Origin of the sequence: Vibrio sp. 1727 (assembly GCF_033344415.1) — a bacterium.
Lineage (GTDB): Bacteria > Pseudomonadota > Gammaproteobacteria > Enterobacterales > Vibrionaceae > Vibrio > Vibrio alginolyticus.
Genome location: NZ_JAWPOT010000018.1, coordinates 1 through 57,671 on the forward strand (window position 1 = coordinate 1; position 57,671 = coordinate 57,671).

Here is a 57,671-nt window from a genome sequence, read left to right on the forward strand (position 1 = left end):
GGCTACGATGCTTGATGGGTGTAGCCGATCAGATCGTATCTTTTTGATTTAGTTCCATCGATTTAAGCAACAAAGCCAGCAACATGCCTAAATTGATCTGTTTTTTCATATAGCCTCCGAATGGTTTCTTCATTCAAAGAGTATATACCCCAATTTAACCTGCGTTTTGGTGCTTTATAAAACAGTGGCTTAGCGGCCTGTCCCTTAAGGAAACGCGATTGTCTAAGCAGTATTAATGATCGTTAAGCGTATGAAATCCTGAATAAATACGTGTAAAAGTAGTAAACCAGCATGCCGCGCCAAAGATATACGCGATGACGGCAAAGTGTTGCGGTAGCAAACAAAATAAAACCAAGCAGCCAATGGTTTCTGTACCTTCGGTTAAGCCGCTCATGTAGTAAAGCGACTTGTTTTTATATACCGGATTATCGATGCCTTGTTTTCCTGCCATGATGGCAAAAGCCAAAAAGCTGCTACCAGTGCCGATGAAGGAAAAAATCAAAAATGCGCCTGCAACGGCATTGTGCTCTGGGTTGGCAAGCACAAAGCCAAAAGGAATCAACGAATAGAACAAAAAATCTAAGCTGATATCAAGAAAGCCACCCGCATCGGTAATGCCTTGAATCCTTGCCAGTGCACCGTCTAACCCATCACAGATTCTGTTCAGCAAAATAAACAGCAACGCCAACAAGTACTGTTCGGTGATCAAAGCCGGCAGGGCAAAACAGCCAAGCACAAAACCAAATACTGTCGTCTGATTTGCGGTGATGCCACATTTATCGATATATGTCGCACTGAGTGCCAGCGGTTTGCGGATGAGCTTTATACTCAGGCTATCAAGCATGATTTGTCTCCCACGGCCAGTTTAGGCAGCGGCTGCCATCAGGAATATCATCTTCATCGTGCGTTACCATCAAAGTAGGGATGTTCGCTTGCTGCAATTGTTCGACCACCCAATTGCGAAATTGTACACGCAGGTCTTTATCCAACTTGCTATAGGGCTCATCAAGTAGCGCAACTTTCGGCTTTGCTAGCAGCATACGAGTCAATGAGATACGGGCGCGTTGCCCTCCCGAAATTTGGTCAGGAAAGGACTCTGCTAGTTTGGTCAATGAAATGTTCTTCAGCGCTTGCATAGCGTGAGCTTTACGCTCTTCACCTTTGATTGAGTTTGGTAGCGCGAAGGCAAGGTTCTCCCACACCGTTAAATGAGGGAAGAGCAAATCGTCTTGGAATAGAATACCGACCTGACGCTTATGGGCAGGGAGGGCATCCAACTTTTCGTTATCAAGCGTAATGGATCCAGAGTAGTTGAACTCGGCGGATAGGTGCCCGGCAATGGCATCCAACAAAGTGGATTTACCACAACCACTTGGTCCCATCAGAGTAACAATTTCACCTTTCTCTACGGTCATGTTGAACGCTGAAAAAAGCGTGTCGCCATTGGTTTTACGGATGGCGAGGTTTTCGAGACAAAGACTCATTCAGTAGTAAACCTTTTATAGACAAGCGGCGATACTTCCTGTGCAAGTGGCTAAGCAGTATCGCAAAAGAGAAGAACATGAATGGCAGCAGAGCTTGCCAAATGGCGTAAATAGCGGTGACACGTCGGTCAAAACCACTGGATAGTGCAACGGCTTCGGTTGTGATGGTGCTAATGCGCCCAGCCCCTAGAACTAATGTAGGTAGGTATTGCGCTAGGCTGACACTAATACCGACAGCCCACGCGAATGCAATCGCAGGCAGGAGGATTGGCAGTTTCACTTTTAACCAAGCTTGCATCGGTGTTTTACCCAAGCTGAGTGCGACGCGAGTTAAGCTGTTATCGAAGCTGCGCCACGGCCCGTCTAGCGAGAGGTAAATAAATGGGAATGCGAAGAACACATGCGCCCAGCATACCCAAAAGAAATACGCGTTACTGTTTAAGTACAGCGTCACTACTTGCATACCGAATAGCACGGATAGCTGAGGAATCAGCATTGGGATGGCGATGATGTAACCGGGCACCTGCCAGCGATAACGAAGGCGATACTCATGTGCGATCAAGGCAAGGGCTAGAGCGACAGTCGCGCTGATAACGGCAATCAGCATGCTCTGTTCCAGCGTGCCAAGAATACTGTGCCATTCGTATTCCCAAAAACGCAGGCTGTAACGGCTTGGGAGCAAATCTGGAAAGCGCCAACGTTGAGCAAAGCTCCACACCACCATGAGTGGAATCATTAGAAGTGCGAGTAGGGTAATCAGTGAAAATAGGGTTTTACCGGGTAAACGAAAACCGTTTCGACCAGAGTACTGCCAGCGTTTGAAGCCTTTGGTAATACACCATTCCATTAAGCGTGAAAATCCAATCAAAAGGCTAGTGATCGCAAACAGTATTACTGCGCCAGCGGCAGCTCTTGGTAGGAGCGATAAATCTGGATCGTTAAACCATTGCCATACCAAAACCGCAAACGTGGGTGGGTTGGTAGGGCCAATAATCAGGGCGACATCGACAACGGACAAACTGTAAGCCAATACCGCCAGCATTGGGAAACGAAGTTTTGCTAACCATTGCGGAAATACGCATTTCCACCACGCTTGCGCGGAACTGTAGCCCATCGAGTGACTGACTTTTTCAACCTTATCGACTTTCAATTGCTGAAGGATCGGAATACTCATCAACAATAAAAACGGCACTTCTTTAATCGCAAGCATGATGACCAAACCGAGTGCATGTGGGTCCTTAATCAGCAATGCTAAGTCATTCACCGTTTGTGCATTCGGGTCGTAACCAAACAGTTGGTTGAGAACACGAACGCCCATACCAGTTGGGGCAAACAAGAACGCAAAGCCAATTGCAAACGCGACGTGCGGCATCGCGAGAAGTGGGGAAAGGCTAACTTCAATTTTTCGCCAAAACTTACTGCCCCAAGAGGCTTGTAGAATTGCAAATGCGATGAAGCAAGCCAAGTAGCTACTGAAAATGGCGGAGTAGAAAGTAAGCCCGATGGATGTCCAAACACCTTCCCAATCAAAGACGGCATTGAAGCCATCAAAAGAAAAGTGGTGTAGACCGATAGGAGGTACATAACCGAGCGCAGAGACCACTACTCCAAGTAGTCCCGGAATGGTAGGCAAAATACAAACTGCGATAATGACTAAATACAGCGCTCTTAACATGGATTCTTACTAATTCCCGTAGCGTTTCAACCATTCTTTTTCCAACGCCGCTTGCCAACTTGGATGTGGCTCAGCGATAGATTTGAATTGTTGAGTGTTTTTGGCCGAACCAGTTAGGTATTGGTTGCTTAGTACCGAAGGGTCGCCCCAGATGTTTAGGTTACCTTTGCGAGACTGTGCTTCAGGGCTCAATAAAAAGTTTATCGCAACTTGTGCACCAGCACTGGCATTTGCGTTCCAAGGAATCGCTAAAAAGTGGATATTTGAGAGTGCTCCTGCGTCCATTGCGTACGCTTTGGTGCTCTCTGCAAGATTACCGCTCGACTGCGCAGAGAAAACCGCGTTCGGGTTAAAGGTAATCGCCAGGTCAGTCTGACCATCATCTAGTAGCTGAAGGGTTTCTGCTGTACCGCCTGGAAACTGCTTACCACCGCGCCAAGCGACTTTATGGAACTCATCTAGATAAGACCACAGCGGTTGAGTGACTTGTTCAAACGTGTCATCGGTAACTGGTTGTTGCAGTTCAGGGGCGTTGTTAGACAGTTCAATGAGTAATGTTTTGATAAAGCTTGTGCCATGAAACTCTGGTGGTCGAGGGTAAGTCAGGCGATTCGGGAACGCTTTTGCATAGCTCAGCATTTCTGAGAATGATTTTGGAGGGTTATGGAGGGTTTGCTCGTCATGGATAAACACTAATTGTCCTACTCCCCAAGGTGCTTCTAGACCTTCTGTTGGCTCGGAGAAGTCCACATCAATTGGTAGAGATTTATCCACATATTGCCAGCTTGGCAAACCTTCGACAAAAGGACCAAATAGCAATTGGTTATCCTTCATTGATTTGAAGTTTTCGCCATTGATCCAAACCATATCAACACTACCACCGCTGTTTTTGCCTGCCGCTTTTTCTGCGATAAGTCGAGTAGTGGTCTCAGAAATATCAGTTACTTTAACGTGGTTTAGCGTCACGTTATAACGTGATTTTAGCTCTCTACTCGCCCACTGTATGTAGCGATTAATTTCTTGGCTCCCACCCCAAGCATGAAAGTAGACGGATTGCCCGTCGGCTTGCTGTTCGATTTTTTGCCATTCGCTATTCACTGATGAATCGGCAAAAGAAGGTGTCGCAAAAGTCGTGGCTAAAATGCCAATGCTGCTGAGTAGCTTTTTCATATCTATTCCGTGTTATGTCTTTTGGTTCTTGCTTTCGTTTCTATTGACGTTTTCGCAAGTCGTTCCGCTCTGTTACAATGATAGTAATTCATCTCTCTCTATTATCAATGCCAATCCCAAACGGAATCACTCATTGATTCAAAGAATTACTCTCAATGTGAAGCAAAACGAATAAAGGACAAATTTGGTGTCATTTTAGGAGCGGACCGTTTGTTTGAGGATATTCTTTCAAGTAATTGAAAATTATTGTCCCCAGAGATATGAATAGGTTGTTTTACAGAGCAAAATTGATGTCTAAAGCATGGAATTGAGGGCGAAAAGAGAAAGAAAGTTGGCCATTTAAATGACTTTAGCATGCATGACTAACGATTCATCGATATAAAAAAAGCAGCCGTTTGGCTGCTTTAAGATACTATCTGGTTTACTTAGTTGGGATTAGTTTACCCAGTCACGTAGTGTAAACGTCAATTCGTGATCGGCACTTTTCAGAACAAGACCATCTTTAGTTAGCGTGATATCGCTCCAGTTAGATAGTGTTTGTGTCATTGCGTTTTCGATCTTCATTTGATCTTCCATACACATCTTCATGGTCATGCCCATTTTTTCGATGCGTAGTTGGTTGTTTTTCAGCTCGGCTTGACCGAAGAAGTTATTACAACCTGCGTTGCCGTTTGCGGTTAGATTTTCACCGATTTCTAGGCGAGCCGCTTTTTGGTGTTCGTCTAGAACGATATTTTTGCCATCAACTTGAACAAGTTCCCAGTTGTGGTGCTGCAAATCTTGAGCCGTTATTTCTTTCACATCATCACCGTTGCTAGCACAAGCAGTCATAAGAACAGGGAGAGAGATTGCTGTAACTAACGTTTTTAGGCTAAGCTTCATTTTATAGACTCCGTTTTTATAAACGCGGTAAGTATAAGTAATAAAACACTGTTTTTGTCAGCATAAGGTTATGGTTTCGTATGTTTTTGACATAACGAAGCATATAGCAAGTTTTGTTGCTGACTAATCTTCTCATTATTTAAACTAGGCCAATACGCCCTAATATGGAAAGAGCGGTTTTAGTATGGAGCAACTGGAGTTTTTTACTGTCCCAAGCCCTTGTGTTGGAGTATGTACCTCCGATGAAAAAGGGTATTGCAAGGGGTGTATGAGAAAGAGAGAGGAAAGGTTTAATTGGCTTAACTTAACCCCCGCTCAGCAGTTGCACGTTATTAAGTTGTGTCGTCAAAGGTACAGACGAAAGATGTTGGCAGGGAAGACGAAGCCAGAACAGCTTCAAGATGAGTCATCGCCTCAGCAAGACTTATTCTAGAATTCTTGTTCAGTCTGTGGGGTTACGCCTTCGCTTTCGGTTCTGATTAGGCTTTTACATATTCCCGGTCCGGCAAGGTGTCCTTTAAGAACCGGGAATCTCCTATCCATTTTCCCTATAGAGCGGTAATTGGCGTTATTTCATCGACCAACGGTCGCTAACCCAGCCTCCCGCTTGTTCGTCGAAGTGATTTCCTGAAAATCGATGATTGAATTCAACATCTAATTTACTTGTTGGGCGTTCATCCATCAGTTGATGAATATATCTCGCCATAGGATCCGTACAAGCTTCACGCTCTCTACGGGTAACTACTTCTTTGATCATTTGGAGTCTGTAGCTATTGCTGGCTCGTTTCATTTTTGACCTCCAGAACTCGATGGCAGCAGTTTGAACACATTGACGTCCAGATCGCTGCTCATTAGTGTGCGCGTGGAGGCACATCACCATCGTTTGAAGTCCAAAGACAAATTGTTTGAGAGCAGTGTTTGTAACGCCATTCACATCTTTCTCAGAATCATTGACTATGCGATTAAAAATGTTTCGCGAAATTTAGCCGATGAACCTGCATATTAAAAAGACCTTATCAAACATAGAAGCCCAACACAGGGGCGTCAATAACACAAATGAACAATTTTTGAACATATTGTGAAGGTGGAGAGTTTTCAGTAATTTATCGAAAATAAAAAACCGAAGCACAAAGCTTCGGTTTTGAGGAAAGCCCTGACGAAATTGCTTGTAAAAGCTCTTAGTGCCAGGGGTAAGGTGTTGAGTATTAGCTACCAGATGCAGGACAGCCTTTTACTGGTTGGCCATTACTGAAGTACTTGATGTTCTCTAAGTTCTTGTTGTAGTTATCCGCAGAGATTTGTGGGTTGTTTACGAAGAACTCGCGCAAAACGTATGCATCGGTTAGCTGTGTAGATTGAACATCGATGATTGGATAGTTATCGCCACCAGCAGCACTGAAGCTGATTACAGAGAATGTGTACGTTTCGTTTAGATCGAAGCCTTTATTGTTAATATCGGTAATGGTTACTGAGCCAGCATCACAATTTACATCTAAAGTGATGTTATCTAGTTGAGCGTAAGCACCAGAACCTGCAGATTTCGTCGCAACCACGTCTAGGTATTCTTTAACTTCTTTACCTGTCATAGTTGCTTTAGTCACGAAGTTACCAAATGGCTGAACCGTTAGTACGTCACGGTAAGTGATATCACCATCTTGGATTGAATCACGCACGCCGCCAGAGTTCATCACACCAAAGTCAGCATTTACCGTTTTGTAAGTACGGTATGCCTCGCCGAGTAGGTGACCTAGGTTAGTTTGTTGAGAGCGAACTACGTTACGATCACCTTCTAACTTACCCGTCGTATTAGAAATCTTCTCATCTAATAACTCTTGACCTTGTTGTTGGTATGGCAGTAGTAACGCTTTTACTGTTGCATCTTGTTGAATTCGTTCACCGATAACTTCATCGTTTTCGTCTAGAAGGTTTACAGGAATCAGTGCGTAGTTCGCTAAGTGAAGCTTGCCGTCGTAGTATTCGAAGTCAGCACGACCCACATATTTACCCCACTCATGCGCTTGCATAATCCAAGTGCCTTTTTGTTGGTCTGGGGCACAATCATCCCCAGGTTTGAAATCAGCATACTCATTGGTACCTGGTTCCATACATACAGGGTTTTGTGAGTGACCACCGATGATAGCGTTTAGCTGTCCTTCTTCAAGAGAGCGAGCGAGTTTAACGTCACCTGGTGCTTCACTACCGTTTTTGCCATCTTCGTAGTGACCCATGTGCGTCGTTGCAAATACTAGGTCTACCTTTTCGTTCTCTTCGATTTCTTTCAGTACCTTTTTGATTTCTACTTGAGGGTCTTCGAAGTGGATGTTTGATACGTTGTCTGGATTGACTAGCTTCGCAGTGTCTTGCGTTGTTAGACCAATAACAGCGATCTTAAGGCCGTTGATAGTAAATACTTTGTAAGGGTCGAAGTAACGCTCGTTTGTATCTTTTTTATAGATATTCGCAGCCAGCATAGGGAAGTCAGCTAGCTCGGCTTGCATATCGAGAATATCTAGTGAGTTATCAAATTCGTGGTTACCGACAGCCATTGCATCGTAACCAAGTAGGTTCATCCCTACGAAGTCTGGAACCGCATCTTGCATGTCTGATTCTGGTACACCGGTATTAATATCACCGCCAGATAGCAGAATGGTTTCACCGCCTTTTGCTTCGACTTCTGCGCGGATAGATTCGATTAAAGTGTGACGCGCAGCCATGCCGTATTCGCCGTCGCTGTTATGCCAAAAGCGACCATGGTTATCGTTAGTGTGGAGAACGGTGAACTTAGTACAAGAATCTGCAGTCTCGCAGGTTACTGGAGAATTGTCGCTGTCTGAGCCGCATCCTGCTAGCGCAGCGCCTACTGCCACTACCAAAAGAGATTTGGAAAACTTCATAAGGGATCCTTTCTTTGTGATTTTGTTATTGTTACGGCGTGAAATATACGGAATTAATGTGAAACTTTAGTGATCTATCTCTTATTTATACTTCTATCGGAGAAATGAATTAATAAGCCTGCAAACTACGTCTATAAATAAACAGAATTGGTATTTAGTATTTATTTTATATCGCTAGCTCTATTTTTTGTGAGGTAGTTAATTGAATGTGTGTTGTTTGTGTGAATCAATGCGCATTTTTGCGAAGTATTACGCTGATTTTGGTGATTATTTTGCCAAGTTTATGTTTTTCCTAATAGGTATGACACAAATCGTTATAAATTTTCGCTCTGATGATGAGGGGTGGCGGTTTGTATGCATAATGAACAGCACAGAGCTTAAACTCATTTGATCATGGCTTTATTCTGCCAAACTCTATCAAAAATTGTATTTATCTCTTTACTATAATTGCGATCGTTTAGAAACCTTATGCTTTAAGCATCGTTTATTTATCCTCATCCGATACCTTATCGTGCTTATTCCGCATTTGACACTCGAATATTTAAACAAATAGATTCAACCTAATGAGTCAAAATGAAAAGTAAATAATGGTTCGTTCTTCTTCGAATATTATGATGTGAACTATCATTTAATTAATGCAAATGAAATGGATTAATGTAAAGCGTTGCGACTATAGCTGTTATCTTTGAGCTTTGGTTTAAAGGGTAGGGTTAAAAGAATTTGTAAGTGGTGAACGCTAATAAAGGATGCTTATGAGATACACAGTAAGGGACGCACTCAAAAAGGAAGCAGCCCAAATCGCCAAGATACACGTTGATTCTTGGCAGGTGGCGTATAAAGGATTAATGCCAAAGAGCTACATAGAGCAGTTTACGATTGAGCGTCGAGAAAGGATGTGGGCGCGAGTGATGACGGAGCAACTGGCCCAATTGATCGTAGTTGAGAGGCAAGGAGAAATTGTTGGCTTTTTAAGTTACGAGTTACCTAACCACACCAGCGAAGATAAAACGGCATTAGTGACATGTTGCTACGTTACGCCGCTACATTATGGGCAAGGAGCAGGAAGTGCACTGTTAGATGAGTTAGAGACACGTTTGCTCTCTACGTCAGTTATGCAGATCAGTTTGAAAGCACTGGATACTAATCAACAGGGGCTTAACTTTTACAAGAAGTGTGGTTTTGTGCGTACTGGAGAGGAAGAGTCGGAAGTGATTGAGAGTATGACGCTGACCGATCTCACTTTAGTGAAGTATATTGCCCGCTCATAAATAAAATGCTATATGCCAAATATAGTAAAACCCCGGAGGTGGTAAGACTCCGGGGTTTTGAAATTTTTTAGATGTCTCGGTTGGTAAGTCCGATTATCTTTTATGCAAAAGGTTTGGATTTAATCCGATTAATTCCTTGGTAGGGAATTAGATACGGATGAAGTCCATGTGTTCAACTTTTGGCTTGAACGCGTGACGTTGAACGTCTTGTGGCTTAACTTTAACTTCTTTGCCATCGATAACTAGAACGATGCCTTCGTAGAATTCAGGCTTGTCCATTTGGTTTACGATGTCGTCGTGGTTAAGAACGATAGCTACTGCTGCTTCTTCACCGCCGTATACAACTGCAGGGAATTTGCCAGCGTGACGTAGGCGGCGGCTCGCACCTTTACCTAGTTCAGTACGTACTACTGCTTCGAATTTCATAGTATTTACTCTCAAATTAGTAAAAATCAAATGTTCACAATCAACAATGCGACCTTGTTGTTCGTGGTAAAGCTTGAAACAGGAACTGTTCAAGCGAGCGCGGATACTATCATTCCACTTCTAAATGGGCAACCCAAATCGTATCCAAATCAACAAAAAGGTATGATTTAGCGGGGTGGAAGGCTATCCCTTTTAACGCTTTGCTTGGATTTTGTTCACATCGACTTCATTTTCATCGGTTTACTAATCATGGTCCGAAGAACAAAGTTTATGTGTTATATGCTTTATGTTCGGCTGAGATGTAAGACTAAAGATGCTTTTAATCCACCTAAAGCGCTTGTATCCAATGTTAATTGACCTCGGTAACTGTGTGCCATTTCACTGACTATGTTTAGACCAAGACCTGAGCCAGGGGTTGTTTCATCCAATCTAACTCCTCTCTTGATTACTTGACTCAGTTTCTCTTTAGGGATGCCTGGCCCATCATCTTCAATAATGATGTGTATATTTTCCTTATCCTGAGATGAGTGCACACGAATCATGCTGTTGGCCCACTTATAGCCATTTTCTAGCAAGTTACCTAGCATTTCGTCGAGATCGGTCTGCTCTACTGCTACATTCAGCTCTGAATCAAGTTCATTAATTAAGGTAATGCTTCGGCTCGCATACACTTTATCAAACGCCATTGAGATAGCATCCACACGATCTGCTGGGTTCGACTTCACTGATAATATGTTCATCGATCCGGCCATACGGGCACGACCCAAATGGTAATCGATATGGTCTTGTATTTGATTGATTGGAACTCGGAGACGGGATTGTGCCTCAGGTTCTAACGTCTGAACTTCATTTTTTAGAACAGAAAGTGGCGTTTTAAGTGCATGAGATAGGTTACCTGCATGATTGCGAGCTCTCTCTAGTAATTCTTGGTAATGGAACAGCAGAGCGTTGAGGTCGAAGATTAGAGGAGAAATCTCTTTTGGGTAGGTTTCTTCTAGACTCTTTTTATTACCAGACTTCAGCTCGGCTAATTCTTTTTGTAGCTTTGTAAGCGGACTCAATGACCAAGCAATTTGCAGTAAAATGACGGTAAGCACGCCCGCGAATAATAAACCCAAAATAAGCCAAAGTTGGCCGATTAACGTCTGAAGGGTATTTTTAATGGGTTCTTCGTCAATACCAATAATAATGTGAATAGGACCATCGTAATCAGGAAGATACAGCGCTTTTTCTAGCGTAATTAGTTTTTCGCCTCTTGCTCCATACGCATCTTTATCCAAACCTTTGTGTTCGATTTTTTTGTCCCACAAAGAACGAGAACGTTCGAGGCTTGCCTCTGTAGAGGCACTCCAATACAAACCACTGTAAGGTCGGTTAAATCGAGGGTCTGATAGCTGAGCTGCGAGTGAAAGATGCCCGGTGTTATCGACTTCTAACTGTGCTGCGACTTCATCCATAAAAATGCTGAGCTGTGAGCGAGTGTCATCAACCATATAGTTGTAGACCTGCGTCGGTATCGTCACACCAGCGGCGAGGATCATTGCCGTTAACCAAACGATCGCCGCTAAAACGAGGCGACTTTTGATACTCAGTCGTTTTATTGCGTTCAACGGTAGCCTGTTTCTATTCGGCATTTAATTGGTATCCCAACCCTCGGACAGTTTTGATGATCTTTGGTGCGATTTTTTTGCGAATTCGGCCGATAAAAACTTCGATTGTGTTGGAGTCACGATCAAAGTCTTGTTTGTAAATGTGCTCGACGAGTTCGGTTCGAGAAATCACTTTTTCCGGGTTATGCATAAAGTAAGCGACCACTTTATACTCTAGCGCCGTCAAGCTTACCGCTTGCCCTTGCCACATGACTTTAGAAGTGCGCGTATCCAAGCTCAAGTCGCCAATTTGCATCACAGGAGAGGCGTTACCTGATGCTCTTCGCAGTTGTGCGCGAATACGAGCGATAAGCTCAACCATTTCAAACGGCTTAGTTAGGTAATCGTCTGCACCTGCGTTTAAGCCTTCAACTCGCTGCGTTAGGGTGTCGCGAGCGCTTAAAATCACGACAGGAGTATTAATGTTTTCATCTCTGATGCCTTTTAGGACGGTAAGACCATCCAGTTTTGGCAAGCCGAGGTCGAGAACAATGGCGTCCCATTCTTCCGAAGTCGCGCGATACAGAGCGTCTATGCCATCTTGGGACAATTCTGGTACCCAGCCGGTACTTTCTAATGTTTCGATGATTTGCTCGCCTAAACGAGGATCATCTTCAACAACAAGTATTTTCATATTGATGATTCTTATTATGTTTGGATTTTTATCGAAGTAAGCTACGCATCGTGTCTGGATTACGCATTAGACAAGTTTAGTTGTTTTGCGGCTTTAACGCTTTGTTAAAGCTGCGACCTTTGATCTCAAGCATTTCCAGCGTGGCGGCGTCGTACTCAACTTTCAGGACGCTATTGTTGTACAGAATTTTCAATTCATACACCCAAGCATCATCATCTTCTTCAAGCTCGACCTTGATGATGCGGCCGTATAGGTCGTTTTCTACTGCGGCGTAAAGTTCCGAAAATGGTCGTATATATCCTTGTTGAACCGCGCGATAGACCTCATCTTGATCTTCATCGAATTCGATGCGTGTTCCTGGCTTTTCGACATCTTGCACGATGGCGTGGCCATTTTGTGATGTGTGCTCGTTGCCATGCTTGGCAAAACTTGGTGCACACATGAATGTCGTGATAAGGCCGAAAAGTAACGCAGAATGTAGAGAAGTCGTTGCTTTATACATAGTCAAACCTTTTCTGGAGCGTTAGCCGCAGTATATCGGATATAGATGAACAGAGAGTGAATCAGCTAATTAAGTTTTGCCATGTGTTGTCGATGTTATTTCAACTCATCTTCAAAAATTTTATCTCGCAGCTTCCAAAAGCGACCAGATTTTCTAGCAATAACAAACTGAGGCAAACGGAAACGATGTTGATTAGCGACAACGCGTGTCGGTGAAGCCTCTTCAAAAGGACGATGCTTGTCTGCTAAGTGGGGGCGTACGAACTGATCTTTAAACGTTTGTTTTTGTTTTTTGGTACTCAATGTCCAAAACTCATGAACTAACGCATTGCCTTCGCCTTGGTATGGTTCACCAGAATACGTCACCTTTAGCTGAGATTTACCATCACTGGACTTAAATACAGATAGGTCCATTTCTGTGCATTCAAAGATTAATGCATCTTTGAGATTAAGGGCTTCTTTTAGCTTTTTATCTGGGTCTACGAGCGTCGCATCACACTCATGACAAATTCGTGCAGCGATATCGTTGTCCGCACCACATTCACCGCAGTATTTGGCACGAAAACGGTAGCCACAGTGTTCACGTTCGCCTGTGTCTTCATCTTCAAAGTAACCTTGGCAACGTCTGCCAAAATGTTCAACCAAGAAACCGTTACTATCCAACTTACCCCAGAAGTTGTTATTGAATCCGCAAGCCGGGCAAGGAATCGTGATAATTTCACTGTCAGAGTCTGGTTTGGGATCACCGACTTCAGGTTGGTATAAATCGTAGCTGTTGCCTGCGTAATCAAGCACTAAACATTCTGATTTTCCGTCTGATAAGCGTAATCCTCGTCCTACTATCTGTTGGTACAGACTGACTGACTCTGTTGGTCGCAAAATCGCGATTAAATCGACATGCGGCGCATCAAACCCGGTTGTCAGTACCGAAACATTGACTAAGTATTTTATTTGACGATTCTTGAACGCTTGGATGATCGCATCGCGCTCCGGCGTAGGTGTATCACCAATGACGATTTCAGTTTCGCCTTCTGGCAATAAACTGTGTATCTCCTGTGCGTGTCGAACAGTTGCAGCGAAGATCATGACACCTTGACGCTCTTTCGCATATTGCATGATTTGCTCAACAATTTGTGGAGTCGCACGTTTGGCTTTATCGATCACCATGTCCATTTCTGCTTCTTTGTAGCGTCCGGTGTTAGCGGGCTTCAGCTGAGAGAAGTCGTAAGACAAAACGGGCGCATCCATCATGCGGGCTGGAGTGAGGAAGTTTTCGTCGAGCAAGTAACGGATCGGCAGTTCGAAAATACAATCGCGGAAGAATCGAGGCTCTTCGGTTCGCACTTGACCTCGGGTGTGATACTGATAAATCCAGCCCATTCCTAAACGATAGGGCGTTGCAGTTAGTCCCAGCACCTTAATGCCAGGGTTCAGTTCTCGTAAGTGAGTAATAACTTTTTGGTAGCTGCTGTTTTTGTCATCTGGCACACGATGGCACTCATCAATAACGAGCAGAGAAAACTGGTTTTTGAACGAATCTAAGTTACGTACGACCGATTGAACCGAAGCAAACACGACTTGCTGGTCAGTTTCTTTTCGTCCCAATCCTGCTGAGAAGATAGAACCTTTTAAACCATAACCTTCATACTTTGCGTGGTTTTGCTCGACCAGTTCTTTTACGTGGGCGAGGACTAACACTCGTCCTTTCGCAAGGCGAGCAAGTTCTGCGATCACCAAGCTTTTTCCTGCACCGGTTGGCAGCACGATCACTGCTGGTGTCGAGTGTTTACGAAAGTAATGAATAACGGCTTTAACCGAGTCGGCTTGATAAGGACGAAGTGTGTACATGAAAATATGTGAAATTGCTCAACTATTCGAACGAGGAACGCTATAATACCTGACTTTTATACCCAAGTGACCTTTAAACCAAGATTTAGAGATCACTTGGGTATAATTCAATGAGGTATTCATGCGTTTAGATAAATATTTGTGTGACGCTCTGGGTGCAACACGCAAACAGGCAACAAAGATCATCAAAAGTGGAGACATCACCGTTGACGGTGAGGTTCAAAAAAGTGGTGCATTTAAAGTACCTAAAGGTGCGGAAGTGATGTGGGAAGACCGTGTTATTGGTGCTCCTGGTCCTCGTTACATTATGTTGTATAAGCCTGCTGACTTTGTTTGTTCACATGAAGATGGCTACAACCAAACTGCATTCGCATTGCTTGATGAGCCTAAAATTGAAAACCTTCACTTTGCGGGCCGATTAGATGTCGACACAACTGGTTTAGTATTGATTACGGATGATGGTAAGTGGTCTCATCGTATTACCTCACCTAAGCATAAGTGTGAGAAAACGTACCGTGTTTGGCTCGTCGATGCTATTCAGCCAGATTACGCGGAAAAGCTCGAACAAGGCATCATTTTGCGCAATGAATCAGAAGCAACATTGCCTGCTCGTTTGGAAATCGTGAACGAGGCTGAGAATGAAGTATTGTTAACTATCGTGGAAGGTAAGTATCACCAAGTGAAACGTATGTTCGCGGCGTTAGGAAATAAAGTTGAGTACTTACATCGTGAGCGTATTGGTTCTATCGAACTTGATGAGGCACTAGAACCAGGTGATTATCGCTACCTCACGCAAGAAGAAATTGATTCTATTTGGAATTAATTGTCGGCATGGGAAATTCTTTAGTTCCTAATAGGAACTAGTCTTTTGGTAGGAATTGGCTCAAAATAAATTTTCCTACCAAAATTAGTGCCTAGACAATTCCGGTGTGCTTACTCATCTCAGTGATATGCCTTTGCATTTAGCTGATGCATGCATACTCTTATTGCAAAGCCTTCGGCTACGGTGAATGGAATGATGGTGTCAACGCCATCATTTTTACTGCATTGTGTTTGTTTCCCATAAACACATTTCGCTTTCACATGCTTTTCTATGTCGAGTTCGTCAAGGTCACACCTTAGTACATATTTGCCCTTATGATTCTCGAACGTTGGATAGAACAGGTTTTTGGCTTCTACATTCAGCGATATGAGAACTGTCCGTTATTTTCACTTTGTTCTGCAAGTATTGACGGTAGGGCTCCAACAAGAGGTAAAAGAATGACAGAAAAAGCTCAAAGTGCTCCGCAATCCCAAATCAGTTTTCTATTGTTTCTGGTACTAGGAGCGATTGGTGCTTTGACGCCTTTGGCGATCGATATGTATTTGCCTGCGATGCCGACAATTGCGAAAGATTTGGGGGTCGCGCCTGGCGCGGTTCAGATTACGTTGACGGCTTATACCGCGGGTTTTGCGATCGGCCAGTTAATTCACGGGCCGCTCGCCGATAGCTTTGGTCGCAGACCTGTGTTGATTTTAGGCGTACTTTTCTTCGGCTTGGCTGCCGTTGTGAGTGCGACAACAAATGGCATTGATGCGCTGACCTATGTACGTACGGCACAAGGTTTTGCTGGCGCGGCAGCGGCGGTCATTATCCAAGCCGTCGTGCGTGACATGTTTGACCGTGAAGATTTTGCACGCGCAATGTCCTTCGTTACTCTGGTCATTACTATTGCGCCGTTGGTGGCACCGATGATCGGTGGCCATCTCGCGATTTGGTTTGGTTGGCGTTCCATTTTTTGGGTACTAGCTATTTTCGCTGTAGTTGTGATTTTTCTCGTACTTTGGAAAATCCCTGAAACGTTACAGCCTGAAAATCGTCAGCCTCTTCGTTTCCGCACGACGCTGAGAAACTACGCCAGATTATGCTCCAATCCTGAAGCAATCGGTTTGATGCTCTCAGGTGCGTTTTCATTTTCCGGAATGTTTGCATTTTTGACGGCGGGTTCGTTTGTTTATATTGATTTATATGGTGTTCGACCAGACCACTTTGGTTACCTATTTGGTTTGAACATTGTGGCGATGATCATCATGACCAGTATTAATGGTCGCTTGGTGAAGAAAGTTGGTTCCCATGCCATGCTTCGTTTTGGGTTGTTCGTGCAACTTTTGGCGGGGATTGGTTTATTCGTAAGTTGGTTAATGGACTTCGGATTATGGGGCATTGTACCTTTTGTTGTGCTGTTTATCGGTACATTGTCGACGATAGGTAGTAACGCGATGGCGCTGCTTTTAAGTGGTTACCCATCAATGGCGGGTACGGCGTCGTCTCTAGCGGGGACATTAAGATTCGGTATCGGTTCATTGGTTGGTGCGCTAGTGGCATCACTGCCCGGGAATGTTGCTTGGCCGATGATCATCGTAATGTTTGCTTGTTCTGTGCTTTCAGCACTGTTTTATTGGACTTTAGGAAGAAAGGCGTAATGTCGAATTACACCAAAGAAATTCAAAACTTGGTTAACTCAGCACTTGAAGAGTTAGATCAAGAGCATCGCTCAGGTAAGTTAGCCAATGCCCCTGTTGCGAATAACCATTATTTAGTGCGTTGGGTAACAAAGGCGCTAAAATCACAACGTTTCGGACGTACGGTAGGCGATGACTTAACGCGTTGGCAAAAAGCAGGTCGCTCAAAGGGGAACGATGCTGGTTTGTTGTTTATCTTCAAGCGTATTTCTGCTTTTTATGCGCAATTCTTCCCTGAAGGTGAAGACTCCAAAGTGTTCAAAGATTCAGATATTGAGTCTTTTCTTGATTTGATGGAGCAAGCAGGCTGGGAAGTCTCGACGTCTGAGCAACTGATTGGGTGCGGCAAAGTACAAATCTTCACTGAAGGTCAAAACTCTTTAGCGTTATGTGCAGACCAATGCGAAAGCTGTTTTGATGGCGAGTTGCTCGTAAAGCCAATGAGTTGGTTTGTACGTGGCAATCATGCTGAGTTTGTTGAGAAAGCAGCGCAAGCGGGCTTTATGGTACATAAGGTAACAGACTACAAATCGATGGTGAAATACCATGGCGAGTACCTTATTTTTCCAGCAAACGAAGGCAACCAGTTAGCCGAAATTCCACTCTCGTTCAAAGCTGACTAAAGTGACATTTTGAGTGTTTAGAAGCCCCTGTTATTGGGGCTTTTTGTTTTCTAAACGGTTTGCTTCTTTCGCGATGGCTTTGACCATGCCTTTAAATATGAAAAGATGGGCTGGCATCATTGCAAACCAATAAAGCAGCCCAAGAAACCCTTGCGGGTGCCACCAGGCGGTAATATCCAGCTCTCGTTCGTCACCGAGATCTTTGATGGTAATTTCTAAACGCCCAAGGCCTGGGCCTTTCATACCAAAAAACAGTGAAAGAAACTGATTATTATCGCAGCGAATCACTTTCCAAGAGTCAATAAAATCACCGACTTTAAGCTCTGGTCCAGGAGGAGAAACGCGAATCGGTTTTCCGCCACCAAAAAAGATATCGAGCCATTCACGTGTACGCCACAAGATGTTGGCAAAGTAATAGCCTTTTTCGCGACTCCCGATCTTTTGCGCCACTTTCCATAATGCTGCCGCTGAGGCTTGGGTTTTAATGCTCGCTCCAGCTTGTTTTGGGTAATAGCCATATCCTGGTTGCCATCGACGAAGCGCTGCGGGTTCAAACCCCCAGACATTACTGCGTACAAATGTGCCTTCATCTTGAATGGTATCAGTTACCGCTTGCTCGTAGCTGATCAGCGTTTGAGGAAATCGTTCTTCAATCGCTTTAGAGTCTGCAATGTAGTCGTGCTCTAAGCCCGCAAGTAATGCTTTACCGATACTAGTTGGCACTGAGGTAACTAAACCTAGCCAGTACGATGCCATTTTCGGAGTAAGTAGCGGGGTCGACCACAGTCGATACGGCTTGTTCGTGATTCGGCAAATGACTTTGAACTGTTCGCGGTAGCTAAGTGTATCTGGCCCACCAACTTCATAAATGTGACTTTCTTCTGGATAGGGGGCTTCTGCTAACTTCAACAAATAGTGGTTGAGATTGGGCAAGGCGATAGGGTTCGCTTTTGAGTCGACCCATTTAGGCGCGATCAAAATAGGTAAGTTGTAGACAAAGTCACGCATGATTTCGAAAGCGGCAGAGCCGGGGCCGATGATAACGCCTGCACGCAATTCAGTTACTGGAATACCAGACTGTCGAATTATTTTTCCCGTGGCTTTACGAGCGGCTAAATGGCGAGAGTTTCCGGTTTGAGGTTGAATGGCACTCAAATAGATAACATGCTCGACGGAGCTTTGTTCCAACGCATATTTGAAGTTCAAAGCAAGGTTTAGTTCGTACTCAACAAAGTCATCACCTTGAGCCATCCCGTGCACGAGAAAAAATACTAAATCAAAATCGTTCACTACAGCCTTCGTGGTCTCTGCGTCAGCCAAGTCGAGATACCTTAACGTTAAATTAGGGTGAGGCTGAGTTCTTGACTCTAAATAATCAATATGTCGCGCCGCTGCTGTGACGGCGTAACCTTTATCTAAAAGTAACGGAAGAAGTTGAGAGCCAATGTAACCCGAGGCGCCTAGCACCAACACCTTTTTCATTATCTGTCCTTTTATCGTTGGTGGAATAAACACCACAGAGTATAATCATGAGACACTTTCCCCATTCTATCAATAAGTTGTCGTTGGAGCGCTTGTGACTTTTCTTTCTCAACTCTCAATACACGCAGACAAAGCATTCTTACGTCGTTTATTTGCAATCGCGTTACCAATTACACTGCAAAGCATGATGTTTTCAAGCCGAAGCCTCGTCGATGTTCTTATGCTTGGTCAACTTGGTGAAGCAGAAATTGCCGCAGTTGGAGTTGCTGCGCGCGCGACTTTCGTCACCACCATTATGTTAGTTGGGGTGACAACGGGTGGTGCATTGTTAACCGCTCAATATTGGGGGGCTGGCGATAAAGTTGGGGTGCGTCGCAGTACCGCTTTAACATGGATGATCGCAATGATGTTTGCTGCGATTGCTGTTGCTTTGTTTGTTGTTTTTCCACAGCCCATCATGAGTTTGACTACCGATTCACAAGAAGTGATTGAGCTAGGGGCCAGCTATCTCATTATTTCGTCGGTTAGCATGTTTGCTGTTGCATGTGTGGCCAGTATGTCGGTGGGCCTAAGGGCGATGCACCAACCAGGCTTAAGCACTTTTTTTAGTGGTATAGGCATTTTATCTAATGTGTTTCTTAACTGGGTTTTAATTTTTGGTCAATTAGGCTTTCCTGCTCTGGGTATTACGGGAGCAGCGATCGCAACGGTAATCAGTGGCGCGATCGAAGTAGGTTGCCTGTTTGGTTATCTATGGTTGAAAAAACACATAATCGCATTTGGTTGGGATGATATACGCGCAGGATTGGTCTTAGATAAAATTACGCGTTTCTTGAGCCTCTCTTTGCCAACCACATTTAACTTCTTGGCGTGGGCTGGTGGGCTGTTTGCTTATCACGCCATCATGGGGCAAGCAGGCGTACAAGGTTTGGCGGCACTTTCCGTAATGACACCTGTTGAGTCGATCGCATTGGCGATGATGATTGGCTTATCGAATGCGGCTGCAGTTCTAGTCGGGAACCAGCTCGGCGCTCGTAATTTTGAACCCGTTTATTATCAAGCATGGGCTACGGTCATTTTGAATGTGCTTATCGCATTTGTGGTCGCCATCTTGTTGATAGTGTCAAATCAATGGATCCTTAATGCGTTTAGTGCACTGACAACAGACACTCGCGAGCTAGCTGAACAGTTTATGGTGATTCTAGCGTTGGGTGTCGTGTTACGCTCGGTGCCGATGATGGCGATTGTTGGTGTATTACGCGCGGGCGGTGATGTTAAGTTTTGTTTGTATCAAGACATCTTGGCGCAGTGGGTGATCGGGATTCCACTCGCAGCATTTGCAGCGATTTATCTCAATTGGGACCCACAATGGGTTTACTTACTCTTTTTGACGGAAGAAGTTGTGAAGTGGGCGATTTGCTTGCCAAGAATGGTTAGCCGAAAATGGATGAAAAACCTGATTGGCCAGTAAGGAGGAACAGAGTTTATTTTGGCTGCAAAAATCTGCTCAAAACGTCAACAAAATTAGCAACAGAAAGTGAATCGAGTTGCATTTGTACTTCCATAGTGTGATCAAGCATTCAAAATACTTTCTACTAACAGGATTTTAGTGTAGATTCTGATCCCAATTTTTAAACACCATCCGAGCGGCATAATCAATGTTAAAACTGTCAGACCTATGTAAAGGCTATGTAGACGGGGGAGAGTTTCACCCTGTATTACAAGGGGCAGAATTAACATTGCAGCAAGGCGACCAAGTTGCTCTGATGGGAGAAAGTGGTTCGGGTAAAAGTACTCTGCTGAATTTAATCGCCGGATTAGATACTGCTGACTCTGGTGAAGTGCAGTTTCCAAATTTTGCTATGCATGAAGCACCGGAGCATTTAAGAACCCTTTATCGCCGCAACAATATTGGTAATATCTTCCAACAATTCAACCTGCTTCCTACACTTAATATTGCCGACAATATTCGTTTTTGTCGTCAGTTAAAAGGTCTGCCGGAAGATAAAGAGTTGTGGCGTCAAATTCTTTCTGCTTTGGACTTAATGCCATTGCTAGGACGTTATCCGGAAGAGGCGTCTGGTGGTCAGCAACAACGTGCGGCGATTGCTCGCGCCCTTTATATGGAACCCAAAATCCTGCTTGCTGATGAGCCAACTGGTAGCCTAGACGAGCGAAACGCAGAAGCAGTAATGCGCTTATTAACGAGTCTCGCTCGCCAATTGGAGTGTACTTTGCTGTTAGTGACGCACAGTGAAAAAGTGGCCGCCCATATGGAAGGAAAGATTCGACTTCAAGGAGGGCAGCTACATGTTATGGCCCGTAGTTAAGGCACTACTCGGTCATTACCGTCGTTACCCTCTACAAATTATTCTTGTCTGGCTGGGATTAACTTTAGGCGTGTCCCTCCTTGTTGGTGTTACTTCTATCAACCAGCATGCAAAACAAAGTTATGCTACTGGGGAAAAGCTTTTCTCCAATCCTTTGCCATACCGAATCCGAACGAAGCACTCTGCCAATAAAATTCCTCAAGGTTTCTATATTCAGTTACGTCGAGCTGGGTTCAACCAATGTGCACCGTTTGACGTGCTTCATCTAGATGCCAAGACCGATATGAGCCTGATGTTGGTGGGGATAGATCCTGTCGCGATGATCCCACTACAACAAGGAAAATCGCTAGGTGAGATGCCTGTTTTATCACTAATGAAGCCTCCTTATCCTATTCTTGTTAGTCAAGATTTGGCCGCTTACATGAGTTGGCAGGATGGGGATTTCATTGAGATGAATGATGGAAGCCGTCTTGGGCCTATTCAAGTAGATAAGGACAAGATGCTTTCAGGTACTCGGCTGGTTACTGATATAGCGTTGTTGCGTATGCTCAAGCGGAGCTCAGGTTTGTCTGCGATTTCTTGTGGCGAAATGCCAGAGGAAAAGCTAATAGCACTGAAAAACATGCTGCCAAACGGAATGACGCTTGTTAGGAATACGCGTACTGAGCTTGAGTCGCTAACTAACGCATTCCATATGAATCTCACCGCGATGGGAATGCTGTCGTTTTTGGTCGGGTTGTTTATTTTTTATCAAGCGATGTCTCTGTCTTTCATCCAGCGACAACGTTTGGTCGGTATTTTGAGACAGACTGGTGTTAACGGAACACAGTTAGCGCAAGCCTTATTGCTAGAGTTGTCTTTGCTCGTCTTTATTGCGTGGGCGTGTGGTAACTTTTTTGGCTTGATCTTAGCGAATGAACTTATCCCAGCAGTGTCTTCGAGCCTGAGTGATTTGTATGATGCCAACGTAGGTTTAACCATAGGATGGTCATGGCAATCTAGCTTATATAGCCTAATCATGGCAGCGATGGGTGCGTTGATATCGTGTCTGTGGCCATTAATCCGTTTGCTGAAGTCACAACCAATCCGCCTTTCTTCTCGACTGTCGCTAATGCGATTTGCTGGAAGAGAGTTCTCTTGGCAGGCGCTTGCGGCATGTGCGTTTTGTGTCGCTGCAATAGCGGTATATCAGGCGCCGAAAACACAAGAAACCGGCTTTGCAATTATTGCGCTGATGTTGATTAGTGTGGCGTTGTTTATGCCATTTATTATGTGGCATATGTTCCAAAGTTTTTCTTATACCATGCGATGGGTTCGTGTCCGTTGGTTTTTTGCTGATGCAGCAGCCAGCATGAGCTATCGAGGTGTGGCTACGATGGCGTTTATGTTAGCGCTGGCGGCAAACATTGGTGTAGAAACAATGGTCGGAAGCTTTCGAGATACAACCGATAAGTGGCTAAATCAGCGATTAGCCGCTGATGTGTACATCTATCCGACCAACAATTCAGCCGCTCGGATGAGCGCATGGCTCCAGAATCAGCCAGAGGTGAACTCGGTTTGGTGGCGTTGGGAAAAAGATATGCCGACCGAGCACGGTGCTCTGCAAGTTGTGAGTACGGGCTCTTCTGAAGGTGAGCTAGACTCACTTACCGTCAAGTTAGGTGTCCCAAATTACTGGTATCAACTGCACGCTACCAAGAGCTTAATGGTCAGCGAGTCGATGGCCTTGAAGTTGGATATCCGCCCTGGCGATTTCATTAACTTGCAGGAACCGCTTGGTGGTGATTGGCAAGTCGTAGGCGTTTACTACGATTATGGAAACCCATATAACCAGGTGATGATGTCGCACCGGAATTGGCTGTATGCATTTGCAGGTACGGGTAATGTTGGTCTTGGCGTAGTATTAAAAGATAACGTCAATGGAGAAGGGCTGAAAAATCGCTTAGAGAATGTATTCCGTCTTCCGCAAGATCGTGTGTTTGATAACGGTAATATTTATAGCCAAGCAATGAGAGTGTTTGATCATACCTTTGCTATAGCAGGAACCTTGGGCAATATCACGCTGATTATTGCCGTGTTTGGTTTATTCTTTGCGACGTTGGCAGGAGAACTTTCACGGCAGCGGCATTTTTCCTTATTAAGGTGCATGGGTGTGTCCGGAAAAGAACTTGTCGTATTAGGTGGTTTGCAGCTATTCGTCTTCGGAGCCATTTCTGCGATTATTGCAGTGCCGCTCGGCTTGGCGCTCGCACATTTGATCGTTGATATTATCATTAAGCAATCATTTGGCTGGTCTCTAGAGCTTCAAACGATTCCATGGGAGTATGCTCAAACCATTGCTTGGGCGATGCTTGCCATCATGGTTGCTGGCGCATTGCCAGTTATTAGAATGATCAAAAGTACACCGATGAAGTCATTAAGGGACGCGTTGTAATGAAAAAAATGGGCTCTAAAAAACGCTTGTTGGTTTCAACGCTCATTGTTGTTACGTTCGCTTTTCTGACTGGGGCTGCTTTTTACTCAACTTTTTGGTTAGAGGCGACAGCAACACGAGAAAGCGAACTTGATTCTATCTTAACGCGTGAAAATCAAACGATTTTCGAGCCTGTACTACCTAACGAGCATGTCTCTTTACCCTCAGACTTTCGCTTTCATCCCGAGTATCAGCATGAATGGTGGCACTACTTTGCGAAATTAAAAGATGAGCAAGGCAAGATCTACAATGTTCAATGGAGCTATTTCAGGGTTGCGACGGACGAGCGAGAAACCAGCGGTTGGCAGAACCCTCAATTGTACATTTCACATGTTGTCGTCAGTCATGGCTCGCATGTATGGAAAGAGCAACGGGTAGCTAGAGGTGGGATAGGCCAAGCTGGTATGATCAATCGTCCTTTCAGGTTATGGATTGATAATTGGACTTGGCGATCACTCGGTGCGACGCCTTTCCCGGGCAACTTGAATGTGAATACTGATACGTTTGGACTTGAGCTCAATACCATGACAAGCGGCCCCTTTGTGGTGAATGGAGACAAAGGCTTCCAAGTTAAACATGCGTTGCAATCTGTTGCTTCTTTCAGCTTCAGTGCTCCATTTTTAAAAGTAAAAGGCAGCTTAAGCTTAAATGGTAAGCGATTCTCAGTGACGGGTTCTGCTTGGGCGCAAAAAGAGTGGGGCAGCGGCTTAATTGGTGAGGGGCAACAAGGCTGGGATTGGTTTGTTTTCAATTTAGATGATGGTCGAGCATTAACTGTTAGCCGTTATCGTCACCATGGGCAAACACCGCACGTGTTTGGCACGTTGTCGACACGCTCAGGTAAAGTCATCAACCTCTCAGACGATGATATCAGTATTAAACCAATGCAAGTGACCAGTTTATCCAATGGAAGAAGGTTACCTTTGCAGTGGATTATCAATATTCCGAAGCATCAAATTAATTTGACTACCCGCATTATCAAGTCAGATATGTGGCTACCCTTTGTAATACCTTACTGGGAAGGGCCTACTTTAGCTTCCGGCTCCAATGAGGCTTGGGGCTTTATGCAGCTGACAGGCTATTGAGTTGTGAAGAAAACCACCCCCTACGGGTGGTTTTTTAGTGCGCGAAGCTTCGTAGCTTTTTCTCAAAAGTACGGGGTTATCATGATGGTACAAGCCGTGTTATGCTGATTTTCTCATCATCTTGATAAATATTTGGTGCGACAAAAACAAATACGATCTCCGATCAAAATTGAGTGTCATGTTGGAAAATACGATGTATAGTAAACTTAACATCGAAAAAACCGAAGTTTATACTCTGAAGAAGCGATTATTCTAAAGTTTTCGACAGCTATACACTCTTATCACTCTTTGTTAATCGTTTATTAAGATAATAAATATAAGGACGAAACCATGAACGATGTCATTCGTGACTTTTTCAAAATGGAATCAGCAGGTGGTATTCTTCTCGTAATTGCAGCGGCAATTGCGATGACCATTGCTAACTCACCGCTGGGCGAAACTTATCAATCTGTACTGCATACTTATGTATTCGGTATGTCAGTTTCTCACTGGATTAATGACGGCCTAATGGCTGTTTTCTTCTTACTTATTGGCCTTGAAGTGAAGCGAGAGCTACTTGAAGGAGCGCTAAAATCAAAAGAAACCGCAATTTTCCCTGCGATTGCAGCGGTTGGTGGTATGTTAGCCCCTGCTCTTATTTACGTTGCGTTTAATGCTAACGACCCAGAGGCGGTTTCTGGCTGGGCCATTCCAGCTGCGACGGATATTGCATTTGCTCTAGGTATCATGGCGCTACTAGGTAAGCGCGTACCAGTAAGCCTTAAAGTGTTTTTGTTAGCTCTCGCTATCATCGACGATTTAGGCGTGGTTGTTATTATTGCACTGTTTTACACAGGTGATCTTTCTAGCATGGCGCTGCTTGTTGGCTTCATCATGACTGGTGTCCTGTTCATGTTGAATGCGAAGGAAGTAACGAAACTGACGCCATACATGATAGTCGGCGCGATCTTATGGTTTGCGGTACTTAAATCTGGTGTTCACGCAACACTTGCAGGCGTAGTGATCGGCTTTGCTATTCCTCTTAAGGGTAAACAGGGCGAACATTCCCCACTTAAGCACATGGAGCATGCACTTCATCCATACGTGGCATTTGGTATCTTACCTCTATTCGCATTTGCAAATGCGGGGATTTCGCTAGAAGGCGTATCGATGTCAGGCCTAACTTCAATGCTGCCATTAGGTATTGCTTTGGGGCTACTGGTTGGTAAGCCTCTAGGTATCTTCACCTTTAGTTGGGCTGCTGTGAAAATGGGTGTAGCTAAGCTACCGGAAGGCATTAACTTCAAGCATATCTTTGCGGTATCTGTGTTGTGTGGTATCGGTTTTACAATGTCTATATTCATTTCCTCTTTAGCGTTTGGAAATGTAAGCCCTGAGTTTGATACCTATGCTCGACTAGGTATCTTAATGGGCTCGACGACAGCCGCGTTACTTGGCTACGCGTTACTGCACTTTTCTTTGCCTAAGAAAGCGCAAGCGTAAGATACACACTGTTTAGTAAAGCCTCCCATTCGGGAGGCTTTTTTATGTCTGCAGATCGGCACATCAACCACTTCAGGCTGGTTACTTTTGTGACCAACTAAGGTCTAGCTTATGGAGTTGGGGCAAATCATCGAAAGAGGCGCTTGGTAAATCTACAGGCGAAAAAAAGCCCAGCCGAAAATTTGACTGGGCGGATACAAACATAGGAGTTAATAAGAAAAAAGCAGCAACGTAACAATTAGATGGAAACAAGTTTGACGGCCAGTGAAACTTCAAATGCCCTAACTGTTACGTATATTCAGACCGAGCCTTTTCCAAACAGTTCCATTTTTTTTCAAAAAATTTCTACTTAATGCTTTCTAGCTTCTTACACACCCGAAAGTAATAGAAAAATCGAGATGGATTACCAACTTGGCGAAGTTACTAACTTCTGTGTTTCTCATTTTATCTCCCCTAGAACCGAAGATGTATTTCATTCTCTCGTCGCTCACTCCGAGCCGCCAAGGCTATTGTTAGCGTTTCAATTGCGATGGACTGAGAAATTTGATCGTTTTCTTCTGACAAGCTTCACTGGAGTATTCGATTGAATTTCAAAAGATTAGATCACACCTTTTATTGTCTGGTCAGACCAATTGGTTAAAGTGTGATGTTAATCATTTGTTAATCTGAAGTTTCGGGAGTATATTTTCAAACAGTTGTTTAATACGAGTGATTAAAATGGCCCCGAGAACATCAACAAAAGAAAAAATACTCGATGTCGCAGAAGGACTCTTTGCTGAACATGGCTTTAATGATACTTCGCTAAGAACGATAACAGGTAAAGCTAACGTTAACCTAGCATCGGTAAACTATCACTTTGGCGATAAAAAAACGCTGGTTAGAGCGGTTTTAGATAGGTATTTAGAAGCACTAATGCCGAGCATTAAGACTTCATTAATTGAGTTAAACACGCGCGATAGCTACAACATGGACGATGTCTTTGAGTCATTGCGATTACCTTTACGTACATTAAATGATGTACGCCCAAATGGTACTGCGCTATTTATGTTGTTAATTGGCCGCGGTTATACAGACGTTCAAGGTCATCTACGCTGGTTCATTACCACCAGATACGAAGAGGTACTGAACCTTTTCACTTTCTCGATAATGAAGGCGAACCCGGAACTATGTGAAGAACAGTTGTTTTGGCGACTGCACTTCACGTTAGGAACCTGTGTATTTACGATGGCTTCAAGCCAAGCTCTTTCGGAGCTGGCAGAAAGTAAGTTTGAAAAGGAAGTCGATGTGAAATCTGTCGTCGATTTACTGATTCCATATTTGTCAGCAGGAATGTCAGCAAAGCAGTTGGCATAAGACAAATAAGAAAGTTAAACCAATAATAAGATTATACCCCGAGCGGTTACGTGAACAAAAGGATCTGAACTATGAGCTCTCTACGAAGAAAATGGATTAGTGACCCGGCTTTTAAAGTGTTCAAAAAAGTATTGCCACCTCTGTCTAGCACCGAGAAAGAGGCGATGGAAGCGGGTAGTGTATGGTGGGATGCCGAACTATTCACAGGCAAGCCAAACTTCACAACATTGCATCATTATCCAACGCCTACACTGACGGCAGAAGAGCAGTCATTTATGGATAATGAGCTTGAAACTCTGCTAGAAATGCTTGATGACCAGAAGATTGTCAAAGAAGACAGGGATTTACCGCCTGAAGTATGGGAGTACCTACGTAAAGAGCGATTTTTCTCTTTGATCATCTCGAAAGCATATGGTGGTCGTGAATTTTCCGCTTTGGCGAACTCAACCATTGTTTCTCGTATTGCGACTCGAAGTATCAGTACCGCGGTATCGGTAATGGTACCAAACTCTCTTGGCCCTGGTGAGCTGCTATCGCACTATGGTACGCAAGAGCAAAAAGATTACTGGTTGCCTCGTTTAGCTGATGGTACAGACATCCCTTGTTTCGCCCTAACTGGCCCTGAAGCGGGTTCTGATGCAGGTGGCATACCTGATCAAGGCGTGGTTTGTTACGGCACCCATGAAGGCAAAGAAGTGCTTGGCGTGCGAGTTAGTTGGAATAAACGCTACATCACGCTTGCGCCAGTTGCGACAGTGCTCGGGTTAGCATTTAAACTGCAGGATCCTGAAGGGCTACTTGGTGACAAGAAAGAGGTTGGCATTACATGTGCGTTGATTCCCGCTGACCATGAAGGTGTCGAGATAGGCGAGCGCCATGATCCTCTGGGGTCTGCGTTCATGAATGGCCCAACTCGTGGTGAAGATGTCTTCATCCCTATGGACTGGTTGATCGGTGGCGCTGATTACGCAGGTAAAGGTTGGCGTATGCTAGTTGAGTGTCTTTCTGCTGGTCGTGGTATCTCTCTTCCAGCGCTTGGCACAGCGATTGGTCACCTTACTACACGTACAACAGGTGCTTATGCTTACGTGCGTAAACAGTTTGGAATGTCGATCGGTAAGTTTGAAGGTGTTGCAGAAGCAATGGGGCGCATTGGTGGTCTTACTTACCTACTAGAAGCGACGCGTACGCTAACGACGACTTCTCTCGATATGAAAGAAAAACCTGGGATTGTAACCGCGATTGCCAAGTACCACATGACGGAAATCGCGCGTACCATTCTAAATGATTCGTTTGATATCCATGCGGGTCGTGCGATTCAAGATGGCCCAATGAACTATCTTGCTAAACATTACCTTGGTATCCCGGTTGCTATCACCGTTGAAGGCGCGAATATTCTGACTCGTAACCTGATGATTTTTGGTCAAGGTGCGACTCGATGTCACCCATATGTTCTAAAAGAAATGGAAGCAGCGGCGAATCCAGATTCTGAACAAGGTGCGAAAGAATTTGACAACTTACTCTTTAAACACATCAAGCACGCGCTCGGTAATACATTCGGTGCATTTGGTGCAGCACTAACTGGTTCTCGATTTGTTAACGCGCACATGAGTGGCCCAACGCAGCAATACTACAAAGACATTACTCGTCTCAGTCGTGCACTTGCAGTAAGTGCAGACTTTGCGATGTTAACCTTAGGTGGAGACTTGAAGCGTAAAGAAATGATCTCCGCACGTTTGGGTGATGGATTAAGCTATCTATACATGGCATCTGCTGCCTTGAAAAAGTATGAAGATGAAGGCCGTCAACAAGGCGATCTAGACTTCGTTCATTACGCTGTTCAACACTGTTTGTATAACGCTTCTAAGTCATTAAATGAGGCTTACACCAACTTCCCTGTGAAATACGTTGGCGGTGTGCTTAAGGGGCTATTGTTCCCGCTTGGTAATCATTTCAATAAGCCAAGTGATGAGCTGTGTGTGAATTTGGCTGAAGCGATGATGACGCCAGGCGCGCAACGTGATCGCCTCACGCATCTGTGCTACATCGGAAAATCAGAGGATGACAGCGTAGGCTTAATGGAGAATGCATTCCTTGCAATGTACGACATTAAACCTTTGGAGCGTAAACTTATGAAGGCTGCGAAGGATGGTAAAGTGGCTCGTAAAGGTCTGCTACATGATCGTTTGCAGCAAGCATTTGAAGCAGGCGTGTTAACTGAACAAGAAATTGATCAAATCATGGCTGCAGATAAATTGCGCTACAAGGCGATTCAAGTTGACCACTTTAGTCATGACTTTTCTGAAGTGCGAACTCATAGCCCAAAAAAGTCGCAGTTGAATCCGGCGGCATAATAGACAACTAATGTTAAGAAAAGCACCTCAATGAGGTGCTTTTTTGTATTCTTGGGGAGTGGATGGTGGGATAGTGCTCCAACCACTTGCCTTTTAAGAGCATTTTTACAGAAATTAGATGCGAAATCCCAACGAAACTTTTATCCTAACAAGGTTTTTTAAAGGAAGTTGAATATGATCATCAAACCTAGAATTCGTGGATTTATCTGTACTACAACGCACCCTGTTGGTTGTGAAGCTAACGTAAAAGAACAAATTGCGTACACCAAAGCGCAAGGTCCAATCAAAAACGCACCTAAGCGTGTTCTTGTTGTTGGTGCATCAAGTGGCTACGGTCTATCTTCTCGTATCGCTGCGGCATTTGGTGGCGGTGCATCAACTATCGGTGTTTTCTTCGAAAAAGAAGGTACTGAGAAGAAGCCAGGTACAGCAGGTTTTTACAATGCCGCTGCTTTTGAAAAGCTAGCGCGTGAAGAAGGTCTGTACGCAAAAAGCTTAAACGGCGACGCTTTCTCAAATGAAGCGAAACAGAAAACTATCGAGCTGATCAAAGAAGACTTAGGTCAAATCGATATGGTGGTTTACTCACTGGCATCTCCAGTACGTAAAATGCCAGAAACTGGTGAATTAGTTCGTTCATCTCTTAAACCTATCGGTGAAACTTACACATCAACGGCTGTTGATACCAACAAAGATGTGATCATCGAAGCTAGCGTTGAGCCTGCAACAGAAGAAGAAATCAAAGACACTGTCACTGTAATGGGCGGTGAAGATTGGGAACTTTGGATCAATGCGTTGTCTGATGCTGGTGTTCTTGCTGAAGGTTGTAAGACCGTCGCGTACAGCTACATTGGTACTGAGCTAACTTGGCCAGTTTATTGGGATGGTGCACTAGGTAAAGCAAAAATGGACCTAGACCGTGCAGCGAAAGCGCTAAACGACAAGTTAGCAGCAACAGGTGGTAGTGCCAATGTTGCGGTACTTAAATCTGTTGTAACTCAGGCGAGTTCTGCAATTCCTGTTATGCCACTGTACATCGCAATGGTATTCAAGAAAATGCGCGAAGAAGGTGTACACGAAGGCTGTATGGAACAAATCTACCGTATGTTCAGCCAACGTCTATACAAAGAAGACGGTAGCGCGGCAGAAGTTGATGAGATGAACCGCCTACGTCTGGATGACTGGGAACTTCGTGACGACATTCAGCAGCACTGTCGTGAGCTATGGCCTCAAATTACGACTGAGAACCTAAAAGAGCTGACTGACTACGTTGAGTACAAAGAAGAGTTCTTGAAACTATTTGGTTTCGGCGTTGAAGGCGTAGATTACGAAGCGGATGTGAATCCAGCAGTTGAAGCAGACTTCATTCAAATCTAATCGAATCACAGACTAGATAACCAATAAACAAAAGGCGCTCATTGAGCGCCTTTTTGTATTTCATAGTCAAAGTGAGTATTAACTTAGTATTATCAGAATCGTACCAGCTAGCGTCATTAAAATATTCGCAATCGCATAGGTACCCGCATAACCAAGGGCAGGGATGGTGGACTTAGCGTAGTCGTTAACGACATCCATAGCTGGAGCGCAAGTACGGGCGCCAATAATGGCACCGAAGAGCAGAGCACGGTTCATCTTGAGTACGTGTGCGCCAACTAAGTAAGCCAGAACTACAGGCACAACACTGACAATAAATGCCAAACCAATGACTTTTGGTCCTACTTGCGTTAGGTGCTCGAACATCTTTCCACCTGCACTTAGACCAATTCCCACCATAAAGAACATTAACCCTAGATCTTTGACCATATTCAGCGCCCCTTGTGGGACATAACCGAAAGTAGGGTGATTTGCTCGTAAGAAACCAAGCGTAATACCGGATAACAGAAGACCCACCGCATTACCCAAACTGAAAGACACCTGACCGAACGTCATTGTGATGAGGCCAAACAGAATACCCAAAATAAAGAAGCTACAAAAAGCGAGCAAATCGGCCATTTGACTGTGGATCGAGATGAAACCGATTTTTTCCGCCAGTCCATGTACTCGGCTTTTCTCGCCGCTCACTTGAAGGACGTCCCCTTTAGCGAGCACAATGTCTAAGTCCATAGGCATTTCAATCTGAGCGCGAACTACGCGGTTTAAGAAACAGCCAAACTCAGACAAATTCAAATCCGATAAACGCTTACCAGCGATAGCGTCACTTTTTACGACGATTTCTTCTTCAACGATGCGCAAATCAAGCAAGTTACGGTCGAATACTTCTTTACCATTACGGAAGCTAGGGTCTAAGCGAGCATGGCTGTCAGGGAAGCCAACCAGTGCAATTTCATCTCCCTCTTGCAAGATAGCATCACCATCTGGGTGGGCGAGAATACCATTGCGACGGATTCGTTCAATGTAACAGCCAGTTTGACGATAAATACCCAGTTCTCGCAAGTTTTTACCATCAGTCCAGTCAATTAGCTCTGGGCCCACTCGGTAAGCTCGAATAATGGGTAAATACACTTTTCTCTGGCTTGAATTTCCAAGGCCACGCTCTTGTGCGATTTGCTGCGCGGAATCAGAAAGGTTTTGTTTTTGCAGTTTTGGCAACAATTTAGCAAACATGATCATGCTAATTAAGCCGACCAGATAAGCCATCGCGTAGCCTACGGATAGATTTTCTAATACCAGAGAAAATTCCATATTCCGCGGTATAGTCGCAAGGCCAGAGTTAAGAGCATCTTGTGCACCAACCAGTACTGGCGTTGCGGTCAATGCGCCTGCCATCATACCGGCGGATAAGCCAAAATCGAGGCCGAAATAGTGACTCAAACCATACGTTAAGCTGACCGCAGACACGAGAACAGTCATGCTTAAAATAAAATAATGCTTACCATCTCTGAAGAATATACCAAAAAAGTTTGGTCCAGCTTCAATGCCAACGCAGTAGATAAACAGCATAAAGCCAATGGTTAAAGCTTCTGCATTAAATGAGAAACCAAGGTGGCCCATTACCAAAGAGGTAATAAGAACGCCAATAGAGTTGCCTAATTGTAATTTGCCAAATCGAATTTTTCCGATGGCAAGGCCAATGGCTAATACGACGAAGATTAGAAGGATAGGGTTTTGCTCAAGAAGGTATACGACGTCTATGTTCACTGTGTGGCTCGGTAGAGTGTGTGCCAAAAAAGATTAAGAACTGTGAATTGTAACTAAATATAGCAAAAAGATAAGTGAATTTTTTTAGGTTTTACCATTAGTTGACTTAACGTAATAACCAGCTGAAAAATAATAAAAAAGCCGCATGAAGCGGCTTTTTTGAAAACAGTCTTTATTACTCGTCAAATAGACCTAGGTGCTCTTTCGCGTATGCTTCGAATTCGTCGCAGCCACCGATGTGCTCTTGGTCGATAAAGATCTGGGGAACGGTTTCAACTGGTTTACCAACTGTTTTCTCAAGATCTGCTTTAGAAATACCCTCAGCGTGAATATCAACGTAACGGTAGTTGAAGTCATCACGTTTTGCTTTTAGCGTTTCTGCGTGCTCTTTTGCACGAACACAGAAAGGACATGCAGGGCGACCAAAGATAACAACGAACATAATCTTATTTCTCCTAAATCTATTCTTTTTTGAAAGCGTACAAAACATAGCGGCTGAGTGCGCTTTCTTTTGTTGGAGTAACTATGCCCGATCCAGATACGGAAATAAAGCGGCAATTACCACTTGGTTCTATAGGTGAAATCTATCGAATAAAAACTAAACGCGCGTGCTTATTTTACGGCTCTGAAGTATGTGAAGTGACGCATAAAAAACATACATTCTAAAGGGTTAATGATGGCAAGGTGGAATTGGTCAATTTTTTTTGTTTAAAAAAATAGCAATCTATTTTGGCTATACGCAAATAACTTCAACTCTTACATAAGTGTTAAATCAGAGGGCGAGAGGTTATTTGGGTATATTCTTTTGGGAGGGTGTGTATGTTTCAGTTTATGACTGCAACAAGGATTATATTTGGTGAAGGTGCACTTCAATCTTCATTGTCCGTTATTAACCAATTTGGCTACAGTGTTTTGCTGGTTACTGGGCAGGATACCCAACGAGCCGCCCCCATTATCCAATATCTTAAAGCTCAAAATATGCGTTACCAGCACGTAGCTATCGTTGGTGAACCATACATCACGATGGTAGAAGAGACCGCAGTGCTCGGTAGAAAATTCCAACCTGATATGGTGGTTGCGATAGGTGGTGGCAGCGTCATCGATATGGGCAAAGCCTTAGCTGCCATTATTCCCAATCAAGGCAATGTTTACGATTACGTAGAAGTGGTAGGAAGAAGCGTCCCTTTAAAAGCAAAGCCTCTTCATTTTATTGCAATTCCTACGACAGCAAGCACCGGTTCAGAAGTGACCAGAAATGCTGTGCTGAAATCTGGACAAGATAAAGTGAAAGTGAGTCTTCGAAGCCCTGATATGCTCGCAGACGTTGCCATTGTAGACCCGACACTTACTTACGGGACCGACCAATACACATCTGGACGTGGCGCAATGGATGCGTTCACTCATTTAATGGAAGCGTATGTGTGTGGTGAGCCAAACCCTCTTACTGATATGGTCTGCGAAGAGGGGCTACGCCGTTTAAGCCGTTCAGTGATTGCCGCTTGTAAGCAAGATAATCATAAGGCGCGCTCTGATTTATCGTTCGCTGCATTGCTTGGTGGTATGGCGATTACTAATGCCAAATTAGGTGCTGCTCATGGGTTAGCATCGGCGTTAGGAGGCAAGTTAGACGCCCCCCATAGCGTTATTACGGCTCGCCTAGCTCCGCACGTGATGCAGGAGAACATTAACGCTGCTAAACTCGCGGGTAGGAATGATGTGATAAGTCGTTATCGTAAGCTGGCCCAATTAGTCACTGAGCGAGTAAATGCTAACGAACACGATGGAATTCTTTGGGTAAATATGGTGCTAGATAAGTTAGCGTTACCGCTACTGGCTCAATTTGGAGTATGCCAAACCTCTTTTGAGCAAGTGGCGAATGATGCGCTTAAATCAATGGCAATCAAAGGGAATCCTTTACCTCTTAATCAGGAACGTTTGATACACATATTGCAGCAAGTCTGTGATTGTAGTGGAGAGTGTGTAGCAGAGAGTGCACAACATGTCAGTTCTGTTGAAGTACTGGAATCAAGAACGGACTTATCGAGTGTCAACGACTTAGGGTGATTGCTCCCTTAGCAGCATTAAAACAAAAGGGGAGCCTTGAGCTCCCCTAGATAAAGTATTGACTAAGCTTTAGTGCTTAGTACTGGCTTAGTTTGTCATAGCGACTGTCTTTCAACGCATCTTTTACGCGTTTTAGGTTCTCACGGAAACCTGTACCACGGCGAAGAGTGAAGCCAGTTGCTAGCACATCAATCACTGTCATTTGTACAACCCGGCTTGCCATTGGCATGTAAACGTCGGTATCTTCTGGAATATCGAGCGTGATGGCCAGCGAGCTTGCCTTTTCTAGAGGAGAATCCTTCGCTGTAATCGCAATAACCGTTGCGCCATTTTCACGAGCAAGGTTCGCTATTTCTACCTGACTCTTTGTTCGACCGGTATGAGAAATAAGAACCACAACATCATTATCACTGCAGTTGATACAACTCATGCGCTGCATAACAATATCTTCAAAACAAGTAATTGGAATATTAAAGCGAATAAACTTGTTTTGTGCGTCTCGGGCAACAGAAGATGATGCCCCAAGGCCAAAGAATGAAATGCGCTTCGCTTGCGTTAGCAAATCGACCGCACGGTTCACTTGCATTGGATCTAGGCTATTTTTCGCGACATCTAAACAGGCCATCGTCGATTCGAAAATCTTATGGGTGTACGCGTCTGGGCCATCGTCTTCTTCCACATTACGGTTAACGTAAGGGGTGCCGTTTGCTAGGCTCTGTGCCAAGTGAAGCTTAAAATCTGGAAAGCCCTTGGTGTCCAGACGACGACAGAAGCGGTTTACAGTGGGCTCACTAACGTCAGCCATTTTAGCCAGCGTTGCAATGCTTGAATGAATTGCAGTTTGTGGAGACGCCATAATTACTTCCGCAACTTTGCGCTCTGACTTACTGAAATTCTCCAGGTTTTTTTGAATTTTTTCTAATGTATTCATAGTGTTCACGAGGGTATAGAGAACAACTCGCTGGCTCTGCTAACGAAAGGAAACACGAAGATTCCGGAGTAGAGTGGGGCGTTAACGAAAACAACCAGCGCCATAGAATCAGTATAAACCTGATCTTCAATCAGTCTAAACCAATAACGGGTACTATTTAGTGAGAATTTGACAGGCCTCAAACAAAATGTTGTAAAAACTACAGAATTGGATGTGTAAACGAAGTTTTGTTGCGCTAGTCGCACGATAATGATGTTTGAGTTACATCAAAACGAAAAAAAATTTCAAATTGATGTAACTTGATCTGGCCGTTAAGACGATTGAATATCAACAACCAGCTGCTGAATTCTTTTCATCAAATTTGGTGCTTGCTTGGCGATTTCGCGTTGTTCATCAAGCACTGAGCTCAAAATTTCTTTTGTGGTCAGTGGATTTGCCAAAACCACTCTAAACACTATCGTATTCATGCGTTGCCATTGGTCTGGGTTCAGTCTTGTACGTGAAACGAACGATTTGCCCGTTTCGCGCTGACGCTTTTGAATAAACTGTGTTAACTCATTGATCAGCTCATTCAGTTGTTCTTTTTGTGAGCCTTCTGCTTGTGCTAATGCTTCACGGATGAATGGCGGCAAATAACGGTATGTGAGCAGACAAAGCTCTGGTTCAGAAACTAATTCGAAATCATCTTGCTGTTTGATTAAATCCGCAAAGTAGCGAGCTTTTTCAATGCTTTGGTCAATAAGAAGCTCATAACCTGGGCGACTTATGATGTGCATTGCGGCGTAGACCAACATCGCCATACCCGAACGTGAACCTTCTAATGTATGGCTGCCTAGGTCTTTTGAACCTTTGCGCAATATATATTGAGCGTGATGTTCTATGGATTTCATTGCGTCAGGGTCTTTGAACAGAACCATACCAGCGCCCATCGGGATGTAGAGCTGCTTGTGCGCATCAATAGTTACTGAGTCTGCCATTTCCACACCTTTAAGAAGGTGACGGTGATGGTTAGACATAAGTGTTGCGCCACCCCATGCGGCATCTACATGGAAGTGACAGCCGTGAGCTTGGCAGACTTCAGCGATTTCAGGCAATGGATCAACATTACCTGTCTCTGTTGTGCCTGCCACACCAATAACAGCAATAGGCTTGATATTTTGTTTTTCGAGCTCAACAATTTTCGCTTTCAGGTCGTTGACAATAATACGGTTGTTGGCATCGGTTTTAACCGCAACCAAGCCCTCTTGGCCTAGCCCTAATACATCGGCTGCTTTCTTAAGGGAGTAGTGACCACGCTCAGACACTAGCACCGCTAAGCCATCATAGCCATAGTGCTTCATGGCTTTAAAAAGGCCTTCCTTCTCAACGCCTTTAAATGAGCCATTGGCTCTTAACGCTTTGTTACGTGCTACCCAAAGCGCAGTGATATTGGCAATGGTGCCGCCGGAACAAAATGCGCCTAATGAGTGGTTTGCACTGTGCATCCACTGATTGTAAAAAGTATCATTCTGACCATATATCAAGCGATGCAGCATACCCAAAACTTGACGCTCAAGTGGCGTAAAGGCTTTGGAAGTCTCTATTTTTACCAGGTTTTGGTTTAAGGCGATCATGATCTTTGACAGTGGCATCAAGAAATAAGGCAGTGCCGATGTCATATGACCAATGAAGCTTGGTGAAGATGTGTGAACTGAGTGCGACACCAAAGTGTCGAGTAAGTGCTCTGTATGATCTGACACGAACTCTGGCTGCTCAGGAATCTGAGCAGAAGAAAAGTCTTTTTCGATTTCGCGTAAAGGCTTTTCTTCTGCCACGATGTGTTCACGAAGAAATTGATTTAGATTTCGCGAGAGGCTCTCGTCAATTTTAGTTAACGTTGAGTCCGGACCTTCTGGGACAGTGAAGATCTTTAGCAAGCTCTCAAAGCTAACATCAGCGGTTTTTTGTTCCTTAACCATAGCAAAGAATCTTTGTAGTTATTTTGGTAATGCGAGCGGCACAATCTAAACTAAAACGGGCGCAAAGTCCCGTTTTAATTGTTGAAACCCAAGTTGTAGAAATGAAAATTTTAGGTGAAGGTTACGATATTCACATTAAAAAATTCTAGATTGAGTACGTTAAAACATTCTAGTGTTTTCGAATGCTAATCAACGACTAATGCGAGCAATCTTAGTCACATTTCTGCTTTTCAATCTTTTCTATTGACTGATTGTACTTATTAAGTGCGGTATCAATTTGTTGGGGATGACTAAGCAGATCAGCGAATGCTGAACGAAGCTCGTAGTTTTTTGGATGGTTAGTTGATTGACGGTCGCTAAATGTCTGTTTTGCAACTTCACCTAACTTATCGCTTCGGGTCGCTAACTGCTTAACGTCATGTTGCTCTAGTTTTAACCATGCTTCGATTGGCTGTTCCGTCGCAACGCGGCTAGGGTCGTTCTCTAGAAAGTAGTGAACCGCTTCGCGGTTTAATTCAAAGTGATGTTTACGTCCATCCAAGAACCATTGACTAACTTCTTTCAGATCTGGATATTGGGTAACCGTCAAATCAACAAGATCTTGATACCACTGTAGTGAGGCATCGACGTAGCCATCGTATTTGCTAGCAAGACATTGTTGATCTGCGGCAAGCGTAAAAGTTGAGCTTGTAGCGAGGAGCGCTGCAACGACAAAGCGTTTCATTTTTCTTCCTTCTGGTTGTTATCCCTTTATTAACGCAATGCACATCAGTTGATGTTTCTCCCTTCTTTCTATTTGGTCGTGACAAATCGTTGGGCTGAATGACGAAAAGAAAGAGGGGTCTTGCCAAAAAATATTGACCACTTTGACGTTAACTGGGTATTTAAATTTTTGCCGTATTGTAATGGATGTTAAAACGAAAACCTGAGATCTAGCTAGCAAGTGATACAAAGAAAAGCATCATAACTGGTACCAATAAACTCAAAATAAAGCCGCTAACGATAGCAACAGGAACGCAACGCACACCACCGGTGGTTTGAATAACGGGTAGGGTGAAGTCCATTGCTGTTGCACCGGCATAACCAATTGCGGTGCACGGATAGCTACGAATAAAGAGAGGAATGGCAACCAGTGCGACTAGCTCTCTCATCAATTCAATCAAGAACGACGCGCCACCAAATACCGGACCAAAAGCGTCACCCATTAAAATACCTGCGAGGGAATACCAGCCAAAACCTGAAGCCATTGCGAGTGCTTGATAAAGAGGAAGATCCAAAAGCACCGCTGCAAGAACGCCACCAAGCATACATGTTGCGATGACAACAGCCGCAATGGCCATTCCTTGTTTATTTAATAGGATTTGACGCAGAGTAAGTCCACTATTGCGCAGCTGAATACCAATAAAAAATAGAAGTAGAAAGAGTATCCATTCGCTTGCTGTATCTACCCAACTCAAATCAATGGGTAACAGCAGGCCAACCACTAACCCTCCGCCAACGACCACGATAAGCTTAACAGACTCTAAAGCCATCGAAGATAACGGTAGTTTCTTTTGATTCTGATTGGTCTGGAGTGGAATAATTTTATCAATAATAGGCAGAGCCAACAGGTTGCAGGCACTTAGACACAAAAAAAACGTACTCGCATAGAGGAGAATACTTTGTAAGTTGCTACTTAAATTATCGAGCGCCGCTAAGCTAAGACCCATCAACGACAAAATGACGTAAATAAGGTAGGACGTTGACTGATTGATCTTCTCCAATAACGAAGATCGAGATATAGGAATTAGATACCCCACCACAAGCGGAGCGAAAATAAATAGCATCCCTGAAAACATAAAGCTCAATGATTCCTTTTTGAGATAACATCAACACGCATAAATCAAATTATCTATCGGTTGAAATTAAAGACATTTCACCACACACAGCTCAGCCTTGAGCGAATCGTTTTATCACGGATAAGGTATTATCAGAAAGCGATAAATTACAAACCGCTAGCATTGAGTACAGCACGGATTTGATCATTGAAGTCAGTATCACTCATGTTACTAAGTTCATACAAGACTTCTGCACCAGTTAAGTTGAATTCAACTTCATGTTCGTCAATGCGTTCATCGTGATTGCGGAACATCAATAAATGATGCGCAATTCTAGCGATGTCGAGATAACTCACTTCTGGTCGCGTTAGCTCGTATTTTTCATTTGAGGATACTTCTCTGAAGTCGTTGTCAAACCCCCAACGCTCAAGTACCAGTTTACTTGTGGCAGAACAACGTGTTTGGAAGATCTGCAATGCAATATCTGGGTCTAAGTAATTACCCCTATCTAAGTACAAGTGGTACTCATTAATTAGGCAAAATAACCCTATATCGGCTAATAGACCGACCAATAACGCCTTTTCTTGCTCTAGATGACCATAAGTGCCTGGCTCGTGGCTACGAAACGATTGAACCAACATCACCATGACGGCACCGAGCTCACGAGATATCGCGGCACTCTTCACCAAGATGGCATTGCATTCTTTAGTGAGATTAACTGAGTGTTTAAGTTGCTCGATCGCTTGTGCGGTAACAATATCACGTACACGAAGTATTCCGAGACGAGATACCGCTGTAGTTAAGTCGTTGCAGGTGATATTTCTGCGATTGAAAATCACAGAGTTAGCGACTCGTAAAACGACCGCTGCTAATCCGGGATCTTCCAATAAACAGTTAGCAACATCGGCAATCGTGGTGTGTTCTTCGACACATAACTGCTGAATTTTAAGCACGACATCAGGAATAGGAGGTAACGAAATCTTACCCGTGGAGATGGACTGTTCTACCAGCTGAGCAAACTCGGATTCCAGTGCGTTTATAAGCTTATCTTTATTATTTGGCAGCCAAAAAAATGATAAATGTTCCATTGTGACGCTGTACTTGAGATCTTTCGTACAGTGTACCCTTACAGCGTATTCTTTATCAATTAAATGCGTATTATGTGCCCGTAATTGCCAGCGAGATCATAATGATGGCGCGTTTTAGGCATGCTATGCGTCAAAAAAATATCACCACACGAACAATAAGTGTGAAACTAATCACGTATGCAGAATTTATACTTTTTTATATGTGACCTATGTCCTAACTTATTTTTCAACGTTAAGTATGATTAAGCAAGTTGGTGAGCACAACTCACAAAAATATCGCCAACAAATCGACATTTATAATTCGCTATAAGCTGCTGTTTATCTGGTGACATCGCTAATCGGGGTAATTTATTCAGATTAAAGAGGTCAATGGACATGACAGACCAAGCTTTTTTTAAATATGTACGCACCTTCAGTGAGTACCAAAAACGTTCTATGTTCGGTGGTATTGGTTTATTCACCGATGATGCTATGTTTGCGCTTGTCAGCAATGATTGCTGCTACTTACGTGGTGGTAATGGGCTAGATGAAGTGTTTACTCAACTGAGCTGTGAGAAGTATAAGCACGTCAAAAAACAGACGACGGCAACCGTAAATTATTATGATGTAACCGATTTATTCGAATCCGGATATGTAGGGCTTGATGAACTGGTACAGAAATCAATTGAATACTCAATTAAGGAACGGAAATATCAAAAGTCCTCTGCCAGTAGACGCTTAAGAGACTTACCCAACATGCAACTAACCCTTGAACGTATGGTCAAGAAAGCCGGTGTTGATGACGTAGAAACCTTTTTAGAACTTGGACCTGTAAAAGTCTTCAACAAAGTTAAAACGGCTTACGGTAATGATGTTGATGTAAAGCTACTGTGGAAATTTGCTGGTGCAACTGATGGCGTACATTGGAAACTGATCCAAGAGCCGCGTAAAAAACAGTTATTGGCACTGTGTGACTAAGCGAAGCTGATCGCACAATGATTGACTCGTTTCGATGGAGTTAGCGGGTCGTAAAGGCAAGTGTGAAAAGCGGAAAAAGGACGTTGAAGTTTTTTACCACTTCATTGAGTTAGTCATTAAATTAGACAAAAAAACCGAGGCAGAGACCTCGGTTTTTGTTTTTTTAATTTGCTCTTTTCTTACAGCACAAATCTTAAAACTTAAAACGCGTAGTGAACATTACCTGATCACCGTAAAAATCGTTGATACGTGCTTCAGCACCCAAAGAGAAAAGCTCTGTTGAGTGGAATCGAGCGTAGGCAGAGCCAGTCCAATCGTCATCGTTATCGATAGAAACGTAGCCGACTTTGCCGCCTACTTCTAATTGAGGGCCCAACCATTGACGAACACCTAAGTTAAGCTCCATACCAACATCTGTGCTGCTCTCATTCGAAGGTTGCACAACGCGCATTAGCATTTCACCAGTAAGATCTGCCCAGTTGTTTAGCGGAGAATGGAAGCCAAAGCCTGCAGCTGAGTCAAAATCACTTTCAAACTCAGAGTCAATACGAGCAATCACATGCGCGTTCGGGTGAATTGATTTGCTGAATCCAGCACCAAATGTCACAGGACTTGCGCCAATACGTGCTTCGAAATAGTCGTAGCTAAAGTTGCTCATAGTTGCTGGCGCATTGCGATCGTTTGCAGCTAGGGCATGGCTTGATGCCACTAGTAAGGCAGCGGCTAATAGTGTTTTACGCATAACTAACGATAAACCTTGTTCATTATTTCCATGGATTCAAGCAACCACTTGAACCGTAATCTGATTTGTCCGACATCATAATAAAAAGGAAGGTCGACGACCAACAAAAATGTGTCGATGTTTTGTCAATTAACTTAATAGTTCCTTGGTTTAAGCAAAAACTACGCCATATACGTAGTGTCCGAGAATTTCACTCGGACAAGTAACGATGTTTTTCTAACCTCGTTCGACTATGCGAGGTTAGGTGGTGCAATGAGCATCGTTGAGTTCAAGTTAGAACCAAACACTTTATTACTCGCCAAAGCTTGCTCTTCTTTCTGCCATGGCGTTGAGGATTGCCTCAGAATCAAGGGTTTGAGTCCAGGATAGCAGGTTATCATCATTCTCAATCACAAACGCGGTAAGCTGAGACACGATTGCCTTTCTCAATGCTTCGCCTTTCCAAGGTTTGGCAATGTAATAATCGAGACTCGCGTTATTTACGGCTTCTACGGTGTCTTCCAAACCGGCTTGTCCTGTGAGTAAAACTTTGCGCGCTGCTTTTGTGTCACCATTTTGACTGAGTTCGATTAAGAAGCTGATCCCAGTTTGTTCCGGCATAATGTGGTCACATAAAATGAGCGCAAGCTGAACTTCTTCTTCCGCCATTTCCTCGATCACTTGCCTTGCTTCAGTGACTGATTCCGCTCCCTCGACAATAAAATGTTCCTCAAAGGGAGCGAGATCCTGGAGCACGCTATCCAAGACTTCTCGTTCGTCATCGACACATAAAATTAAATACTTGGTCATGTTTCATCTCCTTCTTCGATGACTGGTAACCAGACGGTCATTCGTGTGAACTGGCCGATCTCTGATTCGACGTCAATCCACCCTCTGTGTGCTGTTACGATTTGCTGGCAGATGGACAGCCCGATACCTAAGCCAAAATTACCTTCTTTTTTTGTGGTGAAGTTCAGCTCGAAAATGGCGTCTCTTTGCGATTCAGGAATGCCACATCCATTATCTTCAAATGAGATAACGGCATAATGTGTGTGCTCTTTTTCTACAAGGCGTGTTTGTATGTTTAACACACCTTTCTCTGGAAATGCGTCAATGGCGTTAGAGACCAAGTTCGTCCACACCTGTTGGAGTGCGATCGGTTGACAAAGGATGGAAGGCAAGTTTGCATAGTCGGTTGAAACTTGGTGCATTTTTAATTTGTTCTCGAAAATCACCAAGGTGTCTTCAATGCCCTCATGAATATCGGCATAGTGCAGGGTCTCATCATCTGACCGAGCATATCCTTTCAGGCTTTTTACCATATCAGCAATTCGTGCTGCACAGACATTAATTGAGCGAAGTGTAGAACCTGCTTTGTGGTATTGCTCTAGTGTATTGAGAGCATGATAAGACGTTTGCTGCTTTCTCGTTAGTTGGGTAAGTAGCTCGTGATCGGATTCTAAACCAAGGCTCACCACTTTCTTTGCCAACGCTCGGTCTGGAAGAGTATGGCTAAGCGCTTTTACGCGTGATCTGAGCTCGGCGGTTGAAGCGGGTTTTGAGGTTTGCGCTTTGTTCAGTAATTCAATGCCTTTGGTTTGTATATCGGAACTGGGCGCATCGTTAAGTAATCGTTCTAGTGTATGCGTTAAATTCTCTACGCCTCTTAATATCGCGGCTACTGGATTGTTTAGTTCGTGGGCCACTCCCGCAACCAATTGACCAAGCATCGCCATTTTTTCTCTTTCAATGAGCTGCTGGTGGGCTGATTCTAAAGATTCGAGCGTTTTTTGAAGTTGCAGTTTGGTGTTGATGCTTCTTTGCAATCGGCGGTTGAAGTGGCGTAAGAGCAAGTTTGTAAAAAGAGGCAGTAAGTTTGAGTCGCTTTGCATCACTTTATTGAATACGTTGCGATCGAGTTTGATAACTTCTGTTTTGGTTAGTGTTAGAGCTGTCGAGAAAGAACATTCCCCAGTAACAAACGACATGCCTCCGACAATATTCCCTTTGTTATGGCGTACAACCTCTCGCTGCATGCCTTGTTCATCGCGCTTGTACAGAGCCACTTCACCTTCGGTGATAAACCACAAAAAGCTATTTGGCTCGCCTTCCACGGTTAATAAGTGTTCAGGTGAGTATGTACGGCACGCTCTTGTTTCGTCATTATCTTTGAAAAATTGCTGGAGAGCGGAGATCACTTGCTCGGCTAACTCGGTATCAGACATCGAGTGGTAGTCGTGTAAGAATCCGGCTTGATAATGGCTCATCTGATTATTGATGTGCGCTCGCAACAAGCTGTGATGATCCAATATCTGACTGTAACTTAGCAGGTCTTCTTTACCGTTTCGCAATATAAATTGGGTCAGCTCTTTTTGCACTGTGTTAAATAAGACGTGATCTGGCAAAGGTTTAGTGAGGCAGTGGTCGAGCCTGCCCTCATTAACGGCAGTGAGAATTGCCTCTATATCAGACGAGCAGCTAATAAGAATTTTTCTTGCTTGCTCGGTATGTGGCATCCGGTCTAAACCAATAAGAAAATCCACGCCGTTAAAATGAGCGTGATGGCTCGCTATAACTAAAGCAACAGTCTGTTCTCTTTCTTCTAGATACTCTAAAGCGCTTTGAGCCTCTTCTATCGATTCGACAGAAAAAATATCAAACTTACTTGAGAAGGCAGACAGCTCCAATCGAAACTGTTCAGCACTGATTGGGTTGTTGTCGAGACACAACACAGCATAACGATTCACAGATGTTTTAGCTCCGGTTAAAACTTCGCCACGCAAACTTTAACAATAAAAGGACATGATGAGTGGGAGCCAAGTATGATTCCTGATTAATGGACTAGAATAAGCATCAATAGTCTGATTTGTCTCAATGTTTTCTCCGCAGGTGGTTTGGGGTAGACTGACCGAAAATATCTAATAAGTGACGTTATGCAAAATCTTAAAAAAATCGGCGCCATTGGTGGTGCTATCTCATTAGCACTGTGTTGGCCATTGGCTGTCGGACAAATTGGTCAGCCCATCATTGAAGATGGTATTACCAATATGAATGATGAAATGATTAAAGGCGAAGTGGTCGAGTATCAGCGTGGCTATTTGTCTTCAGTCGTGCTGACTCGTTATTCAGTTGTTGATCCTGAGCTTAAAACGCAGTTAGAGCGTGATGGTATGCCAACGACGTTTGACGTAACCAGTGATGTTAGCCACGGTCTAACAAGCCTAACAGCAGATTCAAAATTGGTGGACAATGACTTTTTGCCTCTCACGATGCATAGCCAGACTCAACTAAATGGCAATACAGCATTTATCCTCGACCTAGACAGTTGGCATTATCGTAACGAAACGCAAGGTGTTTCTGTTTCTACAAGCCCTGCAAAAGTAACAGGTGATGTGACGGTATTGGGTGATCTCAATTACCAAGTTTCCGTTCCTTCTGTTCAAGTGGATTTTGAAAACGGTGAAGAGCTTCATCTGAATGCATTGACAGGGCAAGGTAAAGGAAAGCAAGCAAAAGGCTACTGGTTAGGCGAGCAGTCTTTCTCTCTAGAGAAGCTGGATGTGGTTGATGCGAACTTGACGCCTGTCTTTTTGATTGAAAATGCGAGCTACCGTGGTAACACTACGATGAATGAGTCTGGTGATAAGCTGAACAGTCAGCTGAACCTAGATGCTAAGAAACTGCGTTTAACTGATGGTACGGATGTCGATAACTTTAAGTTGGATTTCTCAATTGCAGATGTGGATAGCCAGTCATTTGACCAAATTATGTCTATCTATCAAAGCTCTCCAATGTTAGACGAGCAGGAAATTGCGAGCTTATTGCCGCATGTTGACACGCTGTTTAGCAAAGGTTTTGATTTATCCGTGAACGAGCTTTCACTCGCGTTCGGTGACGGCAAGTTCCACAACGAGTGGCAACTATCCATCCCTGAAGGTACTGAGCATATTACTCAAGATCCAATGAAGTTGGTGACGGCCACTACTGGTGAACTTAGCACTTACTTCTCTGATGAATTAGTAACGCATTACCCATTTATTCAAGAAGGGATTGATGAGCTCCTTATTATGGAGTTGATCGAAAAAGTAGAGGGCGGTTATCAATTAAAAGCAGAAATTGGTGAAGGCAAATTGAAGTTCGAAAATGGGCATGAGTTCCCATTGGTGGCTCTACTTATGCCTGCTTTGATGCAACAACAGTAATTCGTGTTGTTGCGAATTTGTTCCAATTCAACGCTTAGTCTTTAAAAAGAGGTCGTAAGACCTCTTTTCTTGTTTTTATCACTGCGAAAACGTGATATTAATTTCGTAATATTTACATAGCAGGAGCAATGAGCATCATGGAACAAAATACGGACAACGTATTTAACTTCAGTGCAGGGCCAGCAGGTCTGCCTAAAGCAGTTATGCAGCAAGCACAACAGGAACTAATCGATTGGCAAGGCCTTGGTACTTCGGTCATGGAAATCAGCCACCGAAGCAAAGAGTTCATCAAAGTTGCAGAAGAAGCCGAGCAGGATTTACGTGATCTTCTGAATATTCCGGACAACTATAAAGTGCTGTTCTGCCAAGGTGGTGCTCGTGCTCAGTTTGCTGCTGTTCCTCTAAACTTACTTGGTGATGCCGATACGGCAACTTACATCGATGGTGGTTATTGGGCTGAAAGCGCGGTAGCTGAAGCGAAAAAATACTGCGAACCAGACGTGTTTGATGCAAAAACAGAAATCAACGGGAAAGTCGCGGTTCTACCTGCAAGTGAATGGAAAATTGCTCCAGAAGCGGCTTACGTTCACTTCTGTCCAAATGAGACCATTGATGGTATTGAGATTAACGATCTTCCTATCACCGACAAACCGATTGTTGCTGACATGTCTTCGACAATTCTTTCTCGTGAAATCGATGTGTCTAAATACGGTGTGATTTACGCGGGCGCTCAGAAAAATATTGGTCCTTCCGGCATTGCTATTGCTATCGTGCGCGATGATTTATTAGGTATGGCGAAGCAGGTACTACCAAGTATTTTGGATTACACTGTTTTGGCAGAAAAAGAATCAATGTTCAACACGCCACCAACCTTTGCATGGTACCTGTCTGGTCTTGTTTTCAAATGGCTGAAGGCACAGGGCGGAGTAAAAGCGATTGAGCAAGTGAACCGCGCTAAAGCCGCGCTACTGTATGATTACATCGATCAGTCTGATTTCTACCGTAATGGCGTGTACTCAGCAAACCGTTCTTTGATGAACGTGCCATTTCAACTTGCTAAGCCTGAACTGGATGCAACCTTCCTTGAGCTAGCAGACTCTAAAGGGTTGAAAGCGCTAAAAGGTCACCGAGCAGTTGGTGGTATGCGAGCATCCATTTATAACGCAATGCCGCTTGAAGGCGTTCAAGCGTTAGTAGACTTCATGCAAGAGTTTGAGAAAAACTACGCGTAAACTCAAACTGATAGTTGTTCTCCAAAGCGTCGCTATTGCGGCGCTTTTGTTTATCTCAACTCACATCATTCCAGGAAGGTAAAATGACCAAGGCAAATATTGAAGCGCTGACTAAGCAGTTCCCACTCTTAGCAGCACTTATTGATCTTGAAGAGGTTTGTTGGTTTAACCCCCATATCACTTCCTTGGAGGAAGGCTTACCTCATGTCGGGTTAGATGAAAAAGATATTCAAGCGGCGAGTGAACGGCTAGCACGATTTGCGCCTTATTTGATGAAAGCGTTTCCCGAAACGGAAACGTCGCGTGGCATTATTGAGTCCCCAGTGGTGGATATTCCCAATATGAAAGTGCGTTTGGAGCAGCAATACGACACACCAATATTGGGCCATTTAATGCTCAAAAAAGACAGTCATTTGCCAATTTCTGGTTCGATCAAAGCGAGAGGTGGTATTTATGAAGTGCTCACTCATGCAGAAAAGGTGGCGTTTGAAGCCGGCTTGCTCTGTGAAAACGATGATTACAGAAAATTGTTCAGCAATGAGTTTCGGCAGTTTTTTAAGCAGTACAGTATTGCGGTTGGCTCAACCGGCAATCTTGGTATGTCCATCGGTATCATGAGTGCGAAGCTGGGTTTTTCAGTTTCAGTCCACATGTCTGCGGATGCGCGGGAATGGAAGAAAAATAAGCTCCAGTCACATGGTGTTAATGTCGTAGAGCACCAGGAAGATTATGGTATTGCTGTCGCGCAAGGTCGTAAAGAGGCAGAAAAAGATCCCAGCTGTTTCTTTATCGATGATGAAAACTCACGGACGCTGTTTCTAGGTTACTCTGTTGCGGGTGAGCGTCTTAAGCAGCAATTTGATGACTTGGGAATCGTTGTTGATGAGCATCATCCATTGTTTGTTTATCTTCCTTGTGGTGTTGGCGGTGGACCTGGTGGGGTGGCATTTGGCTTGAAGGTAGCATTTGGCGAGCATGTCCACTGTATTTTCGCAGAGCCAACGCACTCACCGTGCATGCTGTTGGGCGTACATACAGGCTTGCATGACGATATTTCGGTACAAGATTTGGGTATCGATAACATCACCGCCGCTGATGGTTTGGCAGTCGGGCGTGCCTCGGGATTTGTCGGAAGAGCGATGGAAAGGCTACTTGATGGTTTTTACACCATTGATGACGCTCGTATGTATCACCACTTGGGTGAGTTAAGTGAACTGGAAGGTATTAATCTAGAGCCTTCTGCATTAGCCGGTATGATTGGGGCAGTGCACGTCTCGAATAACCATGCTTATCAGTCTCGAATGAAATTTGACGAAGAAAAACTCAAAAACGCAACGCATCTTGTTTGGGCAACAGGTGGGGGTATGGTTCCGGAAGATGAAATGGCGGCTTATCTCAAAAAATCTGGTCGGTAAATCAGCACTGTATACGTGCTTAATTAGGTAACTAATAATACAGGAATAACAAAAGGGCTCATCGTTTGATGAGCCCTTCTCGTCACTGAAAATCGAATTATAGAGATTGTAATAGCTGGTAGTAACGACCTTTTTGAGCGAGTAGCGTTGGATGGTCGCCTTGTTCGATGATCTCACCTTGTTCCATCAAACAGATGCTATCCATGCTTTCTAGCTCTATCAGTCGGTGTGTAATGAATACTACTGTCTTATTAGCAAAGTGTTCATTGAAAAGCGCCATCACTTTTTGTTCCGTACGCTTATCGAGGCCTTCAGTCGGTTCATCTAAGAGTAGGATTGGGGCATCACGTAGCAATGCTCGAGCAATACCGATTCGGCGTTTCTCACCACCAGATAACTGACGGCCGCCGTCGCCTAACCAAGCGTCTAACCCCGGCTCTTCCAGAAGTCCGCCAAGCTCGACTTTTCGTAAAATAGTGGACAGTTGCTCATCACTTGCATCCGGAGCGGCCATGAGTAAGTTGTCACGTAGTGTCCCGTTTAGTACATCTACGCGTTGACTGACCACAGTCATTGCTGCTCGCAGGTCCGACTCGCTCCAATCTTGCAGTTTTGTACCACCGATTCGAACTTCACCTTGGTTAACATCCCAGTAGCGGCAAAGAAGCTGAATCAGTGTTGATTTACCTGAACCTGTTTGACCTACAATTGCAGTTTTAGTGCCCAACGGTAGTGAGAGTGACAAGTCTTTCAGCACCTTTTGCTGACCGTCAGGGTAAGTAAAATCTATGTTGTCGAATTCAATGTCTAACGTTGTGTCTTTATGTTTCGACTGCTCAGGGAAGACAACGTCAGGTTCAGCCAAAATTACTTCATTTAAACGACGAGCAGAAGTCAACGTTTGACCGAGATACTGGAATGCGCTCGCGATAGGCATCAGAATCTCAAAGCTCGCCATGGTTGCAAACGCAAACAGCGCAATCCAAGGATCAGGAGCACGACCACCTACGCCGTCTGCAGCAAACCAAAGCATCACAACCAGTGTAATGCCGTTCACCAGCATAAGCAGGCCTGAAGCCATGCCCGTTAAATTCGCGTTCACAAATTGGTTAGACAGCAACTGCTTCTGCTTCTCTAGAATGAGATTACGATAACGTTCTTCTGCTCCAAAGATACTCAGTTCGCTGTAGCCTTGAAGCCAGTCCAGTGTCGCCACTCGCAATTGCGCTTTATGATGAGTGAGATTCTCGCCATTATTTTTACCCAGTTTATAGAACAGCACTGGCCATACAAACAACATGACGGTAAGAATCGAGCCAAGCAGTAGGGCGAGATGCCAATCAAAGAACGCCAGGACAGCCGTTAAACTCAATATGCCAAAAATACCAATCACGACAGGGCTGATAAGTCGAAGGTATACGTGATCCATCGCATCTACGTCCGCTACTAGACGGTTGAGCAGATCGGCATCACGCATCGTAGAAACACGACCCGGAATCAGTGGTGCAAGTTTCTTAAAGAAGAAGATACGTAGATCGGTAAGCAGCTTGAACGTTGCATTGTGGCTAACGACACGTTCTCCCCATCGACCTGCGGTTCGAGCCATTGCAGCGCCGCGTACCCCGGCACCTGGTAACATGTAGTTGAAGGTCTCACGAGCAACCGTCAAGCCTGCCACCGCTGCGGCTGAAATAAACCAACCTGATAGCGTTAATAAGCCAATAGACGCCGCTAAGGTCAGAAATGCCAGTAGCATACCTAGCGAAAGACCAAACCAGTGTTTTTTATAGAGTTTTAGATAAGGGAGTAAATCACGCATCTAAGTTCCCCTTGTCTGTTTCACGTTGTGCGAGGTTCGCTTCCAACATGTCTTTAAATAAGCCATCTTCTGTCGACAGTGTGGCGTAATCACCACGTTGAACAATCTGGCCGTCCTGCATAACAAGAATTTGCGATACGTTTTGTAAAGGCGCAAGTTGGTGAGTAATCATCAAATTCGTTGTGGCATGCGCATACTTGTTAATGCCTTCCATCACGAGTTTTTCACTGCGAGCATCTAAGCTTGCGGTTGGTTCATCTAATAACCAAAAACGACCATTTTGTAGCATGGCGCGAGCCAGTGCTAAACGCTGCGCTTGGCCGACAGATAAACCACCAGAACGATCAGATATCGGATAATCCAACCCATGCATTTCAACAAATTCAGCAGCGTGAGAGTCATTCAACACAGAATGTACGTCTGCATCCTGAATATTTTGCTTACCTAGTGTGATGTTATCTCGAATGCTACCGTGTAATAGCATCGGGTTTTGACCAATCCAGCTTACTGCCTCTCGCCATGTGGCTAGATCCAGTTGCGACAATTCGCAGCCATTAATTTTTAAGCTACCTTGATAAGGCATGAAACCGAGGATTGTGTTTACCAAACTTGTTTTACCTGCGCCACTTGGTCCAACCAACGCTGTACTTTTGTTGGCTTCAAGAGAGAAGGATAGGGGACCTGCGAGCTGCTTACCTTCCGGACTAAAAATGGTTAACTGGTCCGCTTCAATATGGATAGGGCTGTTTTTATCTAACGCTTGGGTACCATCTTTGATTTGATCGACTTCCAAATCCAGAAACTCGACAATGCTTTCTGCTGCGCCAACCGCTTGCTGTTTCGCATGATAGAACGTGCCCAAATCACGTAATGGCTGATAAAACTCTGGAGCAAGAATCAGAATGAACAAACCAGCAAAGAGCGTAACACCTGTGCCGTAGTAGCCGAAGTCCAGCTCCCCGATATAACTAAAGCCAAAGTAGACAGCGGTAATTGCGATAGAAATGGAAGTGAAAAACTCTAACACCGCAGAAGACAGAAACGCGATTTTCAGAACGTCCATGGTACGAGTACGAAAGACTTCTGAAGCACCCTTTAGCGTCTCAGTTTCAGATTTTGTTCTATCGAATAAGCGAATGGTTGTCATTGCTTGCAAGCGGTCATAAAAGTGACCCGACAAACGCTGCATCGCTTTAAAGTTTTTACGGTTTGCTTCTGCGGCTTTCATCCCAACCAGTGCCATGAAAATAGGCACCAGTGGTGCAGTGACCAGGAAGATCAAGCCTGCTGCCCAGTTTACTGGGAATACGACAACCAAAATGATGAAAGGCACTAGTACCGATAATGACATTTGAGGCAAGTAGCGTGAGAAGAAATCTTGCATATCTTCTACCTGCTCTAAGATGAGCGTTGCCCAACTGCCAGCAGGTTTGCCTTTGATGTAAGCTGGCCCAAGTTTATGAACTTTATCTAAAATGAGTTGGCGAATATAAACTCGAATTTGCTCCCCGCAACGGTAACCGGCAAGCTCTCGACCCCAGGTACAAGCAGCTCGACCGATAACCGTGCCACCGAGCCCAACAAAATGCCAAATGAGGTCGGCTTTGTCGACTTGGTCAATGATTAACTGGTGCAGAATGGAGGCGAGCAGGGCTGCTTGAGCCAATAAAAACACGCTTGAAAGTACGCCTAGGCCTATCGCAATCATAAGCCAGCGCTTGGCTAACTTACTTTGTTGCTTCAGCCACTTATTCAAGCTGCTTTGCTTTTTCTTATCCATCGTGAAGGCTTAATGATAATTGTTTTAATGAGGCGGTAGTATACAAAAGAAAACCCAGCGGGAATACCGCTGGGCTTTAAGGATATGACACAAATGTGAAAAGTTATTTGTCACCAAGTGAGTCTAAGAAACGTTCAGCATCTAATGCAGCCATACAACCTGTACCTGCAGAGGTGATCGCTTGACGGTAGTTGTGGTCCATTACGTCGCCAGCTGCAAATACACCTTCGATACTAGTTTGTGTTGCGTTGCCTTCAAGACCTGATTGAACGATGATGTAGCCATCTTTCATGTCTACTTGGCCTTCAAAGATTTGTGTGTTTGGCTGGTGGCCAATTGCGATGAATGCACCCATTACATCGATATCTTCTGTCGCACCGCTGTTCACGTCTTTAATGCGGACGCCCGTTACGCCCATATCGTCACCCAGTACTTCATCGAGAGTGCGATCGGTATGAAGAACGATATTACCGCTTTCAACTTTATCCATCAGGCGTTTCACAAGGATCTTCTCTGCGCGGAATGAATCGCGGCGGTGGATCAGGTGAACTTCTGACGCAATGTTAGATAGGTATAGCGCTTCTTCAACAGCCGTGTTACCACCGCCCACAACTGCAACTTTCTGATTACGGTAGAAGAAACCGTCACAGGTTGCACAAGCAGAAACGCCGCGACCTTTAAATGCTTCTTCAGACTCAAGGCCAAGGTATTTTGCTGATGCGCCGGTAGATATGATTAAGGCATCACAAGTGTACTCACCTGAGTCGCCTTTTAAACGAAATGGGCGTTGTGATAGCTCTACTTCATTGATGTGATCAAATACGATTTCAGTTTCAAAACGCTCGGCGTGTTCTTTCATGCGATCCATCAATGCTGGACCTGTCAGTCCCTCAGCATCGCCTGGCCAGTTTTCAACTTCAGTTGTGGTGGTTAGCTGACCACCTTGTTGCATTCCCGTCACAAGCACAGGGTTTAAGTTTGCACGCGCTGCGTAGACGGCAGCTGTGTATCCTGCAGGACCAGAACCAAGAATTAATAATTTACAGTGTTTTACGTCGCTCATTATGGCTCCAAAAAGGGCGTAACATTTCCCTCGATTGTATGGAAATTCTTAGTGCTTTAAAAGCATAAACAACGATTGTGATCGAATAATTGGTTATAGATTAGAACCCACTAAATATTGATAGAGAACGTTGACTTCTAGCATAAAATTCTATTCGTAGTAGAGAAGTCTAGTTTCAAATATTGTCAAAGCGTAAAACTGAAACATGACTCTGTTTTTGTGTTTTTATTTGGTTTGTTATGTCGTTTTCGTCGTTTTGTTGAAGCTATCAACGTTAAAAGCTGGTAATTGCAGAATATTTGCGTAACCTAGTGTGTAAATTAAATGTTAATTAATGTGCCTCATTAAAGGAGCAAATGATGTTACATTCACGTGAGAATACTCTACATTTAACACAGCTCAGCATGGCAGCAATTGAGCAGCTTTCCCCATCGTTTGAAGAACTGCCTCGTACCGAACATGCAGATGGTCAGTATCGACTACGACGTTATTCTGTGGTTGGTTTTGATAACGGCAAAGTCATCGACTTAAATAAAAATAGCTTTGTTCAATCCTCTGATATCAACCGATTTCAAGGTGATGTTGTAAGACAATTCGAGCCAATTGAGAAGGATATTCTTACCAGCGATGGCTTTCGAGAAATGTGTGAATTGTTTGTCAATGCGAATCATCTGCCAAACGGTCAAGAAATAGAAATTCACCAAATCCGTATCAGGGCACTGGAAGAAGAAACCCAAGTAGCACCTGAAGGTGTGCACCAAGACGGTTTTGATCACATTGCAATGGTTGGTGTGGGACGCCATAACATCATCGGTGGCGACATCATGCTTTACAGCAGCCATAACCAAGCCCCATTTTTCCGTAAAGTGCTAGAAACCGGAGAGGTCGCAATCTTGGCTGATAGCAAGCTGTGGCATAACGCGTGCCCAATCCGCTCTGTTATTGATGACGAAGCGGGCCATATGGATGTATTTGTACTCACTGCTACGGATAAGCGTAATGAACTTCAATCTTAATCAGATCAGAGCGCAATTTCCGGCGTTGGCTCAATACCACAACGACAAGCCCGTGACGTTTTTTGATGGTCCAGGTGGCTCACAAGTGCCTCAATCAGTACTAGACAGCATGGTAGGGTATTTAGGTCGTTTCAACGCTAACTTAGGCGGACATTATTTTTCTAGCCAAGTGACCGTTGACGTAATGCAAAATGCGCGTGAGTCGGCTCAGGCTCTACTTAATGCCCCTTCATCTGGCAATATTGTCTTCGGTGCCAATATGACCTCACTAACCTTTCAGCTTAGTCGCGCGATTAGTCGAGATTGGCAAGCAGGAGATGAGATCATTGTCTCCGCTTTGGATCACTATTCAAATGTATCCAGCTGGCAGCAAGCGGCAGAAGATAAAGGCGTTACGGTTCATCAAGTTCGTATCAACGAAGAAGATTGTACGCTTGATATGGAGCATTTAAGCCGCCTTCTTTCTGATAAAACGCGCCTTGTCGCTGTGACTTATGCATCGAACACGACGGGCTCTATTGTGGATGTACAGCAAGTAGTCAGCATGGCGCACAATGTTGGGGCACAAGTTTATGTGGATGCCGTCCATTATGCGCCTCATCATTTGGTTGATGTTCAAGCGTTAGGTTGTGACTTTTTAGCTTGCTCAGCTTACAAGTTTTTCGGACCACACGTTGGTATTGCTTACATAGCCGATCAGTGGCTCCACAGTATTCGCCCTTACAAAGTCGAGCCTGCCACTAATATAGGCCCTGGTCGATTTGAAACAGGAACGCAAAGTTTTGAAGGTCTTGCTGGTGTCGTTTCTGCGGTTGAGTATCTGGCTCAATTTGGTGAAGTCGGTTTACCTCTTCGCCAACGATTGGAGCAAAGCTACCAACTGTATGAACAACATGAGCAGCGCTTGAGTGAGCGTTTCTTGCAGCGTTTGAATGCATTAGATGGTGTCAATCTATTCGGTATCGCAAAGGAAGATAGCCAACTCCGCACGCCAACTTTTGCGCTAACGTTTGACCGATATTCTCCAGAGTTCATCGCGAAAACACTGGGTGAACATAACATTTGTGTATGGAATGGTCACTTTTATGCGTTGGGCTTAGTTCGTCAACTTGGTTTAGAAGAATCGGGTGGTGTAGTGCGAATTGGTTGTATGCATTACAACACAATAGAAGAAGTCGATATGTTATTCGATGTGCTAGAAAGCATCCTTGACGCATAACTAACGATTTCTTCCTAATAGAAAAACAAAAGCTCGAGTCAAACTCGAGCTTTTTTCATTTTTATTTGAATCAACGCGTTCTGCAAGCGATTACTCACTAACTTCAACTTCATAGGAAGTGAATTTTCTTACATTAATAACGCCGGTATCAAAGATGAGGTATTGACCTTTGATGCCTTGCAAAGTGCCAGTAACAACCGGGTTTTTATCGAAGTTATGCGAAGTGATCTTCGTTGGGTGCTGTTGTACCGGGTAGCTAAGGTCGGTAATGCTTTCGTTTAATACTTCAATGGCATCTTCGCCGAATTGCTGTTTTATCTCGGCAATTTTCTCTTCGACTAAAGGCAATAGCTCAGCAAAACGGTCCTGCAATGCCATAGGTTCACCGTCACCTTTTAGCAGTGTGCGCCAATTGGTCTTGTCTGCGATATGTTTCGCCAGTTCAACTTCAATTAAACCGGAGATATGGCGAGTTTTTACTTTAAAAATTGGCAAGCCCTGAGTCGCGCCTTGGTCAATCCAACGAGTCGGGATTTGAGTATGACGAGTAATACCAACTTTTAAGCTGGATGTGTTGGACAGGTAGACAAAGTGATCCACCATGCAATTCTCTTCACCCCATTGTGGTTCGCGACAAGTCCCTTGATCGTAGTGGCAGGTCTCTGGCTTCATGATACACATGTCGCAGCTTGCTAGCTTTTTCATGCATACAAAACAGTGGCCTTGCGAATAACTCTTTTTCGTTTTCTTTCCACATGAGCAACAAAAAATATTGCCAGTGTGAGTCAGTGTGAGCGTTTTACCCAGAAACGGAGTTAAGTCGATCTCTTCCTCACCGACAGGAAGACGGTAGTTGACGGCACCGTCCAGAGAAGCACGCATTTTGTTTAGCGTGCCAGTTGCAATTAATGACATGACATTACTCATTATTGTGTTTTTGCACAGTATATACTGAAGTGGAGAAGAGATGCAGGGTTGACAGGAGCTTTAAAGTAAATGTCTTGCACTAAATTATTATGCATCGTGTTTTATTTTCTAAAAATTATGGCTGTGAAATGCTTCGCAAATAGAAGTTGGGCTGCACTTTTTAGAAATTTTAAAACGTGATAACGGTTCAAAATCCGTTACTATGTGTC

Annotated in this window: 47 protein-coding genes; 20 read left to right on the plus strand and 27 right to left on the minus strand. The window is 44.1% G+C overall.

All coding sequences use genetic code 11. The annotated features are described in order from the left end of the window. Positions 1-232: 232 nt before the first annotated feature. From R8O10_RS16905 to R8O10_RS16925, 5 genes are all read right to left on the minus strand, one after another. Positions 233-844 carry a CDP-alcohol phosphatidyltransferase family protein gene (locus R8O10_RS16905; protein WP_047100743.1) on the minus strand — a complete coding sequence of 204 codons (612 nt, stop codon included), beginning with the start codon at positions 842-844 and terminating at the stop codon, positions 233-235. Continuing rightward, positions 837-1,484, minus strand: a complete 648-nt coding sequence (locus R8O10_RS16910; RefSeq protein ID WP_258492755.1) for an ATP-binding cassette domain-containing protein — start codon at positions 1,482-1,484, stop codon at positions 837-839. The genes R8O10_RS16905 and R8O10_RS16910 overlap by 8 nt, the downstream gene beginning before the upstream one ends. Continuing rightward, a complete protein-coding gene (locus R8O10_RS16915; protein ID WP_182016158.1) occupies positions 1,450-3,159 on the minus strand; it encodes an ABC transporter permease in 1,710 nt (569 codons plus the stop codon). Before R8O10_RS16915 ends, R8O10_RS16910 begins: the two co-directional genes overlap by 35 nt. A 9-nt stretch (positions 3,160-3,168) precedes the next feature. Continuing rightward, the gene (locus tag R8O10_RS16920) at positions 3,169-4,329 is read right to left on the minus strand and encodes an ABC transporter substrate-binding protein (RefSeq protein WP_318191555.1); all 1,161 of its coding nucleotides are present in this window, start codon (positions 4,327-4,329) and stop codon (positions 3,169-3,171) included. Positions 4,330-4,764: 435 nt separating this feature from the next. Then, positions 4,765-5,211: an META domain-containing protein gene (locus tag R8O10_RS16925; RefSeq protein ID WP_005378077.1), complete on the minus strand. Its 447-nt coding sequence runs from the start codon at positions 5,209-5,211 to the stop codon at positions 4,765-4,767. A gap of 184 nt (positions 5,212-5,395) precedes the next feature. Between R8O10_RS16925 and R8O10_RS16930 the strand changes: the two genes are divergently transcribed. After that, entirely contained in the window at positions 5,396-5,644 is a 249-nt protein-coding gene (locus R8O10_RS16930) for a DUF1289 domain-containing protein (protein ID WP_005378062.1), read from the plus strand. Positions 5,645-5,779: 135 nt separating this feature from the next. Here the strand turns inward: R8O10_RS16930 and R8O10_RS16935 are convergent, their stop codons facing one another. Then, a complete protein-coding gene (locus tag R8O10_RS16935; RefSeq protein WP_005386686.1) occupies positions 5,780-6,001 on the minus strand; it encodes a hypothetical protein in 222 nt (73 codons plus the stop codon). Between the two features lie 415 nt (positions 6,002-6,416). Beyond that, entirely contained in the window at positions 6,417-8,105 is a 1,689-nt protein-coding gene (gene ushA / locus R8O10_RS16940) for a bifunctional UDP-sugar hydrolase/5'-nucleotidase UshA (protein ID WP_104975241.1), read from the minus strand. 752 nt (positions 8,106-8,857) lie between these two features. Between ushA and R8O10_RS16945 the strand changes: the two genes are divergently transcribed. Next, positions 8,858-9,373, plus strand: coding sequence for a GNAT family N-acetyltransferase (locus tag R8O10_RS16945; RefSeq protein ID WP_017634886.1), 516 nt, complete (start codon positions 8,858-8,860; stop codon positions 9,371-9,373). A 147-nt stretch (positions 9,374-9,520) separates the two neighbouring features. On the opposite strand, the gene rplY is transcribed toward R8O10_RS16945, so the two are convergent. The 5 genes from rplY to R8O10_RS16970 all read right to left on the minus strand — a co-directional run bounded on the left by rplY (position 9,521) and on the right by R8O10_RS16970 (position 14,431). Then, the gene (gene rplY, locus R8O10_RS16950) at positions 9,521-9,799 is read right to left on the minus strand and encodes a 50S ribosomal protein L25 (RefSeq protein WP_005378066.1); all 279 of its coding nucleotides are present in this window, start codon (positions 9,797-9,799) and stop codon (positions 9,521-9,523) included. Between the two features lie 284 nt (positions 9,800-10,083). Then, positions 10,084-11,433: an ATP-binding protein gene (locus R8O10_RS16955; RefSeq protein ID WP_054729962.1), complete on the minus strand. Its 1,350-nt coding sequence runs from the start codon at positions 11,431-11,433 to the stop codon at positions 10,084-10,086. Then, the gene (locus R8O10_RS16960; RefSeq protein WP_005378073.1) at positions 11,423-12,082 is read right to left on the minus strand and encodes a response regulator transcription factor; all 660 of its coding nucleotides are present in this window, start codon (positions 12,080-12,082) and stop codon (positions 11,423-11,425) included. Before R8O10_RS16960 ends, R8O10_RS16955 begins: the two co-directional genes overlap by 11 nt. Before the next feature lie 76 nt (positions 12,083-12,158). Next, complete coding sequence (locus tag R8O10_RS16965) at positions 12,159-12,524, minus strand: PepSY domain-containing protein (RefSeq protein WP_412035168.1); 366 nt, start codon at positions 12,522-12,524, stop codon at positions 12,159-12,161. 155 nt (positions 12,525-12,679) lie between these two features. Beyond that, the gene (locus tag R8O10_RS16970; protein ID WP_054729964.1) at positions 12,680-14,431 is read right to left on the minus strand and encodes a DEAD/DEAH box helicase; all 1,752 of its coding nucleotides are present in this window, start codon (positions 14,429-14,431) and stop codon (positions 12,680-12,682) included. Positions 14,432-14,552: 121 nt separating this feature from the next. Here R8O10_RS16970 and rsuA point away from each other — a divergent pair, with 121 nt between their 5' ends. The 3 genes from rsuA (at position 14,553) to R8O10_RS16985 (ending at position 17,556) form a co-directional block, all read left to right on the plus strand. After that, entirely contained in the window at positions 14,553-15,254 is a 702-nt protein-coding gene (rsuA, locus tag R8O10_RS16975) for a 16S rRNA pseudouridine(516) synthase RsuA (protein WP_005388670.1), read from the plus strand. Between the two features lie 437 nt (positions 15,255-15,691). Further along, complete coding sequence (locus tag R8O10_RS16980) at positions 15,692-16,894, plus strand: Bcr/CflA family multidrug efflux MFS transporter (RefSeq protein ID WP_017820848.1); 1,203 nt, start codon at positions 15,692-15,694, stop codon at positions 16,892-16,894. Then, the gene (locus R8O10_RS16985) at positions 16,894-17,556 is read left to right on the plus strand and encodes a DUF2913 family protein (RefSeq protein ID WP_005378053.1); all 663 of its coding nucleotides are present in this window, start codon (positions 16,894-16,896) and stop codon (positions 17,554-17,556) included. The genes R8O10_RS16980 and R8O10_RS16985 overlap by 1 nt, the downstream gene beginning before the upstream one ends. Positions 17,557-17,586: 30 nt before the next feature. Here R8O10_RS16985 and R8O10_RS16990 read toward each other — a convergent pair whose 3' ends face one another. Then, positions 17,587-19,038: a DUF2867 domain-containing protein gene (locus tag R8O10_RS16990; protein ID WP_170890564.1), complete on the minus strand. Its 1,452-nt coding sequence runs from the start codon at positions 19,036-19,038 to the stop codon at positions 17,587-17,589. A 94-nt stretch (positions 19,039-19,132) separates the two neighbouring features. On the opposite strand from R8O10_RS16990, the gene R8O10_RS16995 reads away from it, so the two are divergent. The 8 genes from R8O10_RS16995 to fabV all read left to right on the plus strand — a co-directional run bounded on the left by R8O10_RS16995 (position 19,133) and on the right by fabV (position 31,492). Then, complete coding sequence (locus tag R8O10_RS16995; protein WP_104979009.1) at positions 19,133-20,509, plus strand: MATE family efflux transporter; 1,377 nt, start codon at positions 19,133-19,135, stop codon at positions 20,507-20,509. 187 nt (positions 20,510-20,696) lie between these two features. After that, on the plus strand, positions 20,697-21,368 hold the full coding sequence (locus tag R8O10_RS17000; protein WP_005378040.1) for an ABC transporter ATP-binding protein: 672 nt from the start codon (positions 20,697-20,699) through the stop codon (positions 21,366-21,368). Then, complete coding sequence (locus tag R8O10_RS17005; RefSeq protein ID WP_318191557.1) at positions 21,349-23,802, plus strand: ABC transporter permease; 2,454 nt, start codon at positions 21,349-21,351, stop codon at positions 23,800-23,802. Before R8O10_RS17000 ends, R8O10_RS17005 begins: the two co-directional genes overlap by 20 nt. Next, positions 23,802-24,926, plus strand: a complete 1,125-nt coding sequence (locus R8O10_RS17010) for a lipocalin-like domain-containing protein (protein ID WP_042521997.1) — start codon at positions 23,802-23,804, stop codon at positions 24,924-24,926. The genes R8O10_RS17005 and R8O10_RS17010 overlap by 1 nt, the downstream gene beginning before the upstream one ends. A gap of 330 nt (positions 24,927-25,256) precedes the next feature. Further along, positions 25,257-26,408: a Na+/H+ antiporter NhaA gene (nhaA, locus tag R8O10_RS17015; protein WP_005378034.1), complete on the plus strand. Its 1,152-nt coding sequence runs from the start codon at positions 25,257-25,259 to the stop codon at positions 26,406-26,408. Between the two features lie 717 nt (positions 26,409-27,125). Beyond that, positions 27,126-27,761, plus strand: coding sequence for a TetR/AcrR family transcriptional regulator (locus R8O10_RS17020; protein ID WP_005378033.1), 636 nt, complete (start codon positions 27,126-27,128; stop codon positions 27,759-27,761). Between the two features lie 71 nt (positions 27,762-27,832). Continuing rightward, a complete protein-coding gene (locus R8O10_RS17025) occupies positions 27,833-30,115 on the plus strand; it encodes an acyl-CoA dehydrogenase (RefSeq protein WP_169628410.1) in 2,283 nt (760 codons plus the stop codon). 174 nt (positions 30,116-30,289) lie between these two features. After that, positions 30,290-31,492: an enoyl-ACP reductase FabV gene (gene fabV, locus R8O10_RS17030; RefSeq protein WP_318191558.1), complete on the plus strand. Its 1,203-nt coding sequence runs from the start codon at positions 30,290-30,292 to the stop codon at positions 31,490-31,492. A 78-nt stretch (positions 31,493-31,570) separates the two neighbouring features. Here fabV and R8O10_RS17035 read toward each other — a convergent pair whose 3' ends face one another. Together R8O10_RS17035 and R8O10_RS17040 are read right to left on the minus strand one after the other, a co-directional pair. After that, positions 31,571-33,253 (minus strand): aspartate:alanine antiporter, encoded by a 1,683-nt coding sequence (locus R8O10_RS17035; RefSeq protein WP_005378028.1) that lies wholly within the window; start codon positions 33,251-33,253, stop codon positions 31,571-31,573. A gap of 175 nt (positions 33,254-33,428) precedes the next feature. Continuing rightward, complete coding sequence (locus tag R8O10_RS17040) at positions 33,429-33,695, minus strand: GrxA family glutaredoxin (RefSeq protein ID WP_005378026.1); 267 nt, start codon at positions 33,693-33,695, stop codon at positions 33,429-33,431. Positions 33,696-34,072: 377 nt separating this feature from the next. Between R8O10_RS17040 and R8O10_RS17045 the strand changes: the two genes are divergently transcribed. Next, entirely contained in the window at positions 34,073-35,317 is a 1,245-nt protein-coding gene (locus R8O10_RS17045) for an iron-containing alcohol dehydrogenase (RefSeq protein ID WP_054576427.1), read from the plus strand. 76 nt (positions 35,318-35,393) lie between these two features. Here R8O10_RS17045 and R8O10_RS17050 read toward each other — a convergent pair whose 3' ends face one another. From R8O10_RS17050 to R8O10_RS17070, 5 genes are all read right to left on the minus strand, one after another. Then, on the minus strand, positions 35,394-36,248 hold the full coding sequence (locus tag R8O10_RS17050; RefSeq protein ID WP_005378021.1) for a MurR/RpiR family transcriptional regulator: 855 nt from the start codon (positions 36,246-36,248) through the stop codon (positions 35,394-35,396). Between the two features lie 311 nt (positions 36,249-36,559). Then, a complete protein-coding gene (gene panP / locus R8O10_RS17055) occupies positions 36,560-38,206 on the minus strand; it encodes a pyridoxal-dependent aspartate 1-decarboxylase PanP (protein WP_005378019.1) in 1,647 nt (548 codons plus the stop codon). Between the two features lie 211 nt (positions 38,207-38,417). Continuing rightward, positions 38,418-38,930: a hypothetical protein gene (locus tag R8O10_RS17060; protein ID WP_017634875.1), complete on the minus strand. Its 513-nt coding sequence runs from the start codon at positions 38,928-38,930 to the stop codon at positions 38,418-38,420. A gap of 208 nt (positions 38,931-39,138) precedes the next feature. After that, positions 39,139-40,044, minus strand: a complete 906-nt coding sequence (locus R8O10_RS17065) for a lysine exporter LysO family protein (RefSeq protein WP_005378011.1) — start codon at positions 40,042-40,044, stop codon at positions 39,139-39,141. A gap of 146 nt (positions 40,045-40,190) precedes the next feature. Beyond that, positions 40,191-41,111 carry an HDOD domain-containing protein gene (locus R8O10_RS17070; protein ID WP_025766846.1) on the minus strand — a complete coding sequence of 307 codons (921 nt, stop codon included), beginning with the start codon at positions 41,109-41,111 and terminating at the stop codon, positions 40,191-40,193. Between the two features lie 369 nt (positions 41,112-41,480). On the opposite strand from R8O10_RS17070, the gene R8O10_RS17075 reads away from it, so the two are divergent. Then, positions 41,481-42,068, plus strand: coding sequence for a TfoX/Sxy family DNA transformation protein (locus tag R8O10_RS17075; RefSeq protein ID WP_005378007.1), 588 nt, complete (start codon positions 41,481-41,483; stop codon positions 42,066-42,068). A 193-nt stretch (positions 42,069-42,261) separates the two neighbouring features. Here R8O10_RS17075 and R8O10_RS17080 read toward each other — a convergent pair whose 3' ends face one another. The 3 genes from R8O10_RS17080 to R8O10_RS17090 form a co-directional block, all read right to left on the minus strand. Continuing rightward, the gene (locus R8O10_RS17080) at positions 42,262-42,810 is read right to left on the minus strand and encodes a hypothetical protein (RefSeq protein ID WP_005378006.1); all 549 of its coding nucleotides are present in this window, start codon (positions 42,808-42,810) and stop codon (positions 42,262-42,264) included. 291 nt (positions 42,811-43,101) lie between these two features. Then, entirely contained in the window at positions 43,102-43,599 is a 498-nt protein-coding gene (locus R8O10_RS17085; RefSeq protein ID WP_047100727.1) for a response regulator, read from the minus strand. Then, the gene (locus tag R8O10_RS17090; protein ID WP_318191559.1) at positions 43,596-45,536 is read right to left on the minus strand and encodes an ATP-binding protein; all 1,941 of its coding nucleotides are present in this window, start codon (positions 45,534-45,536) and stop codon (positions 43,596-43,598) included. The genes R8O10_RS17085 and R8O10_RS17090 overlap by 4 nt, the downstream gene beginning before the upstream one ends. A 186-nt stretch (positions 45,537-45,722) precedes the next feature. Between R8O10_RS17090 and R8O10_RS17095 the strand changes: the two genes are divergently transcribed. From R8O10_RS17095 to R8O10_RS17105, 3 genes are all read left to right on the plus strand, one after another. Continuing rightward, positions 45,723-46,991, plus strand: a complete 1,269-nt coding sequence (locus tag R8O10_RS17095; protein ID WP_318191560.1) for a DUF945 family protein — start codon at positions 45,723-45,725, stop codon at positions 46,989-46,991. Positions 46,992-47,128: 137 nt separating this feature from the next. Next, a complete protein-coding gene (serC, locus tag R8O10_RS17100) occupies positions 47,129-48,223 on the plus strand; it encodes a 3-phosphoserine/phosphohydroxythreonine transaminase (RefSeq protein WP_170960344.1) in 1,095 nt (364 codons plus the stop codon). Positions 48,224-48,306: 83 nt separating this feature from the next. Then, positions 48,307-49,638, plus strand: coding sequence for a D-serine ammonia-lyase (locus R8O10_RS17105; protein WP_136976099.1), 1,332 nt, complete (start codon positions 48,307-48,309; stop codon positions 49,636-49,638). Between the two features lie 97 nt (positions 49,639-49,735). On the opposite strand, the gene cydC is transcribed toward R8O10_RS17105, so the two are convergent. The 3 genes from cydC to trxB form a co-directional block, all read right to left on the minus strand. Next, positions 49,736-51,457, minus strand: a complete 1,722-nt coding sequence (gene cydC / locus R8O10_RS17110; RefSeq protein WP_136976101.1) for a heme ABC transporter ATP-binding protein/permease CydC — start codon at positions 51,455-51,457, stop codon at positions 49,736-49,738. Further along, positions 51,450-53,237, minus strand: a complete 1,788-nt coding sequence (cydD, locus tag R8O10_RS17115; protein ID WP_017634866.1) for a heme ABC transporter permease/ATP-binding protein CydD — start codon at positions 53,235-53,237, stop codon at positions 51,450-51,452. The genes cydC and cydD overlap by 8 nt, the downstream gene beginning before the upstream one ends. Before the next feature lie 103 nt (positions 53,238-53,340). Beyond that, positions 53,341-54,300: a thioredoxin-disulfide reductase gene (gene trxB / locus R8O10_RS17120; RefSeq protein ID WP_005377991.1), complete on the minus strand. Its 960-nt coding sequence runs from the start codon at positions 54,298-54,300 to the stop codon at positions 53,341-53,343. A gap of 359 nt (positions 54,301-54,659) precedes the next feature. Between trxB and R8O10_RS17125 the strand changes: the two genes are divergently transcribed. Together R8O10_RS17125 and R8O10_RS17130 are read left to right on the plus strand one after the other, a co-directional pair. Beyond that, positions 54,660-55,316 carry a 2OG-Fe dioxygenase family protein gene (locus tag R8O10_RS17125; protein ID WP_005377989.1) on the plus strand — a complete coding sequence of 219 codons (657 nt, stop codon included), beginning with the start codon at positions 54,660-54,662 and terminating at the stop codon, positions 55,314-55,316. Next, positions 55,300-56,535: a cysteine desulfurase-like protein gene (locus R8O10_RS17130; RefSeq protein ID WP_213965334.1), complete on the plus strand. Its 1,236-nt coding sequence runs from the start codon at positions 55,300-55,302 to the stop codon at positions 56,533-56,535. Before R8O10_RS17125 ends, R8O10_RS17130 begins: the two co-directional genes overlap by 17 nt. Positions 56,536-56,625: 90 nt before the next feature. Here the strand turns inward: R8O10_RS17130 and R8O10_RS17135 are convergent, their stop codons facing one another. Further along, positions 56,626-57,450, minus strand: coding sequence for a DUF2797 domain-containing protein (locus R8O10_RS17135; RefSeq protein WP_005377984.1), 825 nt, complete (start codon positions 57,448-57,450; stop codon positions 56,626-56,628). Positions 57,451-57,671: the final 221 nt, after the last annotated feature.

Coding starts and splice junctions, on each gene's coding strand:
- R8O10_RS16925 (WP_005378077.1), bottom strand. CDS start 5,211: ATGAAGCTTAGCCTAAAAACGTTAGTTACAGCAATCTCTCTCCCTGTT.
- R8O10_RS17075 (WP_005378007.1), top strand. CDS start 41,481: ATGGACATGACAGACCAAGCTTTTTTTAAATATGTACGCACCTTCAGT.
- R8O10_RS16955 (WP_054729962.1), bottom strand. CDS start 11,433: ATGCCGAATAGAAACAGGCTACCGTTGAACGCAATAAAACGACTGAGT.
- R8O10_RS16930 (WP_005378062.1), top strand. CDS start 5,396: ATGGAGCAACTGGAGTTTTTTACTGTCCCAAGCCCTTGTGTTGGAGTA.
- R8O10_RS16915 (WP_182016158.1), bottom strand. CDS start 3,159: ATGTTAAGAGCGCTGTATTTAGTCATTATCGCAGTTTGTATTTTGCCT.
- R8O10_RS17040 (WP_005378026.1), bottom strand. CDS start 33,695: ATGTTCGTTGTTATCTTTGGTCGCCCTGCATGTCCTTTCTGTGTTCGT.
- fabV (WP_318191558.1), top strand. CDS start 30,290: ATGATCATCAAACCTAGAATTCGTGGATTTATCTGTACTACAACGCAC.
- R8O10_RS16980 (WP_017820848.1), top strand. CDS start 15,692: ATGACAGAAAAAGCTCAAAGTGCTCCGCAATCCCAAATCAGTTTTCTA.
- R8O10_RS17085 (WP_047100727.1), bottom strand. CDS start 43,599: ATGACCAAGTATTTAATTTTATGTGTCGATGACGAACGAGAAGTCTTG.
- R8O10_RS17005 (WP_318191557.1), top strand. CDS start 21,349: ATGTTATGGCCCGTAGTTAAGGCACTACTCGGTCATTACCGTCGTTAC.
- R8O10_RS17065 (WP_005378011.1), bottom strand. CDS start 40,044: ATGTTTTCAGGGATGCTATTTATTTTCGCTCCGCTTGTGGTGGGGTAT.
- R8O10_RS16910 (WP_258492755.1), bottom strand. CDS start 1,484: ATGAGTCTTTGTCTCGAAAACCTCGCCATCCGTAAAACCAATGGCGAC.
- R8O10_RS17020 (WP_005378033.1), top strand. CDS start 27,126: ATGGCCCCGAGAACATCAACAAAAGAAAAAATACTCGATGTCGCAGAA.
- R8O10_RS17025 (WP_169628410.1), top strand. CDS start 27,833: ATGAGCTCTCTACGAAGAAAATGGATTAGTGACCCGGCTTTTAAAGTG.
- R8O10_RS16960 (WP_005378073.1), bottom strand. CDS start 12,082: ATGAAAATACTTGTTGTTGAAGATGATCCTCGTTTAGGCGAGCAAATC.
- nhaA (WP_005378034.1), top strand. CDS start 25,257: ATGAACGATGTCATTCGTGACTTTTTCAAAATGGAATCAGCAGGTGGT.
- R8O10_RS17080 (WP_005378006.1), bottom strand. CDS start 42,810: ATGCGTAAAACACTATTAGCCGCTGCCTTACTAGTGGCATCAAGCCAT.
- rsuA (WP_005388670.1), top strand. CDS start 14,553: ATGCGTTTAGATAAATATTTGTGTGACGCTCTGGGTGCAACACGCAAA.
- R8O10_RS17000 (WP_005378040.1), top strand. CDS start 20,697: ATGTTAAAACTGTCAGACCTATGTAAAGGCTATGTAGACGGGGGAGAG.
- R8O10_RS17130 (WP_213965334.1), top strand. CDS start 55,300: ATGAACTTCAATCTTAATCAGATCAGAGCGCAATTTCCGGCGTTGGCT.
- rplY (WP_005378066.1), bottom strand. CDS start 9,799: ATGAAATTCGAAGCAGTAGTACGTACTGAACTAGGTAAAGGTGCGAGC.
- R8O10_RS16935 (WP_005386686.1), bottom strand. CDS start 6,001: ATGAAACGAGCCAGCAATAGCTACAGACTCCAAATGATCAAAGAAGTA.
- cydD (WP_017634866.1), bottom strand. CDS start 53,237: ATGGATAAGAAAAAGCAAAGCAGCTTGAATAAGTGGCTGAAGCAACAA.
- R8O10_RS17070 (WP_025766846.1), bottom strand. CDS start 41,111: ATGGAACATTTATCATTTTTTTGGCTGCCAAATAATAAAGATAAGCTT.
- cydC (WP_136976101.1), bottom strand. CDS start 51,457: ATGCGTGATTTACTCCCTTATCTAAAACTCTATAAAAAACACTGGTTT.
- R8O10_RS17010 (WP_042521997.1), top strand. CDS start 23,802: ATGAAAAAAATGGGCTCTAAAAAACGCTTGTTGGTTTCAACGCTCATT.
- serC (WP_170960344.1), top strand. CDS start 47,129: ATGGAACAAAATACGGACAACGTATTTAACTTCAGTGCAGGGCCAGCA.
- R8O10_RS16905 (WP_047100743.1), bottom strand. CDS start 844: ATGCTTGATAGCCTGAGTATAAAGCTCATCCGCAAACCGCTGGCACTC.
- R8O10_RS16965 (WP_412035168.1), bottom strand. CDS start 12,524: ATGTGTGCACCAAGTTTTGCCAAGCATGGCAACGAGCACACATCACAA.
- ushA (WP_104975241.1), bottom strand. CDS start 8,105: ATGAAGTTTTCCAAATCTCTTTTGGTAGTGGCAGTAGGCGCTGCGCTA.
- R8O10_RS17135 (WP_005377984.1), bottom strand. CDS start 57,450: ATGTCATTAATTGCAACTGGCACGCTAAACAAAATGCGTGCTTCTCTG.
- R8O10_RS17060 (WP_017634875.1), bottom strand. CDS start 38,930: ATGAAACGCTTTGTCGTTGCAGCGCTCCTCGCTACAAGCTCAACTTTT.
- panP (WP_005378019.1), bottom strand. CDS start 38,206: ATGGTTAAGGAACAAAAAACCGCTGATGTTAGCTTTGAGAGCTTGCTA.
- R8O10_RS16985 (WP_005378053.1), top strand. CDS start 16,894: ATGTCGAATTACACCAAAGAAATTCAAAACTTGGTTAACTCAGCACTT.
- trxB (WP_005377991.1), bottom strand. CDS start 54,300: ATGAGCGACGTAAAACACTGTAAATTATTAATTCTTGGTTCTGGTCCT.
- R8O10_RS17050 (WP_005378021.1), bottom strand. CDS start 36,248: ATGAATACATTAGAAAAAATTCAAAAAAACCTGGAGAATTTCAGTAAG.
- R8O10_RS17045 (WP_054576427.1), top strand. CDS start 34,073: ATGTTTCAGTTTATGACTGCAACAAGGATTATATTTGGTGAAGGTGCA.
- R8O10_RS16920 (WP_318191555.1), bottom strand. CDS start 4,329: ATGAAAAAGCTACTCAGCAGCATTGGCATTTTAGCCACGACTTTTGCG.
- R8O10_RS16990 (WP_170890564.1), bottom strand. CDS start 19,038: ATGAAAAAGGTGTTGGTGCTAGGCGCCTCGGGTTACATTGGCTCTCAA.
- R8O10_RS16945 (WP_017634886.1), top strand. CDS start 8,858: ATGAGATACACAGTAAGGGACGCACTCAAAAAGGAAGCAGCCCAAATC.
- R8O10_RS17095 (WP_318191560.1), top strand. CDS start 45,723: ATGCAAAATCTTAAAAAAATCGGCGCCATTGGTGGTGCTATCTCATTA.
- R8O10_RS17105 (WP_136976099.1), top strand. CDS start 48,307: ATGACCAAGGCAAATATTGAAGCGCTGACTAAGCAGTTCCCACTCTTA.
- R8O10_RS16970 (WP_054729964.1), bottom strand. CDS start 14,431: ATGTACACACTTCGTCCTTATCAAGCCGACTCGGTTAAAGCCGTTATT.
- R8O10_RS17125 (WP_005377989.1), top strand. CDS start 54,660: ATGTTACATTCACGTGAGAATACTCTACATTTAACACAGCTCAGCATG.